The 56,418-nt window shown below is 66.6% G+C and carries 49 protein-coding genes (2 of these 49 only partly in view); 29 read left to right on the top strand and 20 right to left on the bottom strand.

Translation table 11 applies throughout. The features are described from left to right. On the top strand, positions 1-224 hold the end of the coding sequence (locus ACFPN5_RS24580) for an LrgB family protein (protein ID WP_379786479.1). The gene continues 526 nt to the left of window position 1, outside the view; 224 of the gene's 750 nt are visible here — the last part of the coding sequence; its start codon lies off the left edge, out of view; the stop codon is at positions 222-224. Positions 225-261: 37 nt separating this feature from the next. On the opposite strand, the gene ACFPN5_RS24575 is transcribed toward ACFPN5_RS24580, so the two are convergent. Then, positions 262-897, bottom strand: a complete 636-nt coding sequence (locus ACFPN5_RS24575; protein WP_379786478.1) for a hemerythrin domain-containing protein — start codon at positions 895-897, stop codon at positions 262-264. 429 nt (positions 898-1,326) lie between these two features. Here ACFPN5_RS24575 and ACFPN5_RS24570 point away from each other — a divergent pair, with 429 nt between their 5' ends. Together ACFPN5_RS24570 and ACFPN5_RS24565 are read left to right on the top strand one after the other, a co-directional pair. After that, entirely contained in the window at positions 1,327-2,235 is a 909-nt protein-coding gene (locus ACFPN5_RS24570; protein WP_379786477.1) for a manganese catalase family protein, read from the top strand. Positions 2,236-2,383: 148 nt separating this feature from the next. Continuing rightward, positions 2,384-3,292 (top strand): ZIP family metal transporter, encoded by a 909-nt coding sequence (locus ACFPN5_RS24565; protein ID WP_379786476.1) that lies wholly within the window; start codon positions 2,384-2,386, stop codon positions 3,290-3,292. 226 nt (positions 3,293-3,518) lie between these two features. On the opposite strand, the gene ACFPN5_RS24560 is transcribed toward ACFPN5_RS24565, so the two are convergent. Both ACFPN5_RS24560 and ACFPN5_RS24555 read right to left on the bottom strand, forming a co-directional pair. After that, the gene (locus ACFPN5_RS24560) at positions 3,519-4,103 is read right to left on the bottom strand and encodes a dienelactone hydrolase family protein (RefSeq protein ID WP_379786609.1); all 585 of its coding nucleotides are present in this window, start codon (positions 4,101-4,103) and stop codon (positions 3,519-3,521) included. A gap of 176 nt (positions 4,104-4,279) precedes the next feature. After that, entirely contained in the window at positions 4,280-5,620 is a 1,341-nt protein-coding gene (locus ACFPN5_RS24555) for an MFS transporter (RefSeq protein WP_379786475.1), read from the bottom strand. Between the two features lie 142 nt (positions 5,621-5,762). Here ACFPN5_RS24555 and cyoA point away from each other — a divergent pair, with 142 nt between their 5' ends. Genes cyoA through ACFPN5_RS24520 form a run of 7 tightly spaced genes read left to right on the top strand, consistent with a single transcriptional unit; the run spans position 5,763 to position 12,551 of the window. Beyond that, positions 5,763-6,794: a ubiquinol oxidase subunit II gene (cyoA, locus tag ACFPN5_RS24550; protein ID WP_379786474.1), complete on the top strand. Its 1,032-nt coding sequence runs from the start codon at positions 5,763-5,765 to the stop codon at positions 6,792-6,794. 2 nt (positions 6,795-6,796) lie between these two features. Then, on the top strand, positions 6,797-8,800 hold the full coding sequence (gene cyoB, locus ACFPN5_RS24545) for a cytochrome o ubiquinol oxidase subunit I (protein WP_379786473.1): 2,004 nt from the start codon (positions 6,797-6,799) through the stop codon (positions 8,798-8,800). Beyond that, positions 8,793-9,437 carry a cytochrome o ubiquinol oxidase subunit III gene (gene cyoC / locus ACFPN5_RS24540; RefSeq protein ID WP_379786472.1) on the top strand — a complete coding sequence of 215 codons (645 nt, stop codon included), beginning with the start codon at positions 8,793-8,795 and terminating at the stop codon, positions 9,435-9,437. The genes cyoB and cyoC overlap by 8 nt, the downstream gene beginning before the upstream one ends. Next, positions 9,434-9,859 carry a cytochrome o ubiquinol oxidase subunit IV gene (gene cyoD / locus ACFPN5_RS24535; protein ID WP_379786471.1) on the top strand — a complete coding sequence of 142 codons (426 nt, stop codon included), beginning with the start codon at positions 9,434-9,436 and terminating at the stop codon, positions 9,857-9,859. Before cyoC ends, cyoD begins: the two co-directional genes overlap by 4 nt. Beyond that, on the top strand, positions 9,856-10,680 hold the full coding sequence (locus ACFPN5_RS24530; RefSeq protein WP_379786470.1) for an SURF1 family protein: 825 nt from the start codon (positions 9,856-9,858) through the stop codon (positions 10,678-10,680). The genes cyoD and ACFPN5_RS24530 overlap by 4 nt, the downstream gene beginning before the upstream one ends. Beyond that, complete coding sequence (locus tag ACFPN5_RS24525; RefSeq protein WP_379786469.1) at positions 10,664-12,007, top strand: ATP-binding protein; 1,344 nt, start codon at positions 10,664-10,666, stop codon at positions 12,005-12,007. Before ACFPN5_RS24530 ends, ACFPN5_RS24525 begins: the two co-directional genes overlap by 17 nt. 7 nt (positions 12,008-12,014) lie before the next feature. After that, positions 12,015-12,551 (top strand): response regulator transcription factor, encoded by a 537-nt coding sequence (locus ACFPN5_RS24520; RefSeq protein WP_379786608.1) that lies wholly within the window; start codon positions 12,015-12,017, stop codon positions 12,549-12,551. Between the two features lie 5 nt (positions 12,552-12,556). On the opposite strand, the gene ACFPN5_RS24515 is transcribed toward ACFPN5_RS24520, so the two are convergent. From ACFPN5_RS24515 to ACFPN5_RS24505, 3 genes are all read right to left on the bottom strand, one after another. Beyond that, a complete protein-coding gene (locus ACFPN5_RS24515) occupies positions 12,557-12,898 on the bottom strand; it encodes a DUF5710 domain-containing protein (protein ID WP_379786468.1) in 342 nt (113 codons plus the stop codon). 162 nt (positions 12,899-13,060) lie between these two features. Next, positions 13,061-14,542 (bottom strand): Gfo/Idh/MocA family protein, encoded by a 1,482-nt coding sequence (locus ACFPN5_RS24510; protein WP_379786467.1) that lies wholly within the window; start codon positions 14,540-14,542, stop codon positions 13,061-13,063. Positions 14,543-14,736: 194 nt separating this feature from the next. Continuing rightward, positions 14,737-15,501, bottom strand: a complete 765-nt coding sequence (locus tag ACFPN5_RS24505) for a ZIP family metal transporter (RefSeq protein ID WP_379786466.1) — start codon at positions 15,499-15,501, stop codon at positions 14,737-14,739. Positions 15,502-15,620: 119 nt separating this feature from the next. Here ACFPN5_RS24505 and ACFPN5_RS24500 point away from each other — a divergent pair, with 119 nt between their 5' ends. From ACFPN5_RS24500 to ACFPN5_RS24490, 3 genes are all read left to right on the top strand, one after another. Continuing rightward, positions 15,621-17,036: a metallophosphoesterase family protein gene (locus tag ACFPN5_RS24500; protein WP_379786465.1), complete on the top strand. Its 1,416-nt coding sequence runs from the start codon at positions 15,621-15,623 to the stop codon at positions 17,034-17,036. Between the two features lie 248 nt (positions 17,037-17,284). After that, positions 17,285-18,469: a cation:proton antiporter gene (locus tag ACFPN5_RS24495; protein WP_379786464.1), complete on the top strand. Its 1,185-nt coding sequence runs from the start codon at positions 17,285-17,287 to the stop codon at positions 18,467-18,469. 2 nt (positions 18,470-18,471) lie between these two features. After that, positions 18,472-19,593 (top strand): YbdK family carboxylate-amine ligase, encoded by a 1,122-nt coding sequence (locus ACFPN5_RS24490; RefSeq protein ID WP_379786463.1) that lies wholly within the window; start codon positions 18,472-18,474, stop codon positions 19,591-19,593. 57 nt (positions 19,594-19,650) lie between these two features. Here the strand turns inward: ACFPN5_RS24490 and ACFPN5_RS24485 are convergent, their stop codons facing one another. Then, positions 19,651-20,355 (bottom strand): GlcG/HbpS family heme-binding protein, encoded by a 705-nt coding sequence (locus ACFPN5_RS24485; RefSeq protein WP_379786462.1) that lies wholly within the window; start codon positions 20,353-20,355, stop codon positions 19,651-19,653. A 224-nt stretch (positions 20,356-20,579) separates the two neighbouring features. Then, complete coding sequence (locus tag ACFPN5_RS24480) at positions 20,580-21,110, bottom strand: MarR family winged helix-turn-helix transcriptional regulator (RefSeq protein WP_379786461.1); 531 nt, start codon at positions 21,108-21,110, stop codon at positions 20,580-20,582. 153 nt (positions 21,111-21,263) lie between these two features. Between ACFPN5_RS24480 and ACFPN5_RS24475 the strand changes: the two genes are divergently transcribed. Continuing rightward, the gene (locus ACFPN5_RS24475) at positions 21,264-23,717 is read left to right on the top strand and encodes a penicillin-binding protein 1A (RefSeq protein ID WP_379786460.1); all 2,454 of its coding nucleotides are present in this window, start codon (positions 21,264-21,266) and stop codon (positions 23,715-23,717) included. Positions 23,718-23,753: 36 nt separating this feature from the next. Here ACFPN5_RS24475 and ACFPN5_RS24470 read toward each other — a convergent pair whose 3' ends face one another. The 3 genes from ACFPN5_RS24470 to ACFPN5_RS24460 form a co-directional block, all read right to left on the bottom strand. Next, complete coding sequence (locus tag ACFPN5_RS24470; protein WP_379786459.1) at positions 23,754-24,593, bottom strand: glucose 1-dehydrogenase; 840 nt, start codon at positions 24,591-24,593, stop codon at positions 23,754-23,756. A 95-nt stretch (positions 24,594-24,688) separates the two neighbouring features. Next, positions 24,689-25,789 carry a mechanosensitive ion channel family protein gene (locus ACFPN5_RS24465; RefSeq protein ID WP_379786458.1) on the bottom strand — a complete coding sequence of 367 codons (1,101 nt, stop codon included), beginning with the start codon at positions 25,787-25,789 and terminating at the stop codon, positions 24,689-24,691. A 231-nt stretch (positions 25,790-26,020) separates the two neighbouring features. After that, entirely contained in the window at positions 26,021-26,200 is a 180-nt protein-coding gene (locus ACFPN5_RS24460) for a DUF3606 domain-containing protein (RefSeq protein WP_379786457.1), read from the bottom strand. A gap of 287 nt (positions 26,201-26,487) precedes the next feature. Here ACFPN5_RS24460 and ACFPN5_RS24455 point away from each other — a divergent pair, with 287 nt between their 5' ends. The 3 genes from ACFPN5_RS24455 (at position 26,488) to ACFPN5_RS24445 (ending at position 31,368) form a co-directional block, all read left to right on the top strand. After that, complete coding sequence (locus ACFPN5_RS24455) at positions 26,488-29,625, top strand: amidohydrolase family protein (RefSeq protein WP_379786456.1); 3,138 nt, start codon at positions 26,488-26,490, stop codon at positions 29,623-29,625. 91 nt (positions 29,626-29,716) lie between these two features. Further along, positions 29,717-30,067, top strand: coding sequence for a thioredoxin family protein (locus ACFPN5_RS24450; RefSeq protein WP_379786455.1), 351 nt, complete (start codon positions 29,717-29,719; stop codon positions 30,065-30,067). Next, positions 30,064-31,368: an MFS transporter gene (locus ACFPN5_RS24445; RefSeq protein ID WP_379786454.1), complete on the top strand. Its 1,305-nt coding sequence runs from the start codon at positions 30,064-30,066 to the stop codon at positions 31,366-31,368. The genes ACFPN5_RS24450 and ACFPN5_RS24445 overlap by 4 nt, the downstream gene beginning before the upstream one ends. A gap of 19 nt (positions 31,369-31,387) precedes the next feature. On the opposite strand, the gene ACFPN5_RS24440 is transcribed toward ACFPN5_RS24445, so the two are convergent. Then, positions 31,388-32,860, bottom strand: coding sequence for an App1 family protein (locus ACFPN5_RS24440; RefSeq protein WP_379786453.1), 1,473 nt, complete (start codon positions 32,858-32,860; stop codon positions 31,388-31,390). A 187-nt stretch (positions 32,861-33,047) separates the two neighbouring features. Between ACFPN5_RS24440 and ACFPN5_RS24435 the strand changes: the two genes are divergently transcribed. Further along, positions 33,048-34,121: an endonuclease/exonuclease/phosphatase family protein gene (locus ACFPN5_RS24435; RefSeq protein ID WP_379786452.1), complete on the top strand. Its 1,074-nt coding sequence runs from the start codon at positions 33,048-33,050 to the stop codon at positions 34,119-34,121. 136 nt (positions 34,122-34,257) lie between these two features. Continuing rightward, positions 34,258-34,479 (top strand): hypothetical protein, encoded by a 222-nt coding sequence (locus tag ACFPN5_RS24430; protein ID WP_379786451.1) that lies wholly within the window; start codon positions 34,258-34,260, stop codon positions 34,477-34,479. A 30-nt stretch (positions 34,480-34,509) separates the two neighbouring features. On the opposite strand, the gene ACFPN5_RS24425 is transcribed toward ACFPN5_RS24430, so the two are convergent. Then, a complete protein-coding gene (locus ACFPN5_RS24425) occupies positions 34,510-35,325 on the bottom strand; it encodes a DUF481 domain-containing protein (protein ID WP_379786450.1) in 816 nt (271 codons plus the stop codon). A gap of 176 nt (positions 35,326-35,501) precedes the next feature. Further along, the gene (locus ACFPN5_RS24420; RefSeq protein ID WP_379786449.1) at positions 35,502-36,794 is read right to left on the bottom strand and encodes an NCS2 family permease; all 1,293 of its coding nucleotides are present in this window, start codon (positions 36,792-36,794) and stop codon (positions 35,502-35,504) included. Positions 36,795-37,035: 241 nt separating this feature from the next. On the opposite strand from ACFPN5_RS24420, the gene ACFPN5_RS24415 reads away from it, so the two are divergent. The 6 genes from ACFPN5_RS24415 to ACFPN5_RS24390 all read left to right on the top strand — a co-directional run bounded on the left by ACFPN5_RS24415 (position 37,036) and on the right by ACFPN5_RS24390 (position 47,620). Beyond that, positions 37,036-39,279, top strand: a complete 2,244-nt coding sequence (locus ACFPN5_RS24415) for a hybrid sensor histidine kinase/response regulator (protein WP_379786448.1) — start codon at positions 37,036-37,038, stop codon at positions 39,277-39,279. Between the two features lie 58 nt (positions 39,280-39,337). Then, complete coding sequence (locus ACFPN5_RS24410) at positions 39,338-40,543, top strand: hypothetical protein (protein WP_379786447.1); 1,206 nt, start codon at positions 39,338-39,340, stop codon at positions 40,541-40,543. Between the two features lie 505 nt (positions 40,544-41,048). Beyond that, positions 41,049-42,236 carry a glycosyltransferase gene (locus ACFPN5_RS24405; RefSeq protein ID WP_379786446.1) on the top strand — a complete coding sequence of 396 codons (1,188 nt, stop codon included), beginning with the start codon at positions 41,049-41,051 and terminating at the stop codon, positions 42,234-42,236. 261 nt (positions 42,237-42,497) lie between these two features. Beyond that, entirely contained in the window at positions 42,498-46,214 is a 3,717-nt protein-coding gene (locus ACFPN5_RS24400; RefSeq protein ID WP_379786445.1) for a response regulator, read from the top strand. Continuing rightward, on the top strand, positions 46,211-46,636 hold the full coding sequence (locus ACFPN5_RS24395) for an NUDIX domain-containing protein (protein ID WP_379786444.1): 426 nt from the start codon (positions 46,211-46,213) through the stop codon (positions 46,634-46,636). The genes ACFPN5_RS24400 and ACFPN5_RS24395 overlap by 4 nt, the downstream gene beginning before the upstream one ends. A 150-nt stretch (positions 46,637-46,786) precedes the next feature. Next, positions 46,787-47,620 (top strand): phytanoyl-CoA dioxygenase family protein, encoded by an 834-nt coding sequence (locus tag ACFPN5_RS24390; RefSeq protein WP_379786443.1) that lies wholly within the window; start codon positions 46,787-46,789, stop codon positions 47,618-47,620. Positions 47,621-47,623: 3 nt separating this feature from the next. On the opposite strand, the gene ACFPN5_RS24385 is transcribed toward ACFPN5_RS24390, so the two are convergent. The 6 genes from ACFPN5_RS24385 to ACFPN5_RS24360 all read right to left on the bottom strand — a co-directional run bounded on the left by ACFPN5_RS24385 (position 47,624) and on the right by ACFPN5_RS24360 (position 53,049). Continuing rightward, a complete protein-coding gene (locus ACFPN5_RS24385) occupies positions 47,624-50,548 on the bottom strand; it encodes a response regulator (protein WP_379786442.1) in 2,925 nt (974 codons plus the stop codon). Beyond that, positions 50,545-51,723, bottom strand: coding sequence for an acyl-CoA dehydrogenase family protein (locus ACFPN5_RS24380; protein ID WP_379786441.1), 1,179 nt, complete (start codon positions 51,721-51,723; stop codon positions 50,545-50,547). The genes ACFPN5_RS24385 and ACFPN5_RS24380 overlap by 4 nt, the downstream gene beginning before the upstream one ends. Positions 51,724-51,808: 85 nt before the next feature. Continuing rightward, positions 51,809-52,087, bottom strand: a complete 279-nt coding sequence (locus tag ACFPN5_RS24375; RefSeq protein ID WP_379786440.1) for a hypothetical protein — start codon at positions 52,085-52,087, stop codon at positions 51,809-51,811. A 40-nt stretch (positions 52,088-52,127) separates the two neighbouring features. Then, positions 52,128-52,397 (bottom strand): DUF5985 family protein, encoded by a 270-nt coding sequence (locus tag ACFPN5_RS24370; protein ID WP_379786439.1) that lies wholly within the window; start codon positions 52,395-52,397, stop codon positions 52,128-52,130. 2 nt (positions 52,398-52,399) lie between these two features. Further along, positions 52,400-52,657, bottom strand: coding sequence for a DUF5985 family protein (locus ACFPN5_RS24365; RefSeq protein ID WP_379786438.1), 258 nt, complete (start codon positions 52,655-52,657; stop codon positions 52,400-52,402). Next, positions 52,657-53,049 (bottom strand): aldo-keto reductase family protein, encoded by a 393-nt coding sequence (locus tag ACFPN5_RS24360; protein ID WP_379786437.1) that lies wholly within the window; start codon positions 53,047-53,049, stop codon positions 52,657-52,659. The genes ACFPN5_RS24365 and ACFPN5_RS24360 overlap by 1 nt, the downstream gene beginning before the upstream one ends. A 192-nt stretch (positions 53,050-53,241) precedes the next feature. Between ACFPN5_RS24360 and ACFPN5_RS24355 the strand changes: the two genes are divergently transcribed. The 4 genes from ACFPN5_RS24355 to ACFPN5_RS24340 form a co-directional block, all read left to right on the top strand. Then, positions 53,242-54,036, top strand: a complete 795-nt coding sequence (locus ACFPN5_RS24355; protein WP_379786436.1) for a DNA/RNA non-specific endonuclease — start codon at positions 53,242-53,244, stop codon at positions 54,034-54,036. 27 nt (positions 54,037-54,063) lie between these two features. Then, complete coding sequence (locus ACFPN5_RS24350; RefSeq protein WP_379786435.1) at positions 54,064-54,324, top strand: hypothetical protein; 261 nt, start codon at positions 54,064-54,066, stop codon at positions 54,322-54,324. A gap of 294 nt (positions 54,325-54,618) precedes the next feature. Continuing rightward, entirely contained in the window at positions 54,619-55,053 is a 435-nt protein-coding gene (locus ACFPN5_RS24345) for a DUF2382 domain-containing protein (RefSeq protein WP_379786434.1), read from the top strand. A 24-nt stretch (positions 55,054-55,077) separates the two neighbouring features. Further along, positions 55,078-56,418, top strand: partial view of a YsnF/AvaK domain-containing protein gene (locus ACFPN5_RS24340; RefSeq protein ID WP_379786433.1) — the 5' portion only. The gene runs 36 nt beyond the window's last position; the window shows 1,341 of its 1,377 coding nt (coding positions 1-1,341); the start codon lies at positions 55,078-55,080; its stop codon lies off the right edge, out of view.

Raw genomic sequence — 56,418 nt, 5'->3', positions numbered from 1 at the left:
CGCGCTTCTTGTTCAACGCTTTGAGAATCGAGTCGCCGGCGGCGCGCGGCTTTGCGCTTGGCGTGGCGGCGCACGGGATCGGCACCGCACGCGCCTTCCAGGTCAGTCTCGAAATGGGCGCTTTTGCGGGCCTGGGGATGGGATTGAACGGCGTGCTGACGGCGGTGCTGGCGCCATGGCTGGTGCCAGCACTGTTGCCGGTGCTGATGCGCCTGCTCGGCTAGGCCGGCAGGCGCGGTTTACAAGCTTGCAATTCCTGCCTTAACTACCGTGCGGCATCGAGTTGGCACTGGCCCAGGTCTTGGTGTTGGCCTGGGTGCCGTCGGGCTTCTTGACGAGGTGGCGCATCGCGAACAGGGCGCTGGCCAATCCGACGACGACCGCCGTCGTGCTGCCCGAGAACCCCACCGCATGGCTCTTGGCCAGTTTGCCCGCCTTCGGCGCCACCAGCTCCATGCGGCGCTTGGTCATCTGCGAGCCGAGTTCCGACAGGCGCGCCTTGGTCATCAGCATTTCCGCCTGTGGCAGCAGGGTGGTTTCCTCGTCCGCCACATGGTGGATCACGTCGCGCATCAGTTCGAGCAGCAGCTTGTCGTGGCGCGGATCGGAGCCGCTGGTGCGGCGCAGTTCGGCAATCATGCGGCGCATATCGTTGTGCTCGGGCTCGGCCTTGTGGATGAAGGGCTCGCCCTTGTCGAGCTGGCGCATGACGGGATAGAACACTTCCTCTTCCAGCGTGGCGTGGATTTCCAGCGCCGTGCAGATGGTGTCGGCCAGCGCCTTCTTCACGCTCGGCGACTTGTCCTTCGTATACTGATGGAAGGTCACCATCACGTGCGAGTGATCGAAGCGGATCATGTCGGTGATGGTCGGGCTAAGCTGATTCAAGGAAAACATTTGGCATACCTCCGTATTGACGAATGACTAAGATCCTAGTCCCGCTGATGGGCGCACGAAGTAGGAATCCGTCGCAGGACCATGTCGGCCAATGCCGCGCGTCGCGCTCGGTGCACGGGTTTATTCGTAGACCTTGTTCTTTGATACTTGGTGTTTCGTACCGCGCGCCGCGCCCCGGCTGTTGCGCTTTCTGCTCAAATATTGTGTAACTGAAAGTAGTGCTACCAATATAGAAGTCTTCCCGGAAACGACTTAACGCGCCTTTACAGCTTGTCACCGCAGTCCTACACGGATACGGCGGCGCGACTGATTACTTGTCATCCCAACACTGCCAAGATGAGCCATGTTCGACGGCTGCCTGCAGCCGTTACTGGATGCGTCGCACGCTGTCGCGTGGACGCTTAGTCTAAATCTATCGGAGGAGTCGGAATGTTTGCACATAACAAACGCCTGCAATACACCGTCCGCGTCAGCGGACCGAACCCCGGCCTGGCCAACCTGATGCTCGAGCAATTCGGCGGCCCACAAGGCGAGCTCGCAGCCGCCATGCGTTACTTCACCCAAGCCGTATCGGAAGACGATCCAGGCCGCAAGGACATGCTGATGGACATCGCCACCGAGGAGCTCAGCCACCTCGAAGTGATCGGCCACATCGTCGCCATGCTGAACAAGGGCGCCAAGGGCCAATTGGCCGAGGCCGTCGATACCGAAGCCGAGATGTACCGCAAGATCACTGGCGCCGGCAATGACAGCCACGTGACACAGGTGCTGTACGGCGGAGGTACGCCGCTGGTCAACTCGGCCGGCGTGCCATGGACGGCAGCCTATATCGACTCGATCACCGAGCCGAGCGCCGACCTGCGTTCCAACATCGCTGCCGAGGCACGCGCCAAGGTCGTCTATGAACGCCTGATCGCGCTGACCGACGACCCTGGCGTGAAAGAAGCGCTGGGCTTCCTGATGACGCGCGAAGTGGCGCACCAGAAGTCCTTCGAGAAAGCCCTGTACGCGATGGATTCGAATTTCCCTTCGGGCAAAATGCCGGTCGATCCGCGTTTCTCGAGCGTGTACTACAACATGTCGCAGGGCGAAGGCGAAATGCGCGGCCCGTGGAACCAGGGCCCGGACTGGGACTTCGTCACCGACCGCGAGAAGCAGATGGCGGTCGACGGCGGCTCCGGCGAAGCCGAGGTGAAACTGCCTGCCGACGACATCAAGGTGCTCAAGCAGATGCAGGTGCGCACCATGTCCGATCCGTCCAAGGATCCACAGACGGGCGCCGAGCTGGGCCTCGATCCGTCGACGCCAAAAGGCGCGTCGGCAGTCAGCAAGCCGTAATGGCATCACTGTAGTAAACCTGTGGCGTGCATGGGCGGCCGGTCTCCCGGCTGCCGTGCACGCTGCGCCGCTGCGAGAGGTGTAGACTCACCCCTCAGGATCCTGCCTACGGGCCGGGTATTGGTGCGGCGGACTGAAAGGACCGTGGATGGACTCTGAAGCACGTAAACTTGGCTGGACGGACGCGATCATGCGCGCGCTCACCGTACGGCGCGTCATCGGCCTGCTGATTTGCTCGGTGGGCTGCCTGTTGTTGCTCGGCAGTCTCGTCGAGCAGGTCATGAACGCCAACCTGAAGATGCGCAATGCCCTGCTGGGCGGTGGAACGGCAGCCGCGGCCACCGCGCTCGGCACCTTGCCGGTATTGTTTTCACAGAATTTTTCAAAGCGCACCTACGACTGCTTCCTCGGCTTTGGCGCGGGCGTCATGCTCGGGGCGACGGCGTTTTCGCTCGTCATCCCGGCCCTGGCCGCCGCCCGCTCGGCCGGCGCGGGGCCGTGGGAAGCGAGCCTGCTGGCAGGCGCGGGCATTATGGCCGGCGCCGGCGCCATCCTCCTGATGAGCCGGGCGATTGAACCGACCAGCGTGCTCGAGAAGAACACCAGCGCCAGCTCGCTGCGCCGTGCCTGGATGTTCGTCACCGCAGTGGCCTTGCACAACCTGCCGGAAGGGCTTGCCATCGGCGTGGCCTATGCCGGCATCGACATCGAAAAAGCGCATTCGCTGATGACCGGTGTGTCGATCCAGGACGTGCCCGAAGGCCTGGTCGTGGCGCTGGCCCTGCGCACGGTCGGCTACAGCCGCCTGACCGCGGTCGGGCTGGGTGTGCTGTCCGGCCTGGTCGAACCCCTGGCGGCCGCGTTCGGCGTGGCGCTGATCGGCATTTCGGCCGGCATGCTGCCGATCGCCCTGGCAGCCGCAGGCGGCGCGATGTTGTTCGTAATTGTGCACGACGTGATTCCCGAGATGCGCGAGAACGGTAACGAGACCTCGGCGACGATTGCGCTGATTTTCGGGTTCATCCTGATGACGGTGCTGGATACCGCGCTGGCGTGATGGATATCCGGAGCGCTTGCAGCAGGACGTAGGGTGGGCGGCTTCGCCGCTCACGCGTTCAACTACACGTTGAAATGCCGCGTCAGTTCACAATGTGGTTGAACGCGTGAGCGGCGCAAAAGGCGCGTAAATTTATAAGGTCGGGTATAGCCGCCCACCCTACGGGTCAGATCACCGGATTCGACCTGATCGTGGCCAATATCCAGTCAGCCAAGCCTCGACAATCCTACGGCTCGAAATGCCGCACGAACCAGTTCGTGGCCAGCGTCGACACCTGCGCCAGGGATCCCGGCTCCTCGAACAGATGTCCGGCCCCCGCCACGATCTCCAGCGCCTTTTCACAGACCAGTGCGTCGAAGGCTTGGCGGTTCAGGTCGATCACCACCCCATCTTCTCCGCCGACGATCAAGAGGGTCGGGGCGATCACGCGTGCCAGCGCGGGCCCGGCGAGGTCGGGCCGCCCGCCGCGCGAGACCACGGCGGCAATGCCGGTGCCATCGTCGCTGGCCAGGCGCAGGGCAGCGGCCGCGCCGGTGCTGGCGCCGAACAGGCCCAGGGGCAGGGGAGCGGTGAGGGGCTCGGTGCCGATCCAGGTGGCGGCCGCATGCAGGCGCGCGACGAGCACGTCGATATCGAAGCGGTTCCGCACGGTGGCGTCTTCCTCCGGCGTGAGCAGGTCGAGCAGCAGGGTGCCGATGCCAGCGGCGCGCAGCTCGCCGGCGACAGCGTTGTTGCGCGGGCTGAAGCGGCTGCTGCCGCTGCCGTGCGCGAAAAGCACCATGCCGATGGGCGTCGCCGGCAACTCGAGCATGCCCTCGAGTACGGCCGCGCCTGCGGGAATGGTGACCAGTATCTTGCGTGTCACAGTGCACCCACTGGCCAAAAACACTTAGACAGTCGCCCCAAAATAAAAATCCGACCGAACAATATGTCCGGCCGGATTTTTTACAGGAATGCCGGCGTCGCCGGCTCGAGCTTGATTATTGCTCAGTCTCTGATTTCCAGCTTGCGGTTCAGGCTCAGGGCCGCAAGCGAGCCAACGGCGCCCGACAGCAGGTAGAGGCTGACATAGCCGAGGCCGAAGTGGGCCGACAGGCCGAGCGCGACCAGCGGGGCAAAGGCCGCGCCGACCAGCCAGGCCAGGTCCGAGGTCAGCGCGGCACCGGTGTAGCGGAAGCGCGATTCGAAGTTCGAGGTCACGGCGCCCGCTGCCTGGCCATACGACAGGCCGAGCAGGCCGAAGCCGATCAGGATGAACATGTTCTGGCCGGTTTCGCCGCCGTCGAGCAGGGTCGGGACGAAGATCGAGAAGATGGCGATCAGGACGGCAAGCGTGCCGAGCGTCGTGCGGCGCCCGACCTTGTCGGCCACCAGGCCCGAGATCAGGATGCACAGGGCGGCGACGCCGGCGCCCCACATCTGGATGTGCAGGAAGCCGCTGATTGGGCGCGTGTCATACAGTTGCATCCACGACAGCGGGAACACGGTTACCAGGTGGAACAGCGCATAGCTGGCGAGGGCGGCGAGGGCGCCGATGACGATGGTCGAGCCTTGCTTGCTCACCAGTTCGCCGACGGGTGCCGGATCGAGCTCGTGGGCGTCGAGCAGGCGCGAGTATTCGGAGGTCGAAATCAGGCGCAGGCGGGCGAACAGGGCGACGACGTTGAGCGCAAAGGCAACAAAGAACGGATAGCGCCAGCCCCAGACCAGGAAGTCGTCGCTCTGCAGGTTGTCGAGCAGGAAAGCGAACACGCCGGCTGCGATCAGGAAGCCGAGCGGAGCGGCCAGCTGACCGAGCATTGCGTACCAGCCGCGCTTGTGCTCGGGGGCGTTCAGGGCCAGCAGCGAAGGCAGGCCGTCCCACGAACCACCCTGGGCCACGCCCTGGGCGATGCGCATGGCCGCCAGCAGCACGACCGACAGCATGCCGATCTGCGAATACGTGGGCAGGAAGGAAATCACGACGGTGGCCGTACCCATCAGGAACAAGGCAATGGTCAGCTTGATTTCGCGGGAAAAGCGCTCCTGGATCTTCATGAAGACAATCGTGCCTATGGGGCGCGCGATGAAGGCAAACGCAAAAATCGTAAAGGAGTAGAGTGTGCCCTCGAGCCGGTCCGCCCACGGGAAGAACACCGCCGGGAAGACCAGGACCGAGGCGATCGCGTAGACGAAGAAGTCGAAATACTCGGAGGCGCGGCCGATGACCACGCCGACTGCGATGTCGCCCGGGGAAATGTGGCCGTCCCGGGAATTGATGTTGCGTGCCCCACTGTGCGGGGCGGTTACTGGAGCGGCTCCAGCGCCGCCGTATGTCGTGCTTTGCATATTCTTCGTCTCCAGGTAGGTCGGCGGCCGTCGGAAATTCCCCTGGCCTGGGCAAGGGTGGGACAAAACGTCCAATGTGCAGCGAAGGCCGATGGCAGTACAGTAGCATGTTCTTATACCCATGTAACGTTAGATACCTAGCATGATTCCTAAAATTGTCCGTCCCGGGCTTTCACTCCTCCTGCTTGCAGTGCTGTCCGGCTGCAACACGGTGGTGATGAATCCTGCCGGTGACATTGCAAGACAGCAAGCTGACCTCATCAAGATTTCAGTCTGGCTGATGTTGATCATCATCATCCCGGTGATGGTCCTGACCGTCGTATTCGCATGGAAGTACCGCAAGGGCGCCAATGCAAAGTACGAGCCCGATTGGGATCACTCGACCAAGCTGGAACTGGTCATCTGGGGCGCCCCCCTGCTGATCATCATCGCGCTCGGCCTGATCACCTGGATCAGTACCCACAAGCTCGACCCTTATCGTCCGCTCGATCGCCTCGATGAGAACCGCCCGATCCCGGCCGGCACCAAGGTGCTCGAGGTGCAGGTCGTGTCGCTCGACTGGAAGTGGCTGTTCATCTACCCGGAGCAGGGCATCGCGACGGTCAATGAGCTGGTCACGCCGATCGACACCCCGATCCGCTTCAAGATGACGTCGTCGACCGTGATGAACACGTTCTACATCCCGACCCTGGCCGGCATGATCTACACGATGCCGGCGATGGAAACGACCCTGAACGCCGTGCTGAACAAGACCGGCGACTACAAGGGCCTGTCGGCGAACTTCAGCGGCGACGGTTTCTCGCACATGCGCTTTGCCTACCGCGGCACCACTCAGGCCGATTTCGATGCCTGGGTCCAGAAGGTCAAGTCGAGCCCGGCCCCGCTGGGCCGTGCCGACTACCTGACCCTGGAAAAGCCGTCGGAAAAAGAGCCGATCCGCCACTACGGCACGGTCGACCCAAGCCTGTACATGGCGATCCTGAACCGCTGCGTGGCTGAAGGCGCCGCCTGCATGCACCAGCAAATGCATCAGGATGCCCAGCGCGCCCGCACCGCCGCCATGATGCGCCGCCTGCCGATGAATGCCGAGCAGCGCCAGGTAGCTCTGGCCAACGCCAAGGCAGGCGCGGAGACTGAAGTCTGCGAAACCCCTACCAATTCTGTGAAGAAGTAACCATGCAAGACTCCTTTGACTTGACGAAGCTTATCTTCGGACGGCTCAGCTGGGACGCGATTCCCTTCCATGATCCGATCCTGCTTGCTACCTTCGCAGGCGTCGTGGTCGGCGGTGCGGTCCTCCTGGGCCTCATCTCCTACCACCGCCTGTGGGGTACCCTGTGGCGCGACTGGTTCACCAGTATCGACCACAAGAAAATCGGCATCATGTACATGATCCTGGGCCTCGTGATGTTCCTGCGCGGCTTTGCGGACGCACTCATGATGCGCGCCCAGCAGGCCATCTCGTTCGGCGAGAACGCCGGCTTCCTGCCGCCGCACCACTACGACCAGGTGTTCACCGCCCACGGCGTGATCATGATCTTCTTCGTGGCGATGCCGCTCGTGACGGGCCTGATGAACTATGTCGTGCCGCTCCAGATCGGCGCGCGCGACGTCGCCTTCCCGTTCCTGAACAACTTCTCGTTCTGGATGACGGCCATGGGCGCCGCGCTGGTCATGGCTTCGCTGTTCGTCGGCGAGTTCGCGCGCACCGGCTGGCTGGCCTTCCCGCCGCTGTCGGGCATCCTGGCAAGCCCGGGTGTCGGCGTCGACTATTACATATGGTCATTGCAGATTGCCGGCGTCGGTACATTGCTGTCAGGTGTCAACTTGGTCGTCACCATCATCAAGATGCGCGCGCCGGGCATGGACCTGATGAAAATGCCGGTGTTTACCTGGACTGCGCTCGCGACCAACATCCTGATCGTGGTGTCGTTCCCGATCCTGACCGCCACGCTCGCGATGTTGGGCATGGACCGCCTGTTCGACACCAACTTCTTCACGAACGACAAGGGCGGCAACGCCATGCTGTACGTGAACCTGATCTGGATCTGGGGCCACCCGGAGGTGTACATCCTGATCCTGCCGGCCTTCGGCATCTTCTCGGAAGTCGTCTCGACCTTCTCGGGCAAGCGCCTGTTCGGCTATACCTCGATGGTGTACGCGATCGTCGTCATCATGGTCCTGTCCTACCTGGTCTGGCTGCACCACTTCTTCACCATGGGTTCGGGGGCGAGCGTCAACGCGTTCTTCGGCATTACCACGATGATCATCTCGATCCCGACGGGCGCGAAGATCTTCAACTGGCTGTTCACGATGTACCGTGGCCGTATCCGCTTCGAGCTGCCGATGATGTGGACGATTTCGTTCATGCTGACCTTTACCATCGGTGGCATGACCGGCGTCATGCTCGCGATCCCTGCGGCCGACTTCGTGCTGCACAACTCGCTGTTCCTGACCTCGCACTTCCACAACGTGATCATCGGCGGGGTGCTGTTCGGCCTGTTCGCCGGTTTCAACTACTGGTTCCCGAAGATGTTCGGCTTCAAGCTGAACCAGTTCTGGGGGCATGTATCGTTCTGGCTCTGGTCGATCGGTTTCTGGGTGGCGTTCGGCCCGGCCTACATCCTCGGCTTCATGGGCGTGACCCGCCGTTCGAGCCACTTCGAAGATCCTGAACTTCAGCCGCTGTTCCTGATCTCGTTCATCGGCACCCTGATGGTGGCTGCAGGTATCGGCGCGTTGCTGATGCAGATCTACACCTCGTGGCGCGACCGCGAAAAGCTGCGCGACGTGACCGGCGATCCATGGGATGGCCGTACGCTGGAGTGGGCCACCTCGTCGCCACCGCCTGACTACAACTTCGCGTTCACGCCGGTGGTGCACGACAACGACACCTTCGCCGACATGAAGAAGAACGGCTGGACGCGTCCGCTGACGGACTACGTCGCCATCCACATGCCGAAGAACACCTGGGCCGGTTTCGTGATCTCGGCAATCTCGATGGTGGTCGGTTTCGCGATCATCTGGCACATGTGGCTGCTGGTTGCCGTGTCGTTCTTCGCGATGATGGTGGCGATCATTGCCCACACGTTCAACTACAAGCGTGACTTCTATATTTCGGCGGAAGAAGTGACCCGTACCGAAAATGCCCGTACCAAACTGCTGGAAAGCCATGTCTAACAACACCGCAACCCTTAGCTCCAACCACGGCGCCGCGGGCGCCGACACGGGCGCGCGCTACCACGTGCGCGATCATCACCCGGAAAACGGCACCCTGCTCGGTTTCTGGATCTACCTGATGAGCGACTGCCTGCTGTTCGCCAGCCTGTTTGCGTCGTTTGCGGTGTTGGGCCGCAACTACGCGGGCGGGCCGTCGGGCGCAGAACTGTTCGACCTCCAGCTGGTGGCCATCAACACGGCCTTCCTGCTGGTGTCGTCGATCACCTTCGGCTTCGCCATGATCGCGGCGCAGGCGAAGAACCTGGCCAAGACCCAGCTCTGGCTGGGCGTCACGGGTATCCTCGGCGCCTGCTTCCTGGCGCTGGAAATCTATGAGTTCTACCACCTGATCCACCAGGGCGCGGGCCCGGCACGCAGCGCCTTCCTGACGGCGTTCTTCTCGCTGGTCGGTACCCACGGCCTGCACGTGCTGTTCGGTATCGTGTGGCTGATCACGCTGATGTTCCAGTTGCCAAAACACGGCATCACGCCGGAGAACATGCGCCGCCTGTCGTGCCTGTCGATGTTCTGGCACTTCCTGGACGTCGTCTGGATCTTCGTGTTTACCTTTGTCTACCTGATGGGAGTGCTGCCATGAGCGCCAGCCACACACATGACACGCATGACGGCCACCGCGCCCTCCACGGCCACGAGCATGGCGACGACCCTGGCGTGCATTACAGCCTGAAGGACTACACGACCGGCTTCGTGCTGGCCGTGATCCTGACCGTCATTCCGTTCTGGCTGGTCATGGGCAATGTGCTCGACCCGTCGATGACGCGGATGGTCATCGTCGGCTTTGCCGCCGTCCAGCTCGTCGTGCACATGGTGTACTTCCTGCACTTGAACGCTAAGTCCGAGGGTGGCTGGAACATGATGGCACTGCTCCTGACCGTCATCCTGCTCGTCATCGTCCTGGGCGGCTCGATCTGGGTCATGTACCACATGAACGCCAACATGATGTCCGGCATGGGCGATGCCGCCGCCGTGACCGGTCACGGCACGCACGACCAGCCATGACCGGCCGGCACGATCCGGCAGGGGCGCTTGCCCCCGGTGCTGCGCGGCCACGAAGTGTGGTGCGCGTAGTCCTGGCAGTGATTGCACTGCTGCTGATCGTGCTGTTTGCGGGGCTGGGGACCTGGCAGGTGCAACGCCTGCAATGGAAACTGGCCCTGATCGAGAGGGTGGAGTCACGCGTCCGGGCAAGCCCGGTCGCTCCGCCTGCGCCCGCCCGCTGGGCCCAGGTCTCAAAAGAATCCGATGAATACCGGCACGTACGCCTGGCCGGGCACTTTCTCTACGAATACTCGACGCCGGTGCAGGCCGTTTCCGAACTCGGTGCCGGCTTCTGGCTTCTGACGCCCCTGTGCACCGCCGACGGTTCGACCGTCCTGGTTAACCGCGGCTTCATTCCCGCCGCCGACGCGCGTGCCCGCTATCCGGCACGCCGCGCGGACGGCAACGCCTGCCGCGCCGGCGCGGCACCCCATACCTTCACCGGCCTGCTGCGCATCACGGAACCGGGCGGCGGCTTCCTGCGCGAAAACGATCCGGTCAAGAACCGCTGGTTCTCGCGCGACGTCGCGGCGATCGCCGCCGCGCGCGGGCTGGCGAATGTCGCGCCTTACTTTGTCGACGCCGCGCGCGGGCAGGACCCGGCCGACGCGCCCGAGCGTCCCGTCGGCGGCCTGACCGTGATCCAATTCCAAAACAATCACCTCGTGTATGCGATCACTTGGTATGCTCTGGCTTTGATGGTGATCGGTGCGTGGTGGTTCGTCGCGCGCTCCGGCACCGATGGCGCCACCAGGGCAAGGAACAATGGCAGTAAAGCTTGATCTGTTAACAAAAATAACGCCGTCGATCGCATCGTCGGCCGAGGCAAGCGTCGAATACGCCGCCGGGCACAAGAACATGCTGCAGCTCATCGAGCTGCGCTGGATCGCGGTCATCGGCCAGATCACGACCATCGCCGGCGCGATCCTGATCTTCGACATCAACCTGCCGCTGGTGCACATGCTGCAGGTACTGGCCTGCCTGATCGCCTTCAACATTGCCAGCCACCTGCGCTGGCACGAGCGGCGGCCGGTCGCCAACAGCGAACTGTTCATGGCCCTGCTGGTGGACGTGGCCACGCTTACCGTGCTGCTCTACCTGTCGGGCGGCACCACGAATCCCTTCGCCTTCCTGTACCTGCTGCAGATCATCATCTCGGCGGTGCTGCTGGAAGCCTGGTCGACCTGGACGATCGTCGTCATCACCCTGGTCTGCCTCGCCTTATTGGCCATGTTCGCCCAGCCGCTCGCGCTGCCTTTCGACCACGCGCGCGGGATCGCCAGCCTGTACGTGCAGGGGATGCTGATCTGCTTCGCGCTGAACGCGGCGCTGCTGGTGATTTTTATTTCGAGGATCAGCGCGACCTTGCGGAGCAAGGCAGCGCTCCTTGCGGACCTGCGCCAGCGCGCCGCCGAGGAAGACCATATCGTGCGCATGGGCCTGCTGGCGTCGGGCGCCGCCCACGAGCTGGGCACGCCGCTGGCAACCCTGTCGGTGATCCTGGGCGACTGGAAGCGCATGCCCGAGTTCCGCGACAATCCCGATTTGCGCGAAGAGATCGCCGAGATGCAGACCCAGCTGAAACGCTGCAAGTCGATCGTCAGCGGCATCCTGCTCTCGGCCGGCAAGGCGCGCGGCGAGTCCGCGGTGCGCACGACCATCCATACCTTCCTCGATGGCCTTGCCGAGGAATGGGAAGAGCGCCGGCAGGCGCCGCATTTCGAGTACGAGAACCGGATTGGCGACGACCTCCCGGTCGCCTTCGACTCGGCGCTGAAGCAGACGATCGACAACCTGCTGGATAATGCCCTGGAAAGCTCGCCCGATTGGGTGCGGCTGGACGCGAGCGTCGAGGACGGGACCCTGCGCCTGGTCGTCACGGACCGTGGCCCGGGTTTCGCACCGGCCATGCTGGCCCAGTTCGGCAAACCCTACCAGTCGACCAAGAACCGTGCCGGCGGCGGGGTGGGGCTGTTTTTGGTGGTGAACGTAGCGCGCACCCTGGGCGGCGGCGTGGTGGCGCGCAACCGCGAGGAGGGCGGGGCGGAAGTCACGTTGACGATTCCGCTGGCCGCGATCGCACTGTCGGGGGAGGGCGAGCATGTCTGAGCAAGATATGAATACCGCGCCGCTCCTCTTGATCGTCGAGGACGACGAAGCCTTTGCCCGCACCCTCGGCCGCTCCTTCGAGCGGCGCGGCTACCGGGTGCTGCATGCGCCGGGTTTCGAGGAAGCGGCGGACATCCTGAAGGACCACGACCCCGGTTACGCCGTCGTCGACCTCAAGCTGAAAGGCAATTCTTCCGGACTGTCCTGCGTGCAACTGCTGCATGCGCACGATCCCGACATGCTGATCGTCGTGCTGACCGGCTTCGCGAGCATCGGCACCGCGGTGGAGGCGATCAAGCTCGGCGCCTGCCAGTACCTGGCCAAGCCGTCCAACACGGACGACATCGAGGCGGCCTTCGGGCATGTGGCGGGCAACACGGAAGTGGAGCTGACCAACCGCTCGACCTCGATCAAGACGCTCGAGTGGGAACACATCCACGCGGTGCTGGCCGAGACCGAATTCAACATCTCCGAAGCCGCGCGCCGGCTCGGCATGCACCGGCGCACGCTGGCGAGGAAGCTCGAAAAGCAGCGGGTGAAATAAGGGTTTTACAGGCCCGCGACGAGCTTGCGCAGGCTCTGCTGCGCCTCGAACCAGCCGCTGTCCAGCAGCGCCGGCTTGCACTCGGCGCATTCTTCGAACGGATTGCAGGTGTGCGCCAGCTCGACGTATTTCGAGCCGATGACGGGTTTGGCGCCATGCGAATCGCGCGACGATGGGCCAGTGCCGGCGGATGACGCCTTGGCGCCGGCGCTGGCGTCGACCCAGCGCTCGAAGGGCTCGGTGGGCTTGCCGTCGGGGACGTACCAGCATTTTCTCGTCGGATTCCAGCGCGCGCCGAGCGCCTTCGCTTCGTCTTTTTCCGCGTACGGGACCTTCAGGACAATCATGGGGCTCTTTCAGTGGACGATACGGTGCAGCGCGGCTGCGTGCGCGGCGTGCGTATTGTAAGGGGAAGAGCGTGGGAGGGGAATGGACGGCTGCCGTGTCGGGTTGCCCGTAGGGTGGGGTCAAGAGCGGTTCGCCGCCCGGCCCACCCTACGCTTACATGATCACGGAATCTTGACCCGGATCGGCATCGGCACCGGCGCCTTGCGGTCCGGCATTGGCGCCCGGTCCGGCGGGGTCAGGCCCGTCACCAGGTCGGCGACGCGCACCGTCTGGCCCGTCTCGAAGCACTTGTTCGCCGCGATGCCGACCAGCGCCGACCAGGCGCCGGCGCGCTCGTCCGACCTGCGCATGTACTTGTCGGCCGGCACGTCGCCGAAGATCTCGGTGAGCATGGCGATGTCGCCGCCGCCGTGGCCGCCCTTGCCGATGATCGGGGTGATGTCGCGTGCCGGGCCGCGCAGCGGGATCACGCGGATCTGGACATTCTCGCTGCCGCTCTGGACCTTGGCCGCGCCCGCCGCGCCGCCGGATTCGACGATGCGGTGCTCGATGCGTCCCTTGGTGCCGTTGAAGGCGATGTGGTAGCCCTCCCAGGCGTCATACGCCGACAGCGCGTAGTTCAGGTGCGCGCCGTTGTCGTAGCGCACCATCACGTTCATCGTGTCTTCGATGTTGATTTCCGGACGCCACACGCACTGGTCGCGATAGTAGCCGTCGTACTTCTCGTTGTCGAGGAACAGGGACTTCAGGCCCGGGTCGGAGGCGAGGTCGAAATAGAAGCTGCACTTCTGCTTTTCCGGGCAGGTCAGGCAGCGCTCGTGGGGGCCGGACAGGCCCATGCGGCGCGCCGTTTCCGGGGTGTAGAACTGTTTCGAGCCGAAGGCATGCACCGTTTCCGGCTGGGCGCCGAGCCACCAGTTGACCAGGTCGAAGTGGTGGGTTGCCTTGTGCACCATCAGGCCGCCGGAAATGGCCTTGTTGCTGTGCCAGCGGCGGAAGTAGTCGGCGCCGTGCACGGTATTGAGCAGCCAGGTGAAGTCGACCGAGATGACGTCGCCAATTTCGCCCGACATCAGCAGCTCCTTGATCTGCGTGCGCGGCGGCGAGTAGCGGTAGTTGAAGGTGACGCGGATGTGGCGGCCGCTGCGTTTGACCGCGTCGAGGATGCGCTGCGCCTTGGCGGCGGTGGTGGTCATCGGCTTTTCGGTGATGACGTCGCAGCCTGCGTCGAGCGCGCGCACGATGTAGTCGTCGTGGCTGGCGTCGGTGGTGGTGACAATCACGAACTGCGGCTTGGTTTCGCGGATCATGCGCTCGAAGTCGGCGGCCGCGTAGGCCTTCGGCTGGCTGGCGCCCGTCTCGGTGATGACTTTCACGGCGCGCGCCAGGCGGCCGGCGTTCTTGTCGCAGACGCCGACGATCTCGCTGGTGTGGCGGAAGTCGCCCGTCATGGCACTCGTGAACATGCGCGAGCGCGAGCCCACGCCCACCACCGCATAGCGCTTGCGCGATGAGGCCGCCGCCGCAAAGGCGCCGCCGCTTGCCATCAGTACGCCGGCGGCGCCGGCTGCTTTCAACACATTGCGGCGCGAAGTCGGCCCACCAGCCAGCCCGCCATCCAGCCCACCATTTTCTTCGTTCATGTTGCGTCTCCTCCGATTGTTATAAGTTGGCCATCGCCCGGCCCAGCACACGCCTCGAAGGCGCATCACGGCCCGTTATTGCTGACATTACCGATCTGAATAGTATCGTTCAGCAAAATAATTGGCAAGACCACTTTTGAATCGTGGTAGGACAGGATGGAGGCTGGACTGACTGGTTTCTCGGCAGGCGCCTGCTAGGCTCCCAGCTTGCTGAGCGCGAACGCGGCCAGGAAGCCGACGACCGTGACGAGGCCCGCGAAATCGTGGGCCTCCTCGAAGGCTTCCGGGATCATGGTGTCGGCGAGCATGGCCAGGATGGCGCCGGCCGCCACCGCAGTGGTCGCGGCGACCATATTCGGCGACGCGCCTTCGAACAGGGTATAGCCGGCCAGCGCAGCGGCGCCCGAGGCGAGCGCGATCGCACCCCAGATGCCAAAGACGTAGCGGGCGCCGCGTCCCGCCTTTTTCATGCCGGCGGCGCTCGACAGGCCTTCCGGCAGGTTCGACAGGAAGATCGCCGAGACCGCCACCACGCTGACCTTGCCGCCGCCCAGCATCGACAGGCCGATCACGATCGCCTCGGGAATGCCGTCGAGCAGGGCGCCGACCGCGATCGCCGAGCCGCTGCCGCCATGCTGCGCTTCGCTCGGCTGCAGGCCGCAGGAGCGCTTGCGGTGCTTCGCCCCGTGATGGGCGAGCAGCCAGTTCGCCAGCGAATATACCGCCGCGCCGCCGAGGAAACCGAGGGCTGTCGCGTCGAAGCCACCGGTGCGGTAGGCCTCGTCCATCAGCTCGAAGGACAGGGCCGAGATCAGCACGCCGCTGCCAAAAGCCATGATCGACGCCACCACGCGCGCCGGCACCTTCACCCAGTAGCCCACTGCCGCGCCCAGCAGCAGCGCCCCGCCTGCGACCAGTCCCCACAATCCCGCCTGCATCCATGCCGGCACATTGGCCATCACCGCTCCCTCAACACGTTTCGCTGCATCCTACGCCCAAGCGCGCTATCGCCGCGTCTGGCTGAGCCGGCGGGCTGCCGGGCTGTGATACATTCGCGTTTTTTGACAAGGAGCCTGCTATGACACCGTTCCCGCCGCCCCGGATCACAGCCCGCCTGCCCGCGCTGCTACCGGCACTATTACCGGCGCTGGTGCTGGCCGGCTGCGGCACCCTGGGGACGGATCCGGGAAGCGCGCCGGTGGCCTTAGTTGTGGTGGGCGAGGATGGCGCGGCGACGGCGCGCGTCATCACCACAAAGCAGGCCTGCCCGCCGCTGCTGGTCGACGGGCGCGCCATGCCGATGCGCGTGCGCGTGCCCCATTCCAGCATCCCGGCGCGCCCCGGCCAGCCGCACACGCCGCCGTCCACCGCCGTGCTGACCTGCGAGGCGCCGATCGCGAACGGCAGTATGCGGGCGTCGGTGAATGGCCGCCAGCTGCCGGTGCCGAACGCAGAGCCGGCACGCATCGTCGTCATCGGCGACACCGGCTGCCGCCTGAAGGGCCGCGAGATCCAGGACTGCAACGACCCGCAAGCCTTCCCGTTCGCGCAGGTCGTCGCCAGCGCCGCGGCCTTCAAGCCCGACCTGGTGGTGCACGTGGGCGACTACCACTACCGCGAGGACCCGTGCCCGGCGGGGCGCGCCGGCTGTGCCGGCAGCCCGTATGGCTACGGCTACGACGCCTGGGCCGCCGACTTTTTCACGCCCGCGGGCAAGCTGTTCGCCGCCGCGCCCTGGGTGCTCGCCCGCGGCAACCACGAAAACTGCACCCGCGCGGGGCAGGGGTGGTGGCGCTGGCTCGACCCGCGTCCGTTCCAGGCGGGGCGCGATTGCGACAACCCGGCCAACGACGCCGTCGGCGAACACAGCGACCCGTACGCCGTGCCGCTCGGCGGCGGGGCCCAGTTGATCGTCTTTGACACGGCCAACACCAACTGGAAGGGCCTGCCGAAGACCGACCCGCGGCGCGCGGTCTATGCCGACACCGTCCGCAAGGTCGAACTGCTCGCCCGCGGCGCCAAATACAATATCGCGGTCGACCACCACCCGCTGTTCGCCTTCGGCGCCAACCGCAACGCGGCCACCGGTGAAGTCACGCTGTTCGGGGGCGACCAGGGCCTGCTCGATGCCTTCGGCGACGTCGAGCCCGGCTACCTGCCGCCTTCGATCCACATGCTGCTGTCGGGCCACGTGCACCTGTGGGAGCAGGTCAGTTTCGCCAGCGCGCATCCGACCCAGTTCGTGGCGGGCTTCTCGGGCAGCGCCGAGGACACGGCGCCATTGCCGGCCATGCCGCCGCCCGGCAAGACCCCCGCGCCTGGCGCCATCGTCGAGCACATGAGCTCATGGATCGACGGTTTTGGCTTCATGACGATGGAACGCAGCGGGCCGGAGGGGTGGTGGGTCGTGGTCTGGGACCGGGACGGACGCGAGCGCAATCGCTGCACGGTCAAGGGCAGCAAATCGCGCTGCGAGGTGGCCCAGGTGCGCTGAGGGCGTCCATTACGCGTAAATACATGCGCACAAATATAGTTGCCAAGAATATATAGATCAGGCAATATGGCTGAGCCTTGGAGCCGCTACCCCTGCGGCAACGGCGATCAGCGAGGCGTCCACACGCTTCTTTTGCGCCTCCGGGATGCCCGGAGGCCGTTTTTTGCGGAGGGCCCACCGCCCGGTGGCGCACGGCCAGGATGCATGCCGACCTTCCGCCGCACTTTCGCTTACCTTGGGAGAGCCGCATGCCTGACTATGCCGATCTTGGCTTACAACTTGCCTGGCCGCTGGCCATGGCGCTGGCCTGGATGGCCGGCGAACTGATCTACCGCTGGACTGCGCTGCCCAGGATTGCGGTCTACGGCCTCGCCGGTTTTTGCTTCGGCAACCTGGCCGCGGGCTACCTGCCGCCGTCCGAATCGAAAAACTTCATGCTGCTCGCGAGCCTCGGCTTCGGCCTGATCCTGTTCGAACTCGGCTACCGCATCAACCTGCGCTGGCTGCGCAGCAACCCCTGGATCGTCGTGACCTCGCTGCTCGAAGCGGCCGGCACCTTCGCCGCCGTCTACGCGGTCGCCCACTTCTTCGGCATGGAACGCCTGCCGGCCGCGCTGACGGCCTCGCTCGCGATGTCGAGCTCCCCGGCCGGCCTGCTGCGCGTGCTCAACGAGCAGGGCGCTGCCGGCCAGGTCACCGAACGTGCCATGCACCTCACCGCCCTGAACTGCGTGATGGCCGTCTTCACCTTCAGCGTCGTGGTCGGCATCGGCCTGTTCCAGACCTCGGGCGACCTGGCCCACGCGGCCGGCAGCAGCCTGCTCGTGCTGGGGGCATCGGCCGGCCTGGGCGCGCTGTTCGGCACCCTGGTCCCGCTCTGGCTGCGCCTGATCGACGCGGCCGAGGGCGCGACCCTGGCCTTTGCGCTGGCGGTCGTGCTGCTGGTCGCCGTCACCCATGTGCTGCAGTTTTCGCCCGTGCTCGCGGCCCTGACCTTCGGCCTCGTCGCGCGCCACCGCCGCACAGCGCTCAGCCCCGCCCAGCGCAACTTCGGCGTGCTCGGCGACCTGCTGGCGGTGCTGATGTTCTTCTTTGTCGCGACGCGCGTCGAGATGGAACACGTCACCGGCGGCATCGCGCTCGGCCTGTTGCTGGTACTGGTGCGGGCCGTGGTGAAGATCGGGGTGTGCACCGCGCTGGCCCGGGTCTCGGGCATTTCGGCACGCAAGGGCGCGCTGTCGGGGATGGCGCTCACGCCGATGGCGGTGTTTGCGATCCTGCTGATGGAACAGACCCACTGGATGGGCGTCGACCTGCTCGACAGCCTGGCGCCGCTGGCGGCCGCCATGCTCTTGCTCGACATCGCCGGCCCAGTGCTGACCCAGCGCGCCGTCGTCTGGGCCAACGAAACCCGTCTCGCCAAGGAGGTTTGAACATGGCACTCGCACCGTTCGCACAATCGCATAGCCTGACGATGGGGGTCGAGCTGGAGCTGCAGCTGGTCAGCCTGTCGGACTTCGACCTGGTGGCGGCCTCGCCCGACATGCTGGAGCTGCTGGGGCGCGCGCCGTTCCCCGGCAACGTCACGCCCGAGATCACCGAGAGCATGATCGAGATTAACTCGAGCGTGCATACCCACCATGGCGAGCTGCTGGGGGAATTGCGCCAGATCCGCGATACCCTGCTGCAGGCCGGCGACCGCCTGAATGTGGGCGTGTGCGGGGGTGGCACCCATGCGTTCCAGCAGTGGTCGCAGCGCAAAATCTTTGCCAAGCCGCGCTTCCGCGAAGTTTCAGCGCTGTACGGCTACCTCGCCAAGCAGTTCACCGTCTTCGGCCAGCACGTGCACATCGGCTGCGGCTCGGGCGACGAGGCCCTGTTCCTGCTGCACGCGCTGAACCGCTATATCCCGCACTTCATCGCGCTCTCCGGCTCTTCGCCCTTCCTGCAGGGCAGCGACACGCTGTTCAGTTCAGCGCGCCTGAACTCGGTGTTCGCGTTCCCGCTGTCGGGCCGGGCGCCATTCCTGCTCAGCTGGCAAGCGTTCGAGCGCGACTATTTCGCGCGCATGGAACGGACCGGCATCGTCAAGAGCATGAAGGACTTTTACTGGGACCTGCGCCCGAAGCCCGAATACGGCACCATTGAACTGCGCGTCTGCGACACGCCGCTGACGGTCGAGCGTGCCGCCGCGCTGGCCTGCTACCTGCAGGCGCTGTGCCGCCACCTGCTCGAGCGCGCCGAGCCGCCGCCGCTCGAGGACGATTACCTCGTCTATAACTACAACCGCTTCCAGGCCTGCCGCTTCGGGCTCGACGGCACGCTGGTACACCCGCAGACGCACGAGACGATTTCGCTGCGCGAAGACATCCTGGCAACCCTGCGCAAGCTGGAACCGCACGCACAGGCGCTGGGCAGCGAACCGGCGTTCGAGCACCTGTACGCGGAGACGCATACGGGCACCGACGCCCAGTTGCTGCGCGAGGCGCGGGAGGCCGGCGGCAGCACCGAGGCGATTGTGGATGCGGCGTTACGGCGGTTCCGCGAGGGCGGGTGAGCCCGCGCGAATGCAGGGGTGCGCCAGCGGCACCTGCGCACGCTGCGGGGCATGCGCTTACGGCGTCACATCCGTGCCGCCACATCGCGGATGCTGGAAGCCGGTCGGCGCAGTTCCGTTGGCGTAGATAATGTTATCGGTCCCGTCGGGCGCAACGCCGGCCGGTATCCTGTCCAGTCCGAGGTTTGCCAGCCTGCGCATGCGGTAAGCGATCGCATGGTCTGCGCAGGCGGTGTCGCCGCTCAGCCCCAGGCCGCCGATGACCTTGCCGGAAGCATAGAGCGGCACGCCACCGCCAAAGGTGATCACGCCGCCCGGGATGGCGCCGATTCCGCTGCCTTGAGGAAGGAAGTCCGGATTGAAGGGATTCGAATTGTTCAGTCCATACAGCGGGCCGCCAGGCTGGGTCGGCCCGTACAGGTTGGCCGTGGAAAGCGCCAGCGCGTCGTTGCTGAAACCGTTGGCCGTGTTTGCCTTGGCAATCGCGATCGCCCGGCTGCCAGGCCACGCGTCGCCCAACCTGATGACCGAGCACAGCACGCCCTGGCGATCGACTACCGCCGACCACATCCGGCTCGGACTGAACAGGCCGCCGTTATTCATCGTCGCGACACGGGCCAGTTGGGCCTGAATGGTGGCGACTGTCGCGGCAGGAATGCCGCATCGCTTCCTTTCGTGGTCGCCGTTATCGTTTGCAAGGGCTGCACCCGACATCCCGGTCAAGGCGATGGCGAGCAAGGCTTTCGATGTTCCCGGTCTCATGTTTGGCTCCTTTCCGTTTTTGCAAACAAGCCCCCGGCATGCGCTCATGCCGTTGGCTTGCGTGGTCAAAGGGGGGCATCGGCGCGGGGCCGTGGGCGGGCGACAATGTGAAGCTGTCGGCAGCGTTTATTTTCGGTGATTGTCTGCCCGTGCTTCCACGGTCATTTGTGAAAGATCAAACCCGTGCAGCGGAAGTCGGACAGAAGCCGGGTTGCCCGCCCGGATCAAAGCTGCGCCAGCGGCACCTGCGCGCTCGTCGGATCGGCGGCCAGCACCTCGATCAGCCGCGCCAGGTCCTGCTCGAGCCGCTTGAGGGTGGCTTCGTCGAGGCTGGCCAGGGCGTCCGGAAGCACGCCGGCAAACGGCATTGGCGCGCGCTGCAGCAGGGCATCGGCGGCGGGCAGGGCACGCAGGGCGACGCCGCGCCGGTCCTGGCCCTCGCGCGCCGCCGTGATCAGACCGCGGCCGGTCAGGGTGCGGACCAGGTTGCTGGCGGTGGACTGGTGGATGTCGAGCGCGCGTGCCAGTTCGGTCACACCAATGCCGGGCGACCCGGCGATCACGGACAGGGCCCACAGTTGCGCGCCACCGAGGCCGGCGTCGCGCTCGACCTGGCGGAAATGCGTTTTGACGGAGTTGAACACGATCCGGAACTGGCGCAGCACCCGTGTTTCCGCGGCGAGCTGAGGCGTCAGGGCGGGCTCGGTGGTGGCGGCCGGGGCCGAAGATTCACTAATAAAATTTTGTGAAGACATTGTGACATTGTAGCGGAACGGCGGCCGTACGGTGTCGCGTTGGGGCCGGCAAGGCGGGCTGCCCCGGTTCGGCTGCGGCGTGCCCAATCGTAACCCTGGCCGCCGTCGGCTATACTGCGCAAATAATAAGGCAATCGGAGCGCAAGGACATCAGTGGACCAGGACGAAACAACCCGCAACAGTACCCACGGCGCCGACAACGGCATCCGCCAGCAGGCAAGGGATTTGTTCGGCAGTGCCAGCAACCGGGCCGGGGCGGGCTACCGGCAGGCCCACGGTTTCCTCGAAGGGCGGCCGCGCGGCCAGCAGGTGCTCATCGTCGGCGCGGCAAGCTTCGCCGGCCTGCTGGCGCTGCTCCTGGCCTACCTGGTCATCCTGATCCCGCTGACCCCGAGCGTGGACGACCTGAAGCAAGTCAATAGCGCGCGCCCGACGGTCATCCTGACGGCAGACGGCAAGGAAATGGGCACGTTCGAACAGGGCTTGCAGGAGCGGGTCAAGCTGTCGCAGGTGTCGCCGCACGTCATCAAGGCCCTGATCTCGACCGAGGACCACCGTTTTTATGAACACCACGGCGTCGATTTCACCCGCATCGCCGGCGCGCTGCTGGCCAGCCTGAAGGGCGACGCCCAGGGCGGCTCGACCATCACCCAGCAGCTGGCGCGCAACATGTTCCCCGAAGAGATCGGCCGGGCGCGCAGCATCAACCGCAAGCTGAAGGAACTGATCACCGCGATCAAGATCGAGAACACCTACAGCAAGACCGAGATCCTGGAAGCCTACCTGAACACGGTGCCTTTCCTGTACAACGCGCGCGGCATCGAAATGGCGGCCCGGACTTACTTTGACAAGCCGGCCATCAAGCTCGATGTGCTTGAAGCGGCGACGCTGGTGGGCATGCTGAAGGGCACCTATTACTACAACCCGGTGACCAACCCGGAGCGTTCACTCGGGCGCCGCAACGTGGTGCTGGGCCAGATGGCCAAGCATGGCGCGTTCTCCGAAGCGCGCCTGAAGGCCCTCGTCAAGCGCCCGCTGAAGCTGGACTTCGAGCGCCAGGTCGAGCGCAATGGCCGCGACAACCACTTCACCGCCCACGTGCGCAAGTGGCTGCTGGCATGGGCCGACGAAAACGACTACAACCTCGAGCTCGACGGCCTGGTGGTGCACACCACGCTCGACGCCGACCTGCAGCAGGCCGCACTCAAGGCCGTCGAGCGCCAGGCGGGCGCCCTGCAGGCGGTGGCCGATGTCGAGTGGGCCAATTCCTGGCTGCCGGGTTCCACCTCGACCGGCACCTATGCCTCGATGCGCACCGGCGTCGCGCCTTTCGACTACTACTGGCGCACCCATGGCGCCGAGCTCAATGCGTTCGTGCGCGAAAGCAGCGCCTACCGCAAGGCCGTCGAGGGCGGCGAAGCGCCGGCGGCGGCGCTCAAGCGGATCAAGGCCGATGGCGACTTCATGCGCGGACTGCGCGCAGCGAAGACGCGCCTGGAAGCGGGCTTCGTGGCGATGGACCCGATGAGCGGGGAAGTGAAAGCCTGGGTCGGCAGCCGCGATTTTGCCAAGGACCAGTTCGACCACGTGGCCCAGGCCCTGCGCCAGCCCGGCTCGACCTTCAAGCCGATCGTCTACGGCGCGGCGCTGGAAAACGGCATCTCGCCCGAGCAGCCGTATGTCGACGCGGTGATGGAAATCCGCGCCGCCGACGGCACGGTCTGGAAGCCGACCGACATGTCGGGTACGACCGGCCGCCAGCTGACCATGCGCGAAGGCCTGGTGCATTCGAAAAACACGATCACGGCGCAGGTAATGCAGGACGTCGGCCTGCCGTCGGTCATCAAGCTGGCCCAGAACATGGGTGTGCGCCAGAGCAAACTGTCGGCCGTTCCCTCGCTCGCGCTGGGCACCAGCCCGGTGACGCTGCTGGAAATGGTCAGCACCTATTCCACCATCGCCGCCCAGGGCGAATACCGCAAGCCGGTGTTCGTGCGCCGCATTACGGACCGCGAAGGCAAGGTCATTGCGGATTTCGGGACGACCACGCCGGAGCGCGCCATGTCGCAGGCCTCGAGCGTGACCCTGATCGACATGCTGCGCGGGGTGGTCAACCGCGGCACCGGCACCGGCGTGCGCTCGCGCTTCGGCGTCAACGGCGACGTCGCCGGCAAGACCGGCACCACCCAGAACAATGCCGACGGCTGGTTCATCCTGATGCACCCGAACCTGGTCGCAGGCGCCTGGGTGGGTTTCAACGACAACCGCGTCACGATGCGCAGCAACTACTGGGGGCAGGGCGGCCACAACGCAATCCTGCTGGTGGGTGACTTCTTCCGCACGGCCCTGGACGCCGGCAAGGTCGACAAGGCAGCCATCTTCCCGGGCGGCCGCCCGCCCGCCGCGCCGCGCATCCAGGTCGAGGAACCGCAGGAAGAATTCATCGAGCCGGGCGAGCTGATGGAAGGCATCCCGGCCGATGAAGCGGCCCCGCCGGCGCCGCCGGCGCCGGTCGAGACGGAGGGCGAGGAAGAGGAAGAGGAAGAGGCGCCGATGGAGGGCGTGCCTCCGCCTCAACCGGTGCCGACTGGCGAGTTGGACTTGTAGGGTGAGCGCGCGGCGCCTGCGCCGGCCGCGCCCGCCCTACAAAATCGGCGTCCCGCCCGTCACCGCGATCCGCGCCCCCGAGATATAGCTCGCCTGGTTTGACGCCAGCAGCACGTACACCGGCGCCACCTCGGCCGGCTGGCCGGGGCGCTTCATCGGCACCTGCTGGCCGAAACTCTCCACCTGGTCGGGCGGCATCGTGGCCGGGATCAGGGGCGTCCAGATCGGTCCCGGCGCCACCGAATTCACGCGAATCCCTTTTTCGGCCAGCAGTTGCGCCAGCCCGCCCGTGAAGTTGGCGATCGCCCCTTTGGTGGTGGCGTACGCCAGCAGCGTGGGCTTAGGGTTGTCCGAGTTGACCGAGGTGGTGTTGATGATCGACGAGCCGGGCGCCATGTGCTTCACGGCTGCCTTACAGGTGTGGAACATTGCCGTGATGTTGACCGCAAAGGTGTAATCCCATTCCTCGTCCGGGATCTCTTCGATCGAATCGTGCGACATCTGGAAAGCGGCGTTATTCACCAGCACGTCGATCTTGCCGAACTCGCTCACCGCGCGCTCGACGATCGCCCGGCAGTGGGCGGGCTCGGCCAGGTCGCCCGGCATCAGCACGGCCTTGCGTCCGGCTTCCTCGACGAGGCGCGCGGTTTCCTGGGCGTCCTCGTGTTCGTTCAGGTAGGCGATCAGCACGTCGGCGCCTTCGCGCGCGAAGGCAATCGCCACCGCGCGGCCGATGCCGCTATCGCCGCCGGTGATGATGGTGGCTTTGTCGAGCAGCTTGCCCGAGCCCTGGTAACTGGTCTCGCCGTGGTCGGCCTGGGGCGTGAGCTGGGATTCGACTCCCGGTGGCTGCTGCTGTTGCGCGGGCTGGTTCATCGCATGCTCCTTTTTGGTGGTCGTGTTCAGAACTCTAGCCAAGGCGCGCGCAGCGGGGCGCGCGCAAGGAGGAAGCGCGGGCGCGATCCGGAAATCTAGGTCCCTTTCGGCAGGCTGCGCAGCGAGGCCGGATGGCGCGCTCTGGCGTCGTCCGGCAGCGGAGGCGTGTTTCCTTCCAGCGGCTGCACCAGTACCTGCTGGGCGCGCGGCGCGGTGGAGATGCCAAGGTCGGCGAACATCTGCATCGAGGCCAGGATCACCGCCTGCTGCGTGTCCATGTACAGGTCGTAGTCGGCGTCGAGGATCGTGTAGATGATTTCCCACTCGATGTATTCCTGCGTGTACTTCGCCAGGTGGGCGCGGTCGAAGCGCACCTTCTCGTGGCGGGCAATGAACTCCGCCACTGCGGTCGGCACTTTTGCCGCCAGCTGTGGCGGCGTGTCCGGATGCGCGCGCAGCTTGTAGACGATGCGGCGCGTGACCATGCGCTTGAAGTTCGAGACCGTGTCCTTCAGCAGTTCCGCGTTCGAGACGATGATCTGCTCGCCGCTGGAGGCGCGCAGGCGCGTCGTCTTCAGCCCGACTTTCTCGACGGTGCCGGAGGTGTCGCTGGTCGAAATGAAGTCGCCCACTTCGAACGGCTTGTCGATCGCGATCGACAGCGAGGCAAACAGGTCGCCGAGGACGTTCTGCACCGCCAGCGCGATGGCAATGCCGCCGATCCCGAGGCTGGCGACAAAAGTCGAGATGTTGATGCCGAGGTTGGCCAGCAGGGCCAGCGCGAAGATCACCCAGACGCTCGTCTGCAGCACCCAGATGATGAGGGTATGGGCGACCGTCACCTGCGAATCCTGGGTGACGTTGCCGTGGGTGGCGAAGTAGCGGCGCGCGGTGACCTTGATCGCGCTGTGCAGGTAGATCGCCAGCTGCAGGCCGACGGTCAGGAACCAGAGGTGGCTGACGCGCGCATTCCAGGGCGCCGGCAGATCGAGCGCGGACAGGCCGATCAGGATGGCGGTGAGGAAGACGACCAGGTTGCTGGTGCGCGCCAGGGTCTTGCGCAGCACTTCGGCAACGGGGCGGTGCGCGGTTTCGTCGGATAGTTGGTCGAGGCGGTGGCGGAAGAAGACCAGGGCGCCGTGGATGGCGACGAAACTGAAAACGGCCAATGCCACGGCAAACAGGGCATTGGGCAATGTGATGTCTAGGGATGCAACAAAGGCGCGGAAATCCACATTGGGCTCCTCTTATGGAAGGGGTGGCGCAAGGGTGCGCAGGAATGTCGTTGGACCGGGCGGTGATTGAGCCGGCGGACTGGCGCCGCCGGTTGCTGCGTGAACAGGAGCGAAAAGTGGCCGCTGGCAGGCGCCGCGGCCCCTTGACACTGCGCTATGGGACGCAGGGCGCGTCCGTACACCTATGCGTGATCAGCGCTTCTTCAGGTGCTCGCGCACGGCGTTCGCCGACACGCCCACCTCGGACACTGCTTTTTCCAGTTGTTCGCGGTTCACGCCGAGCGCCTCGGTCCAGTAGCGCACTTCGTGCTCTTCGTTGACGTTGATCCGGGAACGGTCCTGTGCACCAGCATCTTGCAGATTATCGGCCATGATGAGCTCCTGTTGACGAGTTTGTAAAAAGTATGCCGGCGCAGGCAAAGCTCGTCCGTTAGGCATTTCACTTTAACTACATATTTCTCGTCGTCCAGCGTTTACTCACCAAAGTTCCCTCCCGACAGCGCCTATGCTTGAGCTAAGTCAGCCAGTGCGCAATCGATCGCCCAGCCATTTCCAAGCGGACCCAACCGTCAGCCTCCCGTCAGACGCACTGTCGAACATGGATGAGTCAGCCGCGCACCATATTGGTGCATTTTCGCAATCATTCTGGAGGTAACGACATGAAGACTCAGAAAGAGTTCCCGCGCCTGCTTTCGCGTCCCATCGCGCGTCCCCTGGTGCGTACCGCACTCGCCGTCGCCGTCGGCACGGCCGTCCTGACCGCCTGCCAGTGGCCGGGCAGCAGCAGGGTCGACGAGACCAACAACCTGCGCGGCCCGACGCGCGACGTGACGGTCGAATTGCGCGAAGGCACCAACATGGCAGCGGCGCCTTCCCCCGACGGTCGGCGCATCGTGTTCTCGGCGCAGGGCGCGCTGTGGGTGATGCCCGCCGCAGGCGGTCGGGCCGTCCGCATCACCGACTGGCGCCTGGAACCGACGCACCCGGTCTGGTCGCCCGACGGCAAGCGCATCGCCTTCCAGAACTATGCACCGGAGGGCAATTTCCACATCTGGACGATCAGCCCCGACGGGCGCGATGCCACCGAGCTGACGGACGGGCCGTTCGACGACCGCGAACCGGCCTGGCTGCCCGACGGCAGCGGCCTGGTGTTCTCGAGCGACCGCAGCGGCGATGGCCAGTACAAGATCTGGACCGTCGGTGCGCGCGGCAGGGGCCTGCGCCAGGTGACGACCGGGCCCGGCATGGAAGCCAACCCGGTGGTCTCGCCCGACGGCGCGCGCCTGGCCTATGTCGACGGCGCCAACGTGGTCACCGCTCCCTTCACGGGCGGCCCGCCGACCGTTGTCGCTCCCGGCTTTGCCCCGGCCTGGACGCCGGACGGCGGCGCGCTGGTGTACCAGAACGCGGCGCGCCAGCTCGTCGTCGGCGGCGCCCAGGTGACGACCGACGAAGACATCTTCCCGTTCCCGGTGCGCTTCCTGCCGGACGGGCGCTTCCTGTACACGGCCGACGGCCATCTCCGCACCCGCACCGCGAGCGGCGCGAACCGCCAGGATATCGGCTTTACCGCGCAACTGACGCTGCGCCGCCCGGTGTTCTCGAAAGAGAAGGACCGCCGGTTCGACAACCTGCGCGAGCGGCGCGTCATGGGCATCAGCGCGCCCGTGCTCTCGCCGGACGGCGCGAGCATCGCCTTCGTCGCCCTGAACGACGTCTGGACCATGCGCATCGGTGAAGCACCCGTGCGCCTGACGAACGACCCGGACCGCGACGCCAATCCCCAGTGGACGGCGGACGGCAGCGCCGTCTATTTCTCGTCCGAGCGCGGCAACGCCGGCCAGCTGGCCGTCGACCAGGTCGAGCTTGCCTCGCGCACCCGCACCCGGCTGGCCGCCATCCCGGGCCGCTCGATGGTGACGCCGAAGCTCTCGCCGGACGGCACCCGCATCGCCTACACCACGCTCTCAGGCCAGCTGGAAATCTGGAACCGCGCCACCGCCTCGCCGGAAGTGATCATCGCCTCGGTCAGCACCCAGGTCAGCACGCCGCAGTGGACGCCGGACGGCCAGCGCATCATCCTGGTGGACAACGAGCGGATCAACAACCGCTTCCGCGAGGGCTATAACAAGCTGCGCGTGATCGACCTGGCCACGCGCACCGGCACCTTCCATGCGGTGGCGCCGATCCCGCAGCAGATCTCGGAGCGCGACGAGGGCGCGGCCGCGCTCTCGCCCGACGGGCGCTGGGTTGCCTTCATCATGGACTCGAAACTGCACGTCATGCCCCTCGGCCCCACCGGCGCGCCCACGGGCCCGGCCCGCAAGGTGTCCGACGACATGGCCGACCTGCCGGCCTGGGGCGGCGACTCGCAGACCATCCTGTACAAGTCGGCCGAGCGCGTGCGCACGGTGCGCTTCGACGGCAGCGCCGGCCGTCACATCCGCGACATTCCGGTCCGGCTGTCGTGGCGCCAGGCCGTGCCCGAGGGCCGCACCGTGATCCACGCGGGCGCCCTGTGGGACGGCGTGGGCAGCGCGCTTCGGCGCGACGTCGACATCATCGTCGAGGGAAACCGCATCGTCTCGGTGGTGCCGCACGCAGATCACCGCACAGGCGACAATGCCGGAGCGCGCGTGGTCGACGCCAGCGGCCTGACGGTCATGCCCGGCCTGATCGAAACCCACCTGCACCCGCTCACGCTGTACCAGGGCGGCCAGTTCGGCCAGATCGCGCAGCTGATGCTGTCCTACGGGATCACCACCGCGCAGTCGGTCGCCGGACCCCTGCACCAGAGCGTCGAGATGCGTGAAGCCCTGGACGCCGGTAACCTGGTCGGCCCGCGCCTGTTCGTCTCGCCGCCGCTGTGGGAAGGCAACCGCCTGTTCTACCACTTCGCGCGCACCCTCCGGACCCGGGCCATCGCGGATATCGAGATCGCCAAGGCCAAGCGCCTCGACGCCGACTTCCTGAAGAGCTATGTGCGGGCGCCGATCCCGATCATGGAGCGCATCGCGCAAGGGGCGCTCGACCTGGGCGTGCCGAGCGGGACCCACATGGTGCAGCCGGGCGCCGCCACCGGCCTGGCGGGCACGACGCACCTGTCGGCGACCCAGCGCATGGGCTACGGCTGGTCGAAGTCCTTCGCCCGGGCGATCACTTACCAGGACGCGGCCGATATCTACGGCAAGGCCGACTTCCGCCTGATCGACACCCTGTTCTCGGCCAGCGCGCTGGCGGGGCTCGATCCGGGCATCGTCACCGACCCGCGCTTCGTCCTGGTGCCGCCGAACTTCGTGCCGGGCTTGCAGAATGCCCAGCCGCCGACCGCGGCGCAGATCAGCACCATCATCAATGACGCGACCCAGCAGGCCAAGGTGAAAGCCGCCGGCGCGCTGGTGGCGAACGGGACCGACTCGCCGCTGGTAGTGCCGGGCATCTCGCTGCACCTGAACATGCGCGGGGCGGCGCTGGTGCAGGGTAACCTGCAGGCGCTGTATTCCGTGACCCGCGACGCGGCGAAGATCGCCTTTGTCGGCAAGGACCTCGGCACGGTCGAACAGGGCAAGCTCGCGGACCTGATCGTGGTGCGCGGCGACCCGCTGGCCGACCTGCGCGCCGTGGCGGATGTGCGCCTGATCATCAAGAACGGGCGCGTCTTCACCCAGGACGACATCCTGGCGCCCGCGCGCACGCCCGAGCAGCTGGAGGCGCGCCGCCTGGCACTCGAAGCGCAGGACAAGCTGTGCCGCGAGGACAAGGCGCACTGCGAGGAAGGAGGGGCCCACGCGCATTAAGCATCAGCCATGCTGGCTCCTCGGCGGTGTTTCGGGTAACCTTGTCATATCTACACTGAGCAACACCGAGCACTACTGAGGAGCAAACCGCATGACCTACCAGACCAGCCAGCCCGAACGCAGCGCGATCGACGCGCTGCCGGGCCTCGTTGCCCTCGACTTCGGCACCAACTGGTGCGGCTGGTGCCGCGCCGGCGAACCCGTGATCGAGGCCGCGCTGCAGGACTTTCCGGACGCCCGGCACATCAAGGTCGAAGATGGTCCCGGCCGCCCGCTGGGGCGTTCGTTCCGCATCAAGCTATGGCCGACCGTGGTCTTCCTGAAGGACGGCGTGGAAGTGGCGCGCGTGACGCGGCCCGACAATCCGCACGAGGTGCGCGAAGCGCTGGCGCGCGTCGACGCGGCCGGCACCGACGGCACGGCCGGAGCCGCTGACGCATGACGGCGCCACTCACTGCACCACGCAACCGCGCGCGCACCGTCCTGTTCGCAAGCCTGATCGGCACCACCATCGAATTCTTCGACTTTTATATCTACGCCACCGCGGCGGTGCTGGTGTTCCCGAAACTGTTCTTCCCGGCGTCCGACCCGACCGCGGCGACGCTGCAGTCGTTCGCCACCTTCGCCATTGCCTTCTTTGCGCGGCCGGTCGGCTCGGCCCTGTTCGGCCACTTCGGCGACCGCATCGGCAGGAAAGCCACGCTGGTGGCGGCGCTGCTGACGATGGGCATTTCGACCATCCTGATCGGCATGCTGCCGACCTATGCCTCGATCGGGGCGCTGGCGCCGCTGTTGCTGGCCCTGTGCCGCTTCGGCCAGGGGCTGGGCCTCGGCGGCGAGTGGGGCGGGGCGGTGCTGCTTGCCACCGAGAACGCACCTCCGGGCAAGCGCGCCTGGTACGGCATGTTCCCGCAGCTGGGCGCGCCGATCGGCTTCTTCCTGTCGGGCGGCGTGTTCCTGGTGCTGACGCAAACCCTCGATGACGCCGAGTTCTTCAGCTGGGGCTGGCGCATTCCCTTCCTGTCGAGCGCGCTGCTGGTGGCCGTCGGCCTGTACGTGCGCCTGAAAATCACCGAAACGCCGGACTTCCAGGCGGTGCTGGACAAGGGCGAGCGGGTCAAGGTGCCAGTGGTGACTGTGTTTCGCGAGCATGGCCGCGCGCTCGTGCTGGGCACGCTGCTGGCCACCTCGACGTTTGTCGTGTTCTACCTGATGACGGTGTTCGCGCTGAGCTGGGGCACCACCGCCCTGGGCTATTCGCGCACCGAGTTCCTGATCATGCAGCTGGGCTCGGTGATCTTCTTCGGCCTCCTGATCCCGCCCTCGGCCCTGATCGCCGACCGCTTCGGGCGGCGCGCGGCGATGATTGCGGTTACCGTCGCCATCACCCTGTTCGGCCTCGCCTACGGGCCGCTGTTCGGGTCCGGCAGTTTCTGGCTGGTGGCCCTGTTCATGGTGCTGGGGCTGTCCCTGACCGGCCTCACCTACGGGCCGCTGGGCACGCTGCTGGCCGAGCTGTTCCCGGCCGAGGTGCGTTATACCGGCTCGTCGCTGACCTTCAACCTCGCCGGCATCCTGGGCGCTTCGCTGGCGCCGTATGCCGCGACCGAACTGGCGAAGAACTACGGACTGAATTACGTCGGCTACTACCTGTCGGCGGCCTCGCTGCTCAGCCTCCTTGCGCTGATGCTGATCGGGCGCGGGGCCGGGCGCGAAAGGGAAGCCGCGCAGCCGGCGGCGTGAACGACCAGCCGGCCTGGCCTCAGGCCGGCGACGGCGCGCTGTCGTCTTCCCGCTTGTCCGAGCGCACCAGGCCGAGGCGGTCGACCCGGATCAGGCCTTCGGCCGCCGCGTGCGAGGCGGCGAACACGCTGTCCGGGCACAGGATCAGCTGGGTGCCGGTGCTGCTGACCTCTTCGATAAGGCGGTCGAGCGCGTCGATACGCGCCGGGTCCGGATTGACGTTGCGGATGTAGATCATGCGCACCGAGGTCGGGTGGCGGCGCACGATCTCGGTATAGATTTCCGGGTCCTGCTCGCCGCTGTCGCCGATCAGGACGAACTGCATGTCCGGGTAGAAGCTCATGATCAGTTCGATCTTGTCGAGCTTGTGGTTGTGGTTCGAGGAGAGCAGGTCGCGCACCTTCAGTTCGCGCAGCAGCAGCGGGCCGAGCGGGATGCTCTGGACGCGCAGGAAGTCGACCAGCGGCCCGAACAGGTGCCAGGGGCTGCTCGACACATAGAACAGCGGATTGTCTTCGTTGCTGCCGGCGCCTTCGTTCAGGGCCCGGTAAAAGGCGGCAACGCCCTTGAAGGGTTTGCGCGTGTGGTGGTTGCTGCGCGCGAGCATCAGCGCCATGTTGAATTTGTTGGTGACGTTGGTCCACAGGACCGTGTCGTCGATGTCGCTGATGATGCCGAAGCGCGCCGAGGCATTCGGAATGCTCACCTGCGCCGAGGCCCGCACCGGGGCGCCATCGGGCCCCTGGTGTTCGGGCAGTTCCAGCTCCACCGAGTGCCAGCCGCCGGCCAGCCCTTTGCCCGGGGCCTGCTCGAGCACCATTTCGAACGCAAAATAGCCGCCGGCATCGGTCTCGGTTTCCCAGGTGCGCCCGCCAAAGTGCGCCAGCACCCGCGCGTGCGCAACTTCGTCGGATTCGAGGCGGCGGTAGAGGGCCACCAGGTTGCTCCAGCTACTGTCGTGTTCGCTCTGCTCGCGGTAACTGAATTCGTCCAGCACCCGGCCCTTGACCCAGATGCGCTGCCCGTTGCCAAAGCCGTGATAGGGCAGGACCATCAGGTTGCGCCCGACGCCCTCGGCGCGCAGACGGCGCAGGGCCCCGCTTGCAAACTGGCCGGCGGTCCGCGCCAGGCGCCGGTGCAGGGCGGGCGCGCCTTCCGCCACGGCCGGCCCGGGCTCGAGCCGGGCGGCTTCCGACCGGGCGGTGTCCGCTTGCGGCACGGTCGCCCCGTGCTCGACCCACAGCCCCTCGCGCTCGCGCCCGGTCGCACGCGCGGCTTCCTCCACGTCCCCCGGCACCTGCGGATCGAAAGCGCGCGGCAGGATGTGGACGGCGACGTCGCGTTCGCGCAAGGGGCCGATGTCGGCGCCCTGTGCCACCCCGGGGTTGAGGTAAAGCACCGCGCCGCCATCGCCGATGCGGGCGACGACGTCATCGAACCCGCTGCGGGAAAAGACAAGGAAAGGCATGGCGCCGGGAAGCGTGGTGGGCATGGCTGGCAGGCGGGAATGGTCGCGTTGTTGATGGAATGTCCAGTATCGCGCAAGCAGGCGCGTGAGGGCCGCACGGGAGAGCGCTAGCGCACAGACTGGTTCCTCACGACAATGGCATACTGCTGATATTGTCGTTTTGTGAAGATATTGAACATTCCTTAGGGCCTATCCCATCATGCAATTTGCAGTGATTTCAACGCTCGTTGCCCTCCTCGTGGTGGCGACCCTGCTGCCCTTGTCGAAACACACGGAATGGTGGGTCCGTGACCTCGACTTCCCGCGCCTCCAGATCGCCGTTCTGGCGCTGCTTGTGCTGATCGCCGAGCCCTTCCTGCTCGACCTGAGCGACCTTACCTCGGATGTGCTCGTTGCCCTGACGGCGGCCTGCCTGCTGTACCAGGCCTGGTGGATTTTTCCTTACCTGCGGATCTACCCGAACGAGGTGAAGTCGGCCGTCATCAGCGAGGCCACCGAGCGCATCCGTATCCTGACGGCCAACGTTCTGACACCGAACAAGAATATCGATGGGCTGATCGCCCTGATCCGTGAGCACCGTCCTGACGTGTTCGTGACGCTGGAAACCGACGCCCGCTGGCAGGAGCGGCTCGATACGCTCGAGGAGGAGTACCAGTACTCGATGAAGTGCCCGCTCGACAACCTGTACGGCATGCATGTCTACTCGCGCCTGCCGCTGGAAGACAGCGCGATCCAGTTCCTGGTCGAGGATGACATCCCCTCGATGCATGCGCTGGTGGTACTGCCGTCCGGGCGCAAGGTGAGGATGCATTTCCTGCACCCTGCGCCGCCGAGCCCGACCGAGCACGACGAGTCGACCGAGCGCGACGCCGAGCTGCTGGTGGTGGCAAAAAGCGTGTCGGGCCTGGACACCCCGGTGATCGTCGCGGGCGACCTGAACGACGTGGCGTGGTCGAGGACGACCCGGCTGTTCCGCAAGATCAGCGGCCTGCTCGACCCGCGCGTGGGGCGCGGTATGTTCAACACCTTCCACGCCGATTACTGGTTCCTGCGCTGGCCGCTCGACCACCTGTTCCACAGCCGCCATTTCACGCTCTCCTTCATCCGCAGGCTGCCCTCATTCGGTTCCGATCACTTCCCGGTGCTGGTGGAACTGGTCTACGACCGCGTGCGCGGCGCCGAGCAGGAGGGGCTGGTGGCGGACGAGGACGACCATGCGCTCGCCGACGAAAAGATCGCGGCCGAACCGGTGACGGTGGACGACGTGCACGAGCCGCAGGCCTGAGCCGCGGCGGAGAAGGGCGCAGCGGGGCGGTCCGGGCAAGCGCGGCGCCGCAAGTTTTATCGCGGCAAGCGCGCGCCACGGACTGGCGCGTTTGATAGCATGTCTGGCCTCCAAAACAGGTGTAGCGAGGCCAGTCTTGTCAGAAAATTACCATGCCGATCCACGCGCCGACGCGCACATGGCCGCGCGCGTCGACCGCGCATTGAAGATCCTCGAAACCGATGGGATGCACGCGGCATTCGCCTTCATGCAGCTTGCCGGGGTGCCGCGCGGCGTGGCGCGGCGCGTGCTGTGCGGGGCGAACCTGCAGCGGCAGCACGACCGGCGGCGCTTGACGAGGTCAACCCGCGAATCGTGACATTGGCAAGCCCGGACGAAACGACCCGAATCAGAACGAATACACCAGCGTCAGCGAGGTCTGCGTATCCGTGTTCTTCTTGTCCTCGGGCACGTTGGTATCGTTGCGGGCGCTGAAGGCCGCTTTCATCTGCATCGTGTCGTTGATCTTGGTCGACAGGGCCGACTCGGCGATCGAGTGCACGTTGGAGGTGCCGCGCTCGACGCTGACGGTCTGCACGAATGCCGCCGACGGGCTGACCTGCCAGCGGAAGCGGGCGGCGCCACGCACCGTCAGGCCGTTTTCGCTCTCTCCGTTTTCGCGCTGGCCGCTGAAATAACCCGGGCCGACCTCGACGTCGAGCGCCTTGTTGTCCGTGTTGTACAGCTGCGAGCCGTGGCCGACCGCGAACGACGAATAGCGCGTGTAGGCGCCGAACTTGTCATTCACGTGCGAGCCGAGGACGAAAGCGCGGCTGCCCTCGTTCATCAGCTTGTAGGCGGCCTTGGCCGACAGCGCCCAGCGCTCGGCCGAACGCTGGCGATAGCGCTCGCCGTCGTCGTCGACGATTTCGTCTTCCTTGAAGAAGCCGCTGACGATGTATTCGTTGCTCCAGTCGGCCGTTTCGTGGCGGGCGTCGATCTTGCCGCTGAGCGAAGTGCCGGTGGTGTTGCCCGAGGTGCTGATCGCACCGAGCTCGGCCGAGGTGAACCAGGTACCGTCGGGAATGCTCTCGGGGCGCGCGACCGTCAGGGCGTTGTGGATGGTGCCAATTTGCGGCAGGTCGTCCGCCGCGCCACCGCCGGCTGTGGCGGTGCCATGTGCCAGGCCGAGGACGGCCAGCGCGTACAAGAAGGATGATTTCATAAGCATGTATGCGGCCCTGTCAGCTTGGCGCCCGGGGCCGGCCGGTCGTTCGGGAAAGGAGCGCCGGTGCGCGCAACGCGGCGCCAGGGCTCGGCGCTGATTGTATCCCAGAAGCAGCACCAGTGCGGCTCCCGAGCCAACGGAATCTGCATGACCCCGGCTGACCAGGCTACCGCTCAGGTACCAATATAGACGATCTTGAAAATGAACAGCCCGGCAATGATCCAGACCACCGGCTTGACCTCGCGCGCGCGGCCCGTGGTCAGCTTCAGCGCGGCATAGGTGATGAAGCCGAAGGCGATGCCTTCCGCGATCGAATAGGTGAAGGGGATCACCAGCGCCGTGATTGCCGCCGGGATGCTTTCGGTGGTGTCGCCCCATTCGATGTCGCCCAGGTCGCGCAGCATCAGGCAGGCGACGAACAGCAGCGCCGGCGCGGTCGCGTAGGCCGGTACCACGCCGGCCAGCGGCGCGATGAACAGGCAAGCCAGGAACAGCACGGCCACCGCGAGCGCGGTCAGGCCCGTGCGCCCGCCGGCCTGCACGCCGGCCGCGCTCTCGATATAGGCGGTGGTGCTCGAGGTGCCGAGCACGGCGCCGGCGACGATCGCGCCGCTGTCGGCCAGCAGCGCCTTGTTCAGCCGTTCCATCTTGCCTTCGACCAGCAGGCCCGCGCGGCTGGCAACGCCCATCAGGGTGCCGGTCGCGTCGAACAGCTCGACCAGGAAGAACACCAGCACCACGTTGAGGATGCCGACCGAGAGCGCGCCCGGGATGTCCAGCTTGAAGAGGGTGGCGTCGATCGGCGGCGGCAGCGAAAACACGCCCTTGAAGGTATTCCCGCCGAAGAAGAAGCTCAGCACGGTGACGGCGACGATGCCGATCAGGATCGCGCCGCGCACCTTCAGGCGGTCGAGGGTGACGATCAGCAGGAAGCCGACGATGGCCATGATCGCCGGCGGCGCGTGCAGGTCGCCGGCCTTGACCAGGGTCGGTTCGCTGCCGACCACGATCCCGGCATTCTTCAGCGCGATCAGCGCCAGGAACATCCCCAGGCCGACGGTGATGGCCACCCGCAGCGAATGCGGGATGCCGTTCACGATCATGCCGCGCAGCCCGAACACCGAGACCAGGATGAACAGGCAGCCGGAGATGAACACGGCGCCCAGCGCGGCCGGCCAGGCCACGCCCATGCCGAGCACGACGGCATAGGCGAAATAGGCGTTCAATCCCATGCCCGGCGCCATGCCGATCGGGTAGTTCGCGTACAGGCCCATGACGGCGCTGCCCAGGGCCGCCACCAGGCAGGTCGCCACGAACACGGCCTCCTTCGGCATGCCCGCGTCGCCCAGGATCGACGGGTTGACGAAAATGATGTAGGCCATCGTCAGGAAGGTGGTCAGGCCGGCGAGCAGCTCGGTGCGCACGTCCGTGCCGCTTTCCTTAAGCTTGAAGTAATTGTCGAGCATCGTTGGCGGGTCTCCAGTTGCAGCAGGGGCGCACCAGGGCGCAGTTTCAAGGGCCCAAGCATACCACTGCACAGCTCCCGCACCCGTGCAATGTTGGCGGAAACGCCAGTGCGGCAGGATTTGGAACGGCGCTCGAACATCCGTTACCAATTTTCCACTCTTTTCTTGCTTTAACTTGTGGTATTGGTATCATCGAACTTGCTGGCCGTCATGTCGAGGGCCGTCAACCGTCGAGCTCGCGATGCAAATCCGTGCCTACCTGTACCTGATGGCGGCCGCAATCCTGGTGCCGGTGATCCTGTTCGCAGGCTTCGTCCTGAGCCTGCTGGACGAGGCCGGAACCGAGACCGCGCTGGCGCGCGTGGCGCTGACCTCGCAGCAGCTCGCACTGCTGGTGGACGACGATCTGTCCGATGCGGGCGCCGCGTTGCGCGTGCTGGCCGCTTCGCCGACACTGGCGCGCGGCGACCTCAAGGCTTTTTACGAAGAAGCCAGGCGCGCACCGCTCGGCCCGGCAAGCTGGACCGTGCTGCTGGACGAGCAGGGCGCCGTGCTGGTCAACACCCTGGCGGCGCCCGGCACCCCCTTGCCGGTGGGGCCGCGCCCCGCCTATCTTGACGAACTGTTTGCGAACGGCCGCCCGATCGTGCGCGACGTCATGCCGGGGCGCTACAGCGGGCGCCTGATCACGGCGGTCACCGTGCCGGTCCAGGCCGGGGGACGGCGCTACGCGCTGTCGATCACCTTCAGCACCGACCATTTCCGCACACTCCTGGCCGACGCCAGGCTGCCCGCCGACTGGCAGGTCGACATCGTCGACGGTGCCGGGCACCTGGTGGCGTCGAACCTGGGTACGGCCGACCTGGTCGGGCAGGACGCGCCGCCGCAGCTGGTCGCCGCCGCACGCGGCGAGAAGACCGGCGTGCTGGACCTGCCGCTGCGTCATGGCGGGTCCTCGAAGACGGTCTTCCACAAGGTGGCCGGTTCCGACTGGGTGGTCGCGGTGGGCGTGCCGCCGGGGTTCCTCGCCACCCGCACCGGCGACGCCAAGCGCATGGCGGCGCTGGCCCTGGTGGCGGCGCTGGCCTGCGCCTGTGCGCTGGCCAGCTGGCTGGCACGCGCCTACGGCCGCTCGATGGGGCGCGCGATCGATGCCGCCGGCATGCTCGGGCGCGGCAAAACGCCGCCCAAGCTGCGCTCGCGCATCGTCGAGATCGACCGCCTGCTGGCGGCCCTGCGCCAGGCGGGCGCCGAGCTGCGCCGCGCCCAGGTGTTTCGCGACAGCGCCGGCCACGAGCGCCAGTCCCAGCTCGAGCGCGAAACCCATGCGCGCCAGACGGCCGAAGAGGAAAACCGCGCGAAGGACCAGTTCCTCGCCATGCTCGGCCATGAGCTGCGCAACCCGCTGGCGCCAATCGTCACCGCAGCCCAGCTGCTCAAGATGCCCGATGTCGACGGCCACCGCGCGCGCTATGCCGGCGACGTGATCAGCCGCCAGGTCGAGCACATGAATCGCCTGCTGGGCGACATGCTCGATGTGTCGCGCGTGACGCGCGGCCTGGTGACTCTGAACCTGGAAGACGTCGACCTGCGCGACGCCGTCGAACGCGCCGTCGAACAGACCCGCCCGCTGCTCGAAGAGCGCCAGCACCGGCTGGAACTGCGCCTGCCCGGGCAGCCCGTCACCGTGCGCGGCGACCAGACCCGCCTGACCCAGGTGGTGGCCAATCTTCTGACCAACTCCGCCAAGTACACCCCGGTGCACGGCAACATCCAGCTTTCGCTGGCCTGCGCCGCCGACGAGGCCACCCTTTCCGTGGCCGACGACGGCGAAGGCATCACGCCCGAGCTGCTGCCGCGCGTGTTCGACCTGTTCTCGCAGGGCGAGAGGAAGGCTGACCGCGCCCAGGGGGGGCTCGGTCTCGGATTGGCGCTGGTGCGCAGCATGGTGCAGCTGCACGGCGGCACGATCGACGCCAGCAGCCCGGGGCGGGGCGGCGGCAGCATCTTCACGGTGCGCCTGCCGCTCAAGCAAGAGTTGGCGGCGCTGGCGCAGCCTACCGCCCCGCGCCGTGCCCGCGACGCGGCCCCGCAGGCGCTGCGCGTGATGCTGGTGGACGACAATATCGACGCCGCGGTCAGCCTGTCGCTGCTGCTCGAAGCAGCTGGCGACCACCTGGTATCGACCTATTACGATGCCGCCAGTGCGCTCGAGTGGGCGGCCTTCGAGCGTCCCGACGTGTTCATCCTCGACATCGGCCTGCCCGACATGAACGGCTACGAGCTGGCCAGGCGCGTGCGCGCGATGCCCCAGTTCGCGTCGACCCTGCTGATCGCGCTGACCGGCTACGGCCAGCTGGCCGACAAGACCCGCGCCCGCGAAGCCGGTTTCGACCTGCATATCGCCAAGCCAGCCGAACCCGAGGAAATCCTGGCCGCGCTGACGCACGTGCACCTGTCCCCCGAGGCGGAACGCGCCAACTGAGGGACCTCTTGGTCCACGATGCGCTACCATGGCGGCTTCACCATCCATCAGAGCCACTATGCCGAAGAACAAGAAGCCCGTGCCGCGCAAGCCGGCAACTGCCGCCGAACCCGACATCGATGCGCTGGCCCAGGCCCTGGCCGACCTCGCGCTCGAAGTTGCCGAGGGCGAGGAAGTCGATCCGGAAGGCGCTGCCGGGCATGAGGAAGAGCTGGTCGTCGCGATTCGCCGCGCCTTGCGCCGCAAGCATGACGAGGTGCTGTACGGCGCCATCGAGCTGGCGCGCTTCACCGATCCCGAAGCCTGCCGCCTGCTGCGCGCCCATGTCGGCGAAGAGGCGGCAACCCTGCACATCCGGCGCGAAGGCGAAGCCGAGATCGAAGTCGACGCCTTCCTGATCCCGCTGTTCGTGCAGAGCACCGGCGGCCTCGTCGCGCAGGAGAATTTCGCCGATGACGAGGCCTATGCGGAGCTGGCGGCGAGTTTCGTCGCCTCTGAACTCGACAGCCCGCGGGCGAAGGTGGCCCTGGTGCGCCACGCCTACGACCTGGCCGAGGTCGACCACATCGGCTACAGCACCCTCCAGGAGCTGCTGCGCGAGGCCGCCGCCACGCTCGGGAGCAAGAAGCCAGCGCCGGCCCCGCTGCTGGAGGCCAGCATCCGCGGCTGGACCGGCGAGCCGGTAGCGCCCGACGAGGCGGCAATGGAGCTGCGCTTCCTGCTCGGCTTTTCTCTCAAGCGCGCGGACGATCCGTTCTATGCGGTGCCGAAGGACGAGATCGGGGCCGACGTGTATTTCGCCGACCGCATGCGCCGCTACCGGGCCTGGACCGAGCGCGTGGCGCCCCTGGTGCGGCGTTGCATGGCGGGCGACCCCGATCGCCTGTCCGTGAACTTCCTGTACCAGGACCTGTTCCATGGCGCGAAAGAGCAGGGCGTGGCGGAACTGGCCATGCTCGGCACCCTGTCCGAGATCAACCGCCTGCTGGCGAGCAAGGAACTGTCCCCGGACGCGGTGCGCGCCGTGGTCGCGCCCCAGGATGCGGGCGAGCATATCGAGCTGCGCGTCAACCTGTATGCGCTCGACGGCGGCCCGCCCTGGGGCGGAGTCGCGAAAGCGACTGACCTGGCAGCCGACATCGGCGCCGAGATCGACGAGCTGTGCGATGCCCTCGGCACGCTCGGTATCGACGACGTCTCCACCGCCGACGGCTTCAGCCTCGACGGCCACCCGGAAGGCGCCCAGCCCTATCCTCCCGCATGATTTGCCGGCAGCGCCGGCCGGTATGATCCGGCTGCATGCGCGGGCCGCATGGGCCGCCCGCACGGCGGCCTTCTTCCTCCCTCGCGCCATACCCGCCATCGTGCGCGTCCCCTCTGTACGTTCAGGCTGACAGCCTTGCGGGCCTGGCCTTACCCCGGGTGGGTACCGAAAACCCGCCCCGGCTGCGAGTCTCAGGCTCGCGCACGGTTGCGTAGCTACCCTGTATAGATGAGTTTTCGTAGTGGATTTTCTTGTATCTGCGTAGGATTCAGCCTACAAAGATTGCCTGGTGACACCGGGCTCTCCTATGAGGAAATCCTGAACATTGCCGCAAACATCGTTCCAAGTCTAAATGTTGCAATGCATAAATGAAAGTAATGCCAAATTTGCATGTTACGATTCGAGGAATCCGGCGTCATGGTTCAGCGTGTTCAAGCGCCGCTGCAGCCCTTCCGTTCCGGAACCAAGATCAACTATAGCGCCACCAAGGCGAGAGGAAATCAACATGCCGACCCTTATCGTGTTTTGCCACCTGCGGTGGGACTTCGTATTCCAGCGCCCCCAGCACCTGATGACGCGCCTGGCCGAACACTACGACATCGTGCTGGTCGAAGAACCGGTGCATACCGAAGGGCAGGCACACCTGCAGAAGACGGCCGTCGCGCCGAACATCACGGTGTGCCGCCCGCATACCCCGATCCATGCAGGCGGCTTCCATGACGACCAGATCCCGACCCTGCAAGGCCTGCTGGCCGACCTGGTGCCCGAAGGCGAGCGCCCGGTCGTCTGGTTCTACACCCCGATGGCGTTGCCGCTGCTGCAGGGCCTGAACCCGTCGATGGTGGTCTACGACTGCATGGACGAACTCGCTGCCTTCAAGAACCCGCCGAAGCAGCTGCTGCAGCGCGAATCGGCCCTGCTCGGCATCGCCGACCTCGTGTTCACCGGCGGCCCGAGCCTGTACGAAGCCAAGAAGGACCGCCACGCGAACGCCCACTGCTTCTCCAGCAGCGTCGACGCCAAGCACTTCCGCCAGGCACTCGACAGCGCCATCTCGCACCCGGACCAGGCCCATATCGCCGGCCCGCGTCTTGGCTTCTACGGCGTGATCGATGAGCGCTTCGACACCGAACTAGTGCGCCGCATGTCGGAAGCCCATCCGGAATGGCAGATCGTGCTGGTCGGCCCTGTCGTCAAGATCGATCCGGCCGAGCTGCCGCGCGGTGCGAACGTCCATTACATGGGCCAGCGCAACTATGACGAACTGCCGAAATTCCTGGCCGGCTGGGATGTCTGCCTGCTGCCATTCGCCATGAACGATTCGACCAAGTTCATCTCGCCGACCAAGGTGCTGGAATACATGGCTGCCGAAAAGCCGAGCGTCAGCACCCCGATCACCGACGTCAAGGTGCCTTACGGCGACGTGGTCGCCATCGCCTCGACCGCGGAAGAGTACATCGCCGCCTGCGAACGCATGCTGGCCCTGGGCGAGCAGGAGAAGGCCGAGATGGTCGAGCGCATGCGCGATATCGTCGCCAACACCTCGTGGGACAAGACCGCGTCCCGCATGCACGAACTGATCAGCACCACCGCGCCGGGCAACAAGGCGCGCGCCGCCGCTGTGCTCGAAGCCGGCAGCGCCGCCCGCGTGGCGCCGGTGACCGCGACGGAAGCGCAGACCAAGGCTGCATAAGCCACTGCTTACGGCGCCCTCGAGCGCCTGTGAAGCGCCCGCCCGGCTCTGGCCCGGCGGGCTTTTTTACGTCTGGTGCTGTAATGTAGGGTGGGCCCGGCACTGGTGGGTTACCAGTACCGGTTGCGGGCAGAACCGTGCGCACAATTGACAATCGGAAGGCCCCGGCATACATTGTTTTATTTACAACCAAATGTGCATGGCGAATCATTGCCAATGCGCGGCTTTACCCAAGCGCGCCTGCTGGCGCCGCGAGAATAGATGAGTCCAGCCGTTCCTGCCCGTATTCTCCTGGTCGACGACCAGCCGGCCAACCTGGCCGTGCTGGAAGCGATCCTGTCCGGCCTGGCCGACAGCCTGGTGGCGGTGGAGTCGGGCGAGGCGGCCTTGCGGGCGCTGCTCGAACACGAGTTCGCCCTCGTGCTGCTGGACGTGCAGATGCCGACGCTGGACGGCTTCGAGACGGCTGAACTGATCCGCCAGCACCCGCGTGCGCGCACGGTGCCGATCATCTTCCTGACCGCCGGCGACGCCGACGGCGCCCCGTTCGAGCGCGCCTGGTCGCTCGGCGCCGCCGACTACATCACCAAGCCCCTGCACGCGCAGTCGCTGCGCGCCAAGGCAGCGGTCTTCGTCGACCTGTTCCGCAAGAACGCGGCACTGATGCAGGGCGAGCAGCCGGAGACGCGGCGCAGCACGCAGCGCAGCACGGAGCAGGAGCGGGAGCGCAGGGAACGCGCGGGGCGCAAGGGCTTCGAGCGTATCCGCCTGATCCTCGACAACCTGCACGACTACGCCGTCATCGGCACTGACGAAGCGCGCCGCATCACTTCGTGGGAAGGGGGTGCGGAGGCGATCACCGGCTGGAGCGCGCTTGAAGCCTGCGGGCAGTCGGCAGACATGATCTTCGTGCCGGAAGACCGCGCCGCCGGACGTCCGGACGAGGAGGCGGCCAGTGCCCGCGAGACCGGCCGCGCCGAAGACCGCCGCTGGCACCTGCGGCGCGACGGCAGCCTCTTCTTCGCCGACGGCGTCATGATCCCGCTGTATGAAGATGGGGCGCCCGGCGAGGGCGCACAGGGCGAGGGCACGCCGGGCGAGGGCTCAGGACGCGGCGTACTGCGCGGCTACGCCAAGATCATGCGCGACGCCACGGCCGAGCATGAGGCGGCCGAGCGCCTGGCCAGCAGCGAACGCGCGCTCGACGCCAGCACCCAGCGCATGCACGACATCTTCTACCAGGCGCCGGCTTTCATGGCCGTGATGCGCGGCCCCGAGCTGGTGTTCGAGATGGCCAACGAACGGTTTGCCACGCTGGTCGGCCAGCGCCCGCTGCTGGGCCTTCCGCTGCATGCGGCCTTGCCCGAGATGGCGGGACAGGGGTTTTTCGAACTGCTGGAGGACGTGTACCGCAGCGGGGAGGCGCACCAGGGCAGCAACGTGCGCCTGCTGCTGCAAACCGATGGCGCCCTTGAAACCTACTACATCGACTTCGTCTACATGGCCCTGCGCGAAGCCGACGGTGCCGTGTCCGGCGTGCTGGTGCATGGCGTCGACGTGACCGAGCGCACGCGCGCCACCCTGCTCACGCTCGGGCAGCGCGGGGCGCTCGAGCTGGCGGTATCGAACGCCCCGCTGGACGACGTGCTTGACCTGCTCGCGCGCACGGCCGAGGAGTATGCCGGCGGCGCGGCGCTGGCCGGCATCCAGCTCGCCGAACCCGGCGCCGGGGCCAGCCGGCGCCTGCGCCACGCCGCCGCGCCCAGCCTGCCGCCGGCCCTGCAGGAGGCGCTCGACGGCCTCGGCATCGCGCCGCTGGGCGCTGCCGGCGGCACGGCCGCCTGGCGTGCCGAGGCGGTCGATTGCCCGGACATCGCCACCGACCCGCTGTGGGAAGCCGCCCGCGGCCCCGCGCTGGAAGCAGGCCTGCATGCCTGCCGCGCGCTGCCGATCCTGGCGCCGAGCGGCGCGGTGCTCGGCGCGTTCACCTGGTATTACCGCGCCGTCCGCGACGAACGCAACCTGGCGGCGATGGCGCTGCTGGCCAATACGGCGTCGCTGGTGATCGGCCAGCGCGAGGAGGCGCTCGCGCGCCGGGCCGCCGAGGAACGCTCGGACGTGATCCTGGAAAGCATGACCGACGGCTTCCTCGCGATGGACAGCGCCTGGCGCATCGGCTATGCCAACGGCGCCGCCGAACGCATTACCGGATTCCAGCGCCACGACCTGATGGATCAGGTATTCTGGGACCTGTTCCCGGAATGGCAGGGAAGCAGCGCGGAACGCGCCTGCCGCCGCTGCGCCCTGGAGCGCGCCGGCGAGCGCCTCGACGCCTTCCTGCCCGCCTGGGGCGGCTGGTACGAGATCAGCTGTTTCCCGACACCCGGCGGCGGCATCGCGCTCTACCTGCGCGATCAGAGCGAGCGGCGCCAGGCCGAGGAGGGGATACGGCGCCTGGCGGCGGTTGCCGAGCAGTCGCCGGACTTCATCGGCATCTTCGGCCCCGAAGGCGCGGGCCTGTACCTGAACCCCGCCGGGCGCGCGATGGGCGGGATCGATCCGGGCGCCCCCATCGGCGACGTGCGCCTGATCGAGTTCTTTGCGCGCGACTGCCGCCCCTTCGTGCGCGCCGAGGTGTTGCCCGCGCTGACCGGGCCGCAGCAGAAATGGGAAGGCGAGCTGCAGTTCGCGCCGCGTTCGGGCAGCGACCCGCTGCCGGTGTATTTCAAGGGCTTCGCCGTGCACGGGGCCGACGGCGCCCACCTGGGCCTGGCCACGATCACGCGCGATTTTACCGAGCAAAAGCGCGCCGAGAACGAGCTGCGCCGGATCGCCGCCGACCTGTCCGAGGCCGACCACCGCAAGAGCGAATTCCTGGCCACCCTGGCCCACGAACTGCGCAACCCGCTGGCGCCGATCCGCACCGGCCTCGACCTCCTGCGCATGGCGCCGGGCGATGCGGCAACCGTGGCGCGCGTGTACGGCATGATGGACCGCCAGCTCGGGCAGCTGATCCACCTGGTCGACGACCTCCTCGACATCGCCCGCATCACGCGCGGCCGCATCGAGCTCAAGAAAGAGCCGGTCGACCTGCGCGCGGCGGTGTCGATGGCAGTCGAAACGAGCAGCGCGCTGGTGGAGGCGGGCGGCCATACCCTCGAGGTCGACCTGCCGGATGCGCCGCTGCCGCTCTTTGCCGACCTGACGCGCCTGGTGCAGGTGCTGGCGAACCTGCTCAACAACGCCGCCAAGTACACGCCCGCCGGCGGCCGGATCCGGGTGTCGAGCTGGCGCGAGGAGGACCAGGCCTTCGTGGCCGTCAGCGACAGCGGCGTCGGCATCGCGCCGGAGGCAATCGGCTCCGTGTTCGACATGTTCACCCAGGTGCGCAGCAGCCTGGACCGGGCGCAGGGCGGCCTCGGGATCGGGCTGTCTCTGGTTCGCCGCCTGGTCGAGCTGCACGGCGGTCGGGTCCAGGCGGCCAGCGCGGGACCCGGGCAGGGCAGCACCTTCACGGTGAGCCTGCCGCTGCGGCGCGGCGATCTGCTAGGCAGGGAGGAAGGGGCCGCAGGCGCCGGGACCGGCCACGCACCCGCGCTGCGGGTGCTGGTGGTGGACGACAACGTCGACGCTGCCGAGAGCCTGGCTGCCCTGTTGAAGGCGCTCGGCCACGAAACCCGCATGGCGCACGATGGCCCGCGCGGCTTGCAGGCCGCGCTCGAGTTCCGGCCCGACCTGGCTTTCCTCGACATCGGCCTGCCCGGCATGAACGGGCACGAACTGGCGCGCGCGCTGCGTTCGAACCCCGAGTTGAAAGCCCTGGTGCTGGTCGCGCTCACCGGCTGGGGCGCGACCAGCGACATGACGCTCTCGCACGGCGCCGGCTTCGACCAGCACCTGACCAAGCCGGTCAGCCTGGAAGGGTTGGCACAGGCGCTGGCGGCCGCCACGCAAGCACACGAATCCGGAGGCGCATGAGTAAATACACCGTTTCCTGCGGCACCCTGGTGCTCGATTCGACCGGCCGGCTGCTGCTGTGCCATGTGACCGGCACCGCGGCCTGGGACATCCCGAAGGGCATGCAGGACCCGGGCGAAACGACCCTCGAGTCGGCCATGCGCGAACTGCGCGAGGAAGCCGGGATCGCCTTTGAACCCGGCCGCTTCCTGGACCTCGGGCAGTTCGACTACCGGCGCGACAAGCGCCTGCACCTGTACCGCGTCGACGCCGGCGACGAGCTGGGCGACCTGTCGCACCTGGCGTGCACCAGTTACTTTCCCCATCACGCGACCGGGCTGCCGACCCTCGAGATGGACGATTTTCGCTGGGCCGGCCGCGACGAGGTGCGCCGGCTGTGCTGGCCGCGCATGGGCGCGCTCCTGCTGACCCTGGACTGGTAGGATCGGCGTGAGCGACAGCTCGTGCGAAGCAGGCGCATCCGCGCGGCGCCAGCTGCGCTCCGGCTACCGGTTTTTCGCAGTAACATGAACCGCCGTAACATGAACTGCCGTAACGTGAACGGCTACCGGCCCGGACCGAAGGAGACCACCATGACCAGCCAGACCATCCCCGAGACCTACGACGAAGCCGCCATCATGGGCGGCCTGTACGGCGACGGCATCATCGCCTGCAAGGGCGCTTTCGAGCGCGCCTGGGTCGAGCGCCTGGGCGCCGACATCGCCACCCTGTTCGACGAAGCGCAGCGCCAGCCGGGCGGGGCGCTCGCGCGCGGGCCGAACCGCTATTACGTGGAAGTGCACCCGGAGCGCATTTCCGGCTTTGCCGACATCGTGTCGCACCCCTGGGTGGTGGCGGTCTGCCGCGCCATCCTCGGCCCGGACTACCGCGTGGTCGAAGCCGGCTTCGACGTGCCCGGCCCGGGCGCGCTGCACCAGCCCTGGCACCGCGACTTTCCCTCGCCGGAAGCCACGCTGGTGGGCCGGCGCCTCAACTCCCTGGCCTTCAATATCACCACGGTGGACGTGACCGAGGACATGGGACCGTTCGAGATCGCGCCCGGCACCCAGTGGGACGACCTGGCGGGCGGCGACCCGATGTTCCCGGCCCAGGAGCTGTGGCCGCGCTACGAGGCGCGGCGCCAGCGCAAGATGCCGCAGATGGGCGATATCTCGGCGCGTTCGGCGCTGACGATCCACCGCGGCACGGCGAACCATTCGAACCGTTCGCGCCCGGTGTTCGTGCTCGGCGTCGATGCACCCGATGCCCACAACGCGGACAAGCACGACCTGCAGCTGACCCATGCCTACTACGAGTCGCTCGCCCCCGAAGTGCGGCGCCACATCACCTGCCGCCTGGTCGAGCGGCTCGAGCCGATCGTGCAGGCGCACGCCATCGAGGGGCTGAAAATGGGGCTGACGGTGTAGGGCTCAGTCCTGACGGGCCCGCTCCAGCGCGCTGCCCAGGGCCTCCAGGGCGAACGGCTTGAGCAGCGCCTGCGCCGGCAAGCCCTCGACAGGATCGACTGCGCGGCCGGAGGCGAAAATCACCGGAAGGCCGGGCAGGCGCTCGCGTGCGGCCCTGGCGAGTTCGATGCCCGACATGCCCGGCAAACCGAGGTCGGTCAGCAGGATGTCGCCTTCGGCGAGCTCCGGCAGGGCCGCCTCGCCGCTGCCGAAGCCCGCCGCAGGGTAGCCCAGCATGTCGATCAGGACGCACAGCATCTCGCGGCCATCCTCGTTGTCCTCGACGACTACTACCCGCGAGGCCGTGGGTCCCGAGGCGACGGGCGCCGGTTCCGCAGCGAGCGGGCTTGCCGCCCCGTCGGGCCCTTCGTCGTCCGCCACGCACGGCGCCTGACCGGTGCCCGCCCCCGGCCCGGGGCGCGCGTCGAGCAGGGCACGCACCTTGCGCGCGAGCTCGTCGCGCCGGTACGGCTTGCTGAGCAGTTCCACCTCGGGGTCGAGGCGTGCCCCGTGCATCATGGCGTTGCGCGTGTAGCCCGAGGTGAACAGCACTGCAATGTGCGGGTGGCGTTCGCGCGCCAGGCGCGCCAGGTCCGGGCTGCGCAGGGCGCCGGGCATGACGACGTCGGTGAACAGCAGCTCGACCGCGACACCGCTCTCGAGCAGGGCGAGGGCGCTGTCGGCATCCGGGGCGGCGAGCACCGTGTAGCCGAGGCCGCCGAGGATGTCGACCACGGCCCCGCGGACGGCATCGTCGTCCTCGACCACGACGATCGTCTCGTTCCCGCCACGCACGGCATCGGCGCGCGGACGCTGCGGGGCGGCCACCATGGCCCTGGTGCGGGGCAGGAAAATCTTGACCGTCGTGCCGTGGCCGGGTTCGCTGTAGATCTTGATGTGGCCGCCGCTTTGCTTGACGAAGCCATAGGCCATCGACAGGCCCAGGCCGGTGCCTTCGCCCTCGGCCTTGGTGGTGAAGAATGGCTCGAAGGCGCGCTCGCGCACCTCGCGCGGCATGCCGGGGCCGTTGTCGGATACCGCCAGCATCACGTATTCGCCGGGGGTGGCGTCGGGGTTGGCCAGCTGGTAGTGGTTGTCCAGCGTCGCGTTATCGAGCTCGATGGTGAGCCGGCCCGCGCCCCCCAGCGCGTCGCGCGCATTGATCGCCAGGTTCAGCAGCACATTTTCGAGCTGGTCGCGGTCGACCAGGGTGCTCCACAGCTCCGGGACCACCCCCAGCGCAATCTCGATCGCCGGGCCGAGCGCGCGCCGCAGCAGGTCGTCCATGTCGCGGACGATCGCAGTCAGGTCGGTCGGCACCGGTTGCAGGGGCTGGCGGCGGGCAAAGGCCAGCAGTTGCGCGGCCAGCTTTCCGCCGCGTTCGACGGCGCCGCGTGCGCTGGCGACGCGATGGAGGGCGCGCCCCGTTGGCCCGAGTTCCAAGCTGAGCAGGTCGAGGTTGCTGCCGATGATCTGCAGCAGATTGTTGAAGTCGTGCGCGACGCCGCCGGTAAGCTTGCCGACAGCTTCGAGTTTCTGCGACTGCTGCAAGGCCAGGTTGGCGGCCTGCAAGGCTTCGGTGCGCGTCTCGACCATGTCCTCGAGCTCGGCCTGGTGGTGCAGCAGGCCGTCCTGCATCAGCTTTTGCTCGGTGACGTCGTGACCCTGGCAAAAGATACCGGTGATGCTGCCATCGCCGGCAAACAGCGGCTGGTAGACGAAATCGATGTAGCGCACCTTGCGTCCCTGCGGGCCCTGCTGCACCACCGGCATGGCGCGCCCGACGTAGGGGCGGCCGCTGGCGAAGACTTCGTCGCGCAGGCGCGAGAACGGCTGGTTGCGCAGGTCGGGGAAGGCCTCGTCCAGGGTATGCCCGCTATATGGGCGCGGCCCGAACAGCTGGATATAGGCACGATTGGTCATTTCGAACAAGTGCTGCGGGCCGCGCGTGATCGCCATGAAGCCTGGCGCCTGGTCGAACAGCGCCGCCAGTTCGCGCCGCCCTTCGTCGGCCAGGCGCGCCGCCGCAGCCTGCTGCGCGCGTTCGTGCTCGAGGGCCTGGTGGCGCTGGCTGACGTCGCGGCAGGCCAGCATGAAGCCGACCGCGGCGCCCTCGCCGTCGCGCACGGCCGAGCCGGACAGCTCCAGGCGAAGGTCGCGCCCGCACAGAGTGCAGTCGATCTCGGCATGCATGGCGCCGCCGCCGCTGCCTCCACCGGCGCCGCCGTCACGCAGGGCCGCCAGCAGGGCTGCCATTTCCGGCTTGTAGCAGGGCAGGTCCGCCATCGTGCGCGTCAGCGCGGTGCCGGCGTCGATGCCGAACAGGCGCGCCGCGCTGCCGTTCCAGTACAGGATCGTCAGGTCCATTCCCAGGCCGATCAGGGCGTCGTTCGACTGCGCCAGGAAACCCGACAGGAAATGCGCCGCCATGCGCTGTGGACGCGGGTCGTCGTCAACGCGGCGCGCCGCCATGCGCGCGTTGGCGCGGTCCAGCGTCGTGCGCAGGCGCGCCCGGCGCGCGGCGTCGCGCAGGGCCTCGGCTTCGACGCCGGCCCGGTTGGGATCATCGGCGGCCAGCAGGGTCCAGCGCCGGCCGATCAGGGGCGCGCGCTGGAGCTCCCGGCGCATCGCCGCCAGGTCGCCGGGCGCACGCAGGAACAGGTAATGCGCGTCGATGCCGGCCTGGCGCAGCGCGCGCGCCAGGCTGAGCGGGCCGGTTACCCCCGCGTCGAATACCACCACGGCCGGATGCGGCCCGGTCCAGTCGTTTGCCAGGCGTTTGCGCAACGCGGTCTCGCTAAGTGCACCCGGTGCGGCGCCGACGTGCAGCGCCGCCGGCACGTTGTTCGCGACCGCGTCTGGCGCGCCACTTACGGCGGGGGTGCTCACAGCAGCGGCAGGCCGAGCAGGCTGCGGCCGGTCCAGAGGCGCAGCAAGTCGGTCGTGGGCGACATGACGTGGCTGGCGCGGGCGTCGCGCAGCATTTGCGCCACGCGGCTGTTGTCGCGGTAGGCTGCGCCGCCGCAGATGGTCATGGCCTCGTTGGCGAGATGGACGGCGGTGTCGCCGGCGTCGGCCTTGCAGGCCAGGATGTAGGGCAGGGCGTCCGGATCGCCGGCGTCGCCGCGGCGCGCCGCTTCATACACCAGCGCGCGCGTCTTTTCGACCGCCATCCACATCTCGGCATAGCGCGTCTGGAGCGTTTCGACGTCGCGCAGTGATTCGCCGGAGTGCGCGTAGCTGCGGTTGCGCAGGTGTTCGCCGGCGGCGTCGAGCGCGGACTGGGCGACCCCGAGGTAGGTTCCGGCCATCGCCATCAGGAAGTAGGGCGCGACGACCTCGAACACATACCAGACCTGGTCGCCATGCTCGCCGAGCAGACGGTCGCTTGGGACCGGCGCACCGGACAAGCGCATGCCGCGCGAGGAATTGCCGCGCATGCCGAAGCCTTCCCACGGCGCCAGCCATTCGATGCCCGGGGTGCCCGCATCCACCACGAGGCAACTGAAGTCGCCGGCGTCAGCGCCGGCGGACAGCGTCGAGATCACGTACGAATCGGCGTGCCCACCGTTGGTAACGAACTGCTTGACGCCGTCCACCAGGAAGTCCGGGCCCGCGGGCGTGAGCGTGGTTCCCGGCAGGTAGAAGTGCGCACCGCTGCCGCTTTCCGACAGCGCCAGCGTCGTCAGGTGGCGGCCAGCCGCGATCGGGCGCAGGTAATGTTCTTCCTGCCAGGGCGTGGCCTTGGCGGCGATGACGGCGGTGCCGACGCAATGCATGCCGAAGCACAGCGCCGAGGATGGGCATGCCGCTCCGATCAGCTCGGTAGCCATCAGGAGTTCCCCAAGGCCGCCGCCGTGGCCGCCCAGGTGGGTGGGTACCTGCAGTCCGGCCAGGCCGGCAGCGGCAAAGGCCTCGAGCGACTCGCGCGGCCAGTGACAACCGGCATCGACCGCCGCGGCGCGCGGCGCCACGACTTCATCGACGATCTGTGCGAACTGCGCCTTGAGCGCGGGCAGGGAGGGGGAGAGGGATGGCTCCATGGGATGCGGGCGATGGGTCATGCGGCATTATAAATTGCAAACATTTCCGCAGCCCGCACTGCTGGACGCCAGCGACGGCGCCTGCCCGCTAGCGGGCAGGCAAGGCTCAGGGCGTGCCCTTGTTTTCGTCTTCGGGTTCGGTGTCGATGGTGTCGGGCATCGAATCGTGGATGTTGCCGGGCAGCTGGCCGACACGGCGGGTGTCGTCGGACTGCATGTCGAGGTTGACTTCCTCGGCGACCTCGAAACGGCCGTCTTCGGCCCCTTCCTCGCCCGGCAGGAGGTTTTCGGAGCGGTTGTGGTCGTCGGTCTGGGTCTGCGGAGCCTGCGGCTGTCCGCGTGGATCGTTCGTGGCCATGATGTCCTCCGGATGGGTTGATGTCATGGCTTCATTATTACCGAGCGCGATCCAGCCGGGCGCACGCTTACTTGCGTGGACCTTCCCGCGGCAGGTTCTTCTCCAGGATCGCCCACAGGATCAGGCCATACGCCAGCAGCCGGATCAGGTAGTGCAGGGGCGTATCCTCGCCGCTGGCGCGGCTCAGGGACGAATACAGGCGGTGCAGCCCCTCGATGAAGAAGGACAGGGCGAAATACAGGAAGAAGCGGTCGCCCGAGTTGCGCCAGAAGCGCAGGAAAAAGAGGGTAATGACAAGCGAGCCCATGCAGACGGCGCCGGTAATCAGGTCGTTCATGTCTATTCCTTTTCGTAGATCAGGCCATACAGCAGCAGCGACACGGCGACCAGTGCACAGATGAGCCTGGCCGGCAGGAAATCAATGTCGGGGAACACGATCTTGTCGAGCAGGAGGAACAGGTTATTCAGCGTCATCGCCACGAAGCAGGCGCCGCTCCAGAACAGCAGGCGGTAGCGCGTGCGGCGGTAACTGGCCAGCAACAGCCAGGCACAGGCCAGCGAGGTGAGCATGCACAGGGAATAGATGGTTTGCGCCATTACGAATCCTTTCGCAATCTGAAAGCGTCGGCAAACTGTTGTGCCTTGCGGTCGAGGGAAGAATGGATGAGCACCGTGACTTCGACCAGGTGACGGGAATACAGGTCGGCCAGCGCATCGATCCGTTCGCGCAGTTGGGGGGAGCTCGGCTGGTACTGGTAGCAGTCGTCCGGCGGCCCGGCGCAGCGTGCCGCCATGCCTGCGCGCGCCAGGTCCTCGAGCAGCGCCTCGGCGGTGCGCTCGCGTACGTACAGTCGCCCGGCCAGCGTGGCGCTCTGCCACTGCTGGGTCGGATTGGCGCGCAGCAGCAGGAGCGCCTCGAGGAAGGGCACGGACGGGATGCTGGTCAGCACGAAGCGCCGCAGGTCCTCCGGGAACGGGACATTTTCCATGGACGGTCGGTGTTTCCGATATGGAATGTTATGGAAGAGCCCGCAATTCTAGACGATTCCACCATACATTGCAGCAAATGCATGGTGCGAATCGTGCGGCGTCTTGACAGCTCATCCTTGCACAAGCGACCGATCGCCAGGTAAATCTGTGTCGGCTACAATGCCGCTTTGTCACATTTACCCTTTCTACATATGTTCCAACGATTGATGGCAGGCGCGGCCTTGTTCGCCGCCTTGCTGGCCCCGGCACTGAACCCGGCCCTGGCCGCCGGCACGGGTTGCCCGGACCATTACGCCGATGGCCGCGCTCCCGAGATCCGTAACCCGAAGCTGGCAACCGCCACGCGCGAGCTGTGCTATGGGGTGTTCGGTGTGATGCACTCCGGCGTCACCCGCACCCCACTCTGGTCGGCCGAAAACCTCGACGCCACGCAGCTCGCCTCGGCCCAGGGACTCAAGCGCGACAATGCCTTCCACGCCGAGCCGCGCCTGCCGCGCTCGCAGCGCGCCGAACTCGACGACTACGCACGCAGCGGCTTCGACCGCGGCCACATGACGCCCAACGGCGACATGCCCGACCGCCACACCCAGCGCGAAAGCTTCACGCTGGCCAACATGGTTCCCCAGGACGGCGACCACAACCGCCACATCTGGGCGCCGATCGAAAGCGCGGTGCGCAGCATGGCAAGAAAGGAAGGGCAGCTGTATGTGATCACCGGGCCGGCCTTCCTCGGCACGAACCTGCGCAAGGTCGGCAACGTGCTGGTGCCGACCCACCTGTACAAGGTGGTCTACAGCCCGCGCCAGAAACTGGCGGCGGCCTGGTTCACGGAAAACCGCGCGCGGGCCGACATCCAGGTCATTCCCGTGGCCGAGCTCGAACGTATCGTCGGCATCACCTTCCTGCCGTCGCTCACCCAGCAGCAGAAGGAGCGCATGCTGCGCCTGCCCACCATCCGCCAGAAAAAGCCGCGCCGCTTTTCCTGATCCGCCCGATCCCACCTGGAGTTTTCCATGAATGCGAAGAAAAAGGCCTTTGTGCCGTATGCGAACGAAGCCGACGTGGTCCACATCGGCGACCTGATGCTGGAGAACCGGCTCGACCGCATCACGATCTCGGGCGACGTCGACCTGACCATGGACGCCGCCGGGCTGGCGCACGCGCGGCGCCTGCAGGAGATCGTCAACGCCGTGGTCGAACGCCTCGAAGCCCAGGCGCTGCCCGACCGGCTGCCCCCGCCCGATGTGAAGACGGTCGAGAATCCGTTCGGCTGAGGCAGCGCGCCAGCGGTGGGCGGCGTCGGCATTTCCCGGCTCTGCCTCTCGGCTTTTCCTTTATTTACTTTCGGTTTTTCCTGAACCTCTTCCGTACCGGGTGGTGCGGCCGTTCGCGCCGCCATCCTTGCCACTTCCACGACACCTTTCGCACCCCCGCGTTTACCCCCTAGCGTGCCGTTTTTCCGCCGCCGACCGAGCTCAACATTTACGGGAGTCAATGGTGCGCTATGCCCCGACTGTTTGGAGTACTCTGAATTTGTCTCGCGCCAGCAACCAAAGGGAGCCGCATCAATGGCAGTTAATCCAGCTAATCCAGAGCAGTCAACAGGACAGGAATCCTTGCGGATTCCGGTCGTCGCGGAGCAGCTTGCCGTCGGCACCCGCACGGTAGACACGGGGCGTGGCGTCCGCGTTCACAAGACCGTCGTCGAACAGCCGGTCACCATCGACGAGGCCCTCGGGCATGACGAGGTGAATGTCCGGCACGTCGCAGTCGACCGCATCGTCGCGCCCGACGAGGTACCGGCCACCCGCTACGAGGGCGACACGCTTGTCGTGCCCGTCCTCGAAGAAGTGCTTGTGGTCGAGCGCCGCGTGCGCATCAAGGAAGAGCTTCACATCACTCGGGTCCGTCACGAGCGGCAGCACCAGGAAACGGTCGTACTGAAGGCCGAACAGGTGAATGTCGAGCGGTTCGACGAATCCGGCATCCCACCATTGAAGTGACCAATAGTAACTGGAGGAACCATCATGCAACATACCCTGATCGCCGTCTTTGACAATCACGCTGATGCAATGAGCGCCAAGAACGAACTGCTGTCGTCGGGCTTCTCCAGCTCCGATGTACGCCTGTCGCATGGCGACGAAACCGCCCCGGGCGGCTCGATGGCCGGCAGCACCACCACGACCACGACCAGCACCACCTCCGATAGCGAGCCAGGCATCGGCGCCAGCATCAAGAACTTCTTCAGCGACATCTTCGGCTCCGATGACGACGCATACAGCAACAAGTACTCGACCGCGGTCCAGCATGGCAACCACGTGCTGACCGTGAACACCGACAGCGAGCCTGAAGTCGAGCGCGCCGCCGACATCGTCGAGCGCTTCGGCCCGATCGACATCGACGAGCAGTCGGCGAAGTGGGGCGAAACGTCAGGCATGGGCGGCATGAGCTCGGGTGCGATGATGGGCGGCGCCGGCAGCATGAGCGGCGGCCAGTCGATGTCCCTGCAGTCCGACGCCGACCGCCTGCCGCTGAACCAGCAGTCGCTGAACGATCCGAACCCAATGGGCACCACCTACCAGGAGCCGATGGGCTCGCGTGACCAACTGAGCGTGGGCAGCTACGGCGCTGGTACAGGCTCGAGCCTGCAGCAGAACCAGACGGGTTCCTCCCTGACCGGTTCCTCCCTCGAAGGTTCGGCCGCATCGACCTCGCGCACTGACTCGCTCACCGGTTCCTCGCTGACGGGTTCGCAGCAGCGCGACACCGGCACCCAGGCCATTCCGGTGGTCCAGGAGCAGCTAAAGGTCGGCAAGCGTGAAGTCCAGCGCGGCGGCGTGCGCGTCTACTCGCGCGTCGTCGAAACCCCGGTCAACGAAAGCATCGGCCTGCGCGAAGAGCACGTGAACGTCGAGCGCCGTCCGGTGAACGAGCCGATCAGCGGCGCGGACGCTACCGCCTTCAAGGAGCAGTCGATCGAGATGCGCGAAACGTCCGAGGAAGCCGTCGTGCAGAAATCGGCCCGCGTGGTCGAGGAAGTCATGATCAACAAGGAAGTGACGCAGCGCGAACAGCAGATCCACGACACGGTGCGCCACACCGAAGTTGAGGTCGAGCAGCTCGCCGGCGGCGCCAATTCGAACATGATGGGCGACGACGACTACTACCGCAACCACTTCACCAGCACCTACGGCAGCACCGGCGGTTCGTACGAAACCTACCAGCCCGCCTATAGCTATGGCACGCAAATGCGCCAGAGCGAGATGTACCGCAACCGTCCATGGGACGAAGTCGAAACCGACCTGCGCAGCGACTGGGAAACCCGCAACGCCGGCAAGACTGGCTCGACCTGGGAAAACATGAAGGAC

This window comes from Massilia niabensis (assembly GCF_042655085.1).
In the GTDB taxonomy this organism is placed as follows: domain Bacteria; phylum Pseudomonadota; class Gammaproteobacteria; order Burkholderiales; family Burkholderiaceae_D; genus Telluria; species Telluria niabensis.
Note: the sequence above shows the minus strand (reverse complement) of the source record. Positions and strands in the feature narration are given on the sequence as shown.

Coding starts and splice junctions, on each gene's coding strand:
- ACFPN5_RS24525 (WP_379786469.1), top strand. CDS start 10,664: ATGGCAGTAAAGCTTGATCTGTTAACAAAAATAACGCCGTCGATCGCA.
- cyoB (WP_379786473.1), top strand. CDS start 6,797: ATGCAAGACTCCTTTGACTTGACGAAGCTTATCTTCGGACGGCTCAGC.
- ACFPN5_RS24375 (WP_379786440.1), bottom strand. CDS start 52,087: ATGACATCAACCCATCCGGAGGACATCATGGCCACGAACGATCCACGC.
- ACFPN5_RS24460 (WP_379786457.1), bottom strand. CDS start 26,200: ATGGCCGATAATCTGCAAGATGCTGGTGCACAGGACCGTTCCCGGATC.
- ACFPN5_RS24495 (WP_379786464.1), top strand. CDS start 17,285: ATGCCTGACTATGCCGATCTTGGCTTACAACTTGCCTGGCCGCTGGCC.
- ACFPN5_RS24405 (WP_379786446.1), top strand. CDS start 41,049: ATGCCGACCCTTATCGTGTTTTGCCACCTGCGGTGGGACTTCGTATTC.
- ACFPN5_RS24500 (WP_379786465.1), top strand. CDS start 15,621: ATGACACCGTTCCCGCCGCCCCGGATCACAGCCCGCCTGCCCGCGCTG.
- ACFPN5_RS24370 (WP_379786439.1), bottom strand. CDS start 52,397: ATGAACGACCTGATTACCGGCGCCGTCTGCATGGGCTCGCTTGTCATT.
- ACFPN5_RS24440 (WP_379786453.1), bottom strand. CDS start 32,860: ATGCCCACCACGCTTCCCGGCGCCATGCCTTTCCTTGTCTTTTCCCGC.
- ACFPN5_RS24490 (WP_379786463.1), top strand. CDS start 18,472: ATGGCACTCGCACCGTTCGCACAATCGCATAGCCTGACGATGGGGGTC.
- cyoC (WP_379786472.1), top strand. CDS start 8,793: ATGTCTAACAACACCGCAACCCTTAGCTCCAACCACGGCGCCGCGGGC.
- ACFPN5_RS24390 (WP_379786443.1), top strand. CDS start 46,787: ATGACCAGCCAGACCATCCCCGAGACCTACGACGAAGCCGCCATCATG.
- ACFPN5_RS24530 (WP_379786470.1), top strand. CDS start 9,856: ATGACCGGCCGGCACGATCCGGCAGGGGCGCTTGCCCCCGGTGCTGCG.
- ACFPN5_RS24470 (WP_379786459.1), bottom strand. CDS start 24,593: ATGAACCAGCCCGCGCAACAGCAGCAGCCACCGGGAGTCGAATCCCAG.
- ACFPN5_RS24485 (WP_379786462.1), bottom strand. CDS start 20,355: ATGAGACCGGGAACATCGAAAGCCTTGCTCGCCATCGCCTTGACCGGG.
- ACFPN5_RS24425 (WP_379786450.1), bottom strand. CDS start 35,325: ATGAAATCATCCTTCTTGTACGCGCTGGCCGTCCTCGGCCTGGCACAT.
- ACFPN5_RS24505 (WP_379786466.1), bottom strand. CDS start 15,501: ATGGCCAATGTGCCGGCATGGATGCAGGCGGGATTGTGGGGACTGGTC.
- ACFPN5_RS24520 (WP_379786608.1), top strand. CDS start 12,015: ATGAATACCGCGCCGCTCCTCTTGATCGTCGAGGACGACGAAGCCTTT.
- cyoA (WP_379786474.1), top strand. CDS start 5,763: ATGATTCCTAAAATTGTCCGTCCCGGGCTTTCACTCCTCCTGCTTGCA.
- ACFPN5_RS24380 (WP_379786441.1), bottom strand. CDS start 51,723: ATGACCCATCGCCCGCATCCCATGGAGCCATCCCTCTCCCCCTCCCTG.
- ACFPN5_RS24515 (WP_379786468.1), bottom strand. CDS start 12,898: ATGATTGTCCTGAAGGTCCCGTACGCGGAAAAAGACGAAGCGAAGGCG.
- cyoD (WP_379786471.1), top strand. CDS start 9,434: ATGAGCGCCAGCCACACACATGACACGCATGACGGCCACCGCGCCCTC.
- ACFPN5_RS24510 (WP_379786467.1), bottom strand. CDS start 14,542: ATGAACGAAGAAAATGGTGGGCTGGATGGCGGGCTGGCTGGTGGGCCG.
- ACFPN5_RS24455 (WP_379786456.1), top strand. CDS start 26,488: ATGAAGACTCAGAAAGAGTTCCCGCGCCTGCTTTCGCGTCCCATCGCG.
- ACFPN5_RS24480 (WP_379786461.1), bottom strand. CDS start 21,110: ATGTCTTCACAAAATTTTATTAGTGAATCTTCGGCCCCGGCCGCCACC.
- ACFPN5_RS24355 (WP_379786436.1), top strand. CDS start 53,242: ATGTTCCAACGATTGATGGCAGGCGCGGCCTTGTTCGCCGCCTTGCTG.
- ACFPN5_RS24575 (WP_379786478.1), bottom strand. CDS start 897: ATGTTTTCCTTGAATCAGCTTAGCCCGACCATCACCGACATGATCCGC.
- ACFPN5_RS24365 (WP_379786438.1), bottom strand. CDS start 52,657: ATGGCGCAAACCATCTATTCCCTGTGCATGCTCACCTCGCTGGCCTGT.
- ACFPN5_RS24450 (WP_379786455.1), top strand. CDS start 29,717: ATGACCTACCAGACCAGCCAGCCCGAACGCAGCGCGATCGACGCGCTG.
- ACFPN5_RS24420 (WP_379786449.1), bottom strand. CDS start 36,794: ATGCTCGACAATTACTTCAAGCTTAAGGAAAGCGGCACGGACGTGCGC.
- ACFPN5_RS24400 (WP_379786445.1), top strand. CDS start 42,498: ATGAGTCCAGCCGTTCCTGCCCGTATTCTCCTGGTCGACGACCAGCCG.
- ACFPN5_RS24445 (WP_379786454.1), top strand. CDS start 30,064: ATGACGGCGCCACTCACTGCACCACGCAACCGCGCGCGCACCGTCCTG.
- ACFPN5_RS24350 (WP_379786435.1), top strand. CDS start 54,064: ATGAATGCGAAGAAAAAGGCCTTTGTGCCGTATGCGAACGAAGCCGAC.
- ACFPN5_RS24570 (WP_379786477.1), top strand. CDS start 1,327: ATGTTTGCACATAACAAACGCCTGCAATACACCGTCCGCGTCAGCGGA.
- ACFPN5_RS24555 (WP_379786475.1), bottom strand. CDS start 5,620: ATGCAAAGCACGACATACGGCGGCGCTGGAGCCGCTCCAGTAACCGCC.
- ACFPN5_RS24345 (WP_379786434.1), top strand. CDS start 54,619: ATGGCAGTTAATCCAGCTAATCCAGAGCAGTCAACAGGACAGGAATCC.
- ACFPN5_RS24395 (WP_379786444.1), top strand. CDS start 46,211: ATGAGTAAATACACCGTTTCCTGCGGCACCCTGGTGCTCGATTCGACC.
- ACFPN5_RS24560 (WP_379786609.1), bottom strand. CDS start 4,103: ATGCTCGAGTTGCCGGCGACGCCCATCGGCATGGTGCTTTTCGCGCAC.
- ACFPN5_RS24410 (WP_379786447.1), top strand. CDS start 39,338: ATGCCGAAGAACAAGAAGCCCGTGCCGCGCAAGCCGGCAACTGCCGCC.
- ACFPN5_RS24415 (WP_379786448.1), top strand. CDS start 37,036: ATGCAAATCCGTGCCTACCTGTACCTGATGGCGGCCGCAATCCTGGTG.
- ACFPN5_RS24360 (WP_379786437.1), bottom strand. CDS start 53,049: ATGGAAAATGTCCCGTTCCCGGAGGACCTGCGGCGCTTCGTGCTGACC.
- ACFPN5_RS24565 (WP_379786476.1), top strand. CDS start 2,384: ATGGACTCTGAAGCACGTAAACTTGGCTGGACGGACGCGATCATGCGC.